This window comes from Pseudoxanthomonas sp. 68-E7 (genome assembly GCF_057773145.1).
The window spans coordinates 132,775-188,983 of the sequence record NZ_JBYMTI010000004.1; the positions used below are offsets into that span (position 1 = coordinate 132,775).

Consider the following 56,209-nt stretch of genomic DNA (forward strand, 5'->3'; position numbering starts at 1 on the left):
CGGGGGTACCCCCCTCACTCCCTTTCCCAACCCCCGCACGGTTTAAATTGGCCGGGTGGGGGGGGGCGGGGGGGGTGGCCCGTCCCGCTCATTCACGGCCCGGGCGCTCGGCGTAGGTCTTGAGGATGTGCAGGGTGCCGGCCCAGTAGAACGCGGTGTGATGGAAGATTGCGTCGGTCGCAAACCCGTGTGCGGTCAGCGCGAGCGTGGTGCCGCCGTCCTCTTCCGCCAGCTCGAAACGCAGGTGCGTGTGGTTGCCGGGTTCGTCGGCCAGCCGCGACAGCGAACTCAGATAGTGATAACCCAGCGTGTGCGGTGGCTCGAACACCAGCACCACGCCGCGATTCTCGAACGCTACGTGGTGGAACCCGCGGATCGCGATGGAACCGCCCACCTGCCAGTCGGTCTCCACGGTTACCCGCATTTCCGGCTCTCCCATCCACTGCGACATATGCGCCGGATCGGTGAGCGCGCGCCAGACCAGCTCGATCGGCGCGGCGATGTGGACGCGCTCGCTGAAAGCCTGCGAGGTCACGAGGCGAGCACCAGCGGCAGGATTCTCTCCAGGGCGCCGCGGATGGCCACCTCGGGATGGTCGGGTTCGCGGGCGGCACGGATGATCAGACCCTCGACCAGCAATTGCATCATCAGGGCACGCGCCTGGCGGTCTTCGGCGCTGCTGCGATGACCACGCGCGCGGTCGCGCTTTTCCAGCCAGGCGATGAACTCGTCGCGCGATGCCTTTTCCGATTTCCGCAGGATGGCGGCGGTGTCGGCGTCACGCGCGCTCTCGGCGGTGATTTCCGCGAACAGTACCGGGCTCCACGAGGTCAGGTCGCCATCGCCCCAGATGCGGAAGGCCTGGACCAGTTCGTCCACCAGCGTGCTGTCGATGGGCAGGTTGTCCAGGCCGAGCCGGCTCTCCACCAGGTGCTGCCGGATGATCGCCTGGATGATCTCGCGCTTGCTCTGGAAGTAGCGATAGATAAGGCCCGCGCTGATGCCGGCCTCGGCGGCGATGTCGCCCATGCTGGCGGCATGGAAACCGCGCTGGATGAAGTGGGTGCGGGAAGCATCCAGGATGCGCGCGCGCTGCGCTTCACCGCGTTCGCTGCGCGTGGCATCGGAAGAGTTCGGATTCGTGGGCATGGCAGGTGGGCGGACGTCGGTGGGCGGAGTCTAACGAAATGCACTTCGGAATGAACGTTCATTCACCTGTAACACAAGCTGCCTAGATTGCGCGCCGTTCCTCCCCCACGGACTTCCACCATGCTTCCCTCCACCGCACGCACCTCCCAGTGCGCCACGCGGCGCGGCCTTTCGCGCGCGCTGCTGGCCACGGCCGTCGGATCGGCCGTGTTTCCCCTCTGCGCGCAGGAAGCGCCCCCCGCTGCCACGGCCGTTCCCGCCGCGGCGCCCGATCCCGGCGCCGTCGCCGACGCGGTGCAACTGGACAACATCGTGGTCACCGCGCAGAAGCGCGCGCAGAAACTGAAGGACGTGCCGATCTCCATCGCGGCCTTCAGCGGCGAGACCATCGAACAGCAGAACTTCACCGACTTCGAACGCCTGTCCACCCGCACGCCGGGTTTCTTCGTGCAGCAGCAGACCGACAGCGCGGCGAGCTTCGTGATGCGTGGCATCGAGGCGGGCAACGCCGGCGCGGTCTCCGAGCCCAGCATTTCCTTCTTCCTCAACGACGTCGACACCAGCCGATCGCGCGGCATGCTGAAGGAACTGTTCGACATCGAACGCGTGGAAGTGGCGAAGGGCCCGCAGGGCACGCTGTACGGCCGCGGCGCGCAGATCGGCGCGGTGGCCGTCTACACTCGCAAGGCCGACCCGGCCGAACTGCAATGGTCGGCCGAGGGCATCCTGGGCAACTACAATCTGCGCAGCGCCACCGGCATGATCAACCTGCCCATCGTCAAGGACGAATTGGCCCTGCGTGTGGTGGCGCGCAAGCGCGATCGCGACGGCTATGCCCGCAACCTGGGCGGCGGCGGCAAGCTCAACGACGACGACATGCTGGCCGCGCGCGCGTCGCTGCGCTGGCAGCCGGCCGAGGATTTCTCGCTGGACCTGATCCTCGATCACCAGGCCGACAACGACACCGCGGCGATGACCAAGGCGATCAACATCGCCTCGCCGGGGGGCGACACCAGTCCGTTCTCCGATGCCGCCCAGAACCGCTACGACCCGCCGCAGCAGCGCGACCAGACCGGCGCGACCCTGCTGGCCGACTGGGCGTTCGCGCCGGGCTGGAGCCTGCGTTCGATCAGCGCCTGGCGCGAGGTCGGTTTCCAGGAATCGTGGGACGTGGACGGCACCACCTATCCGTTCCTGATCGGCCGCAACCTGGCCGACGACCAGCGGATCCTGAGCCAGGAATTCCGCCTGGCCTATGACGATGGCGGACGCTTCCGCAGCGCTTTCGGCGTGAGCTATTACAACGATCGCACGCACAACCTGTTCGAATACGTCATCAACGAGCAGTACCTGCTGGCCGGCTTCCCCCGCGGCACCACGCCGGTCACCGAATTCATGGGCCGCCCCGTGACCACCGGCGTCTCCACGCTCACCTCCACCCGCAACCAGCGTGACAGCTGGTCGGCCTACTTCAATGGTTCCTACGATCTGTCGGACCGCTTCACCGTCGATGCCGGCGTGCGTTTCACCCACGACCGCGACACCGTGCGCAACTGGGCGCGGGTGTCGACCGTGGACGGCATCGCCCCGATCGCGATGCCCAACGGCCTGGGCAACTCGCTGGGCCAGGCCTTCTCCAACCGCGCCGACTACGACCTGGTCCAGCCGCGCGTGGCGGTGACCTGGCGCGCCAGCGACCGCATCAACCTGTATGCGGGCGCATCGCGCGGCCTGCGCGCCGGCTATCCGCAGATTTCCTTCGCCGCGCCGGTCAACGGACAGGCGCAGCCGACCTACGGCGACCTGAAAACCGAGGAAATCCTCAACTACGAGATCGGCGCCAAGGGCACCGTGGGCGATCGCTTCTACTTCGAAGCCGCCGCCTTCACCTACGACTACACCGACTTCCAGACCCGTGCCACCGATCTGACCGTGGGCGTGGTCAACGCCGGACGCGCCTCGGCCTACGGCGCCGAACTGCTCGGCCGCTGGCGCGCCACCGACCGGCTCACCCTCTCGGCGGCCTACGCCTACCTGCACAGCCAGTACGACGAATTCCGCGAGGTGGTCAACGGGCAGATGGTGGACCGCTCGGGCAACGTGTTCCGGATGGCGCCGGAGCACACCGCGTCGCTGTCGGCGGAATGGCGCGCGCCGGCCTTCGGCAACTGGGATTTCTTCAGCAATGCCAACTATGCCTGGCGTTCGGAGTATTTCCTCAACAACGACAACCTCCGGAGCGAGATGCAGAAGGCATTCGGGCTGCTGGACCTGCGCGCCGGCTTCGAGCGCGCAGACGGCACCCTGCTGATCGAGGCCTACGCCGAGAACCTGCTCGACGAAGAATGGGTGCGCGATGTCGGCAACGGCGGCAAGTTCTTCGGCGTGCCGACCTCCATCCGCGCCAATCCGCGCATGTTCGGCATCCGCGTGCAAATCAAGGGCTGGGGAGACAGCTGATGAAAACGATCCTGATTCGCTCCATTGCAGCGCTGCTGCCCCTGCTCGGCCTGGATGCCGGTGCGGCCGAACCGCGCCTCAACCAGATCCAAGTGATCGGCACCCACAACAGCTACAGCCAGCCGGCCGATCCGCGCGTGTTCGAGGTGATGTCGCCGCGCCTGCAGCCGATGCTGGACGCGATGATGCAGCGCATGCCCGAAGACATGCGGAAGAAGATGGAGGACGAGCATCCCAATCCGCTCGCCGCCAATCTGGAGGGGGCGCTGGAGTATCGCTTCCCGTCGCTGGACACCCAGCTGCGAGCGGGGCTGCGCAGCCTGGAACTGGACCTCAACGTCGATCACGATGGCGGGCGCTTCCTGGATCCGCTGTCCTATCGCCTGCTGCGGGCGCAGGGTGCGAAGGACCTGGCGCCGTTGCATGCGGACGCGCTGCGCGAGCCGGGGCTGAAGGTGCTGCACATGGCGGACGTCGATTTCCGCAGCAGTTGTCCGACCTTCCGGACCTGCCTGCGCCAGCTGCGTGACTGGTCCGACGACAATCCCGGTCACACGCCGGTATTCATCCTGCTCGAGCCCAAGTTCTCCAACCTCGCCGCCGCGCTGCCGGACGCGACGCCGGTCGCGCCGTTCGATGCGCGCGCGTTCGACGAGATGGAAGCCAGCCTGGGCGAGATCATCGGCCGCGAAAAGCTGATCGTGCCCGACCAGGTGCGCGGCACCCACGCCACCCTGGAGGCCGGCGCACTGGCGGGCAACTGGCCGACCCTGTCGCAGGCGCGCGGCAGGTTCGTGTTCCTGATGATCGTGCCGGGCCTGAACATGGCGGCCTTCTCGCCCTATCTGGAAGGCCATCCGAACCTGGAAGGCCGGCTGGCCTTCGTGCAGGGCGAACCGGGCATGCCCCACGCCGCGTTCCTGATGATCGACAACGCCATCACCCAGACCGCGCGCATCCCGGACCTGGTGCGCAAGGGCTATCTGGTGCGCAGCCGCGCCGACATCGACACCGGCGAGGCCCGCAGGAACGATGTCAGCCGACGCGATGCGGCGCTGTCCAGCGGCGCGCAGATCATCTCCACCGACTATCCGTTCACCCCGAACATCTTTGGCAATGGCTATCAGGTGAAGCCGTTCGCCGAGGGCTGGCGCGTCAATCCGATCAACGGCCAATAGGTTCGCTCTCTTGGCGGCTTCCCATGCCCCGTCATTCCAGCGCAAGCATGGAATCCATGCTGGCGAGCCGCCCCACCCATTGCGGCGGCTCGTCCTCGCGCGGAAATGGATTCCGGCTTTCGCCGGAATGGCGACGCGAGGAGGCCGGGGGGCGCTTTTTTCCCGGAAGACGAGTTCAAACGGGTCGCATTGCCTGTGCTCGACCTGTCGTGACACAGGTTGTTGCGCGTACCGTCGAAGAAGAAGCCCAGGTATAGCGTCCGTTGGCAGGACATCGCATCGTCCGCCGACTCGGCGCAGGTGATGGTTTTGCGGTCGCTGACGGTGAGCTGCCAAGGGATGCTGTGTACGTTGTCGGGCAAACGGCTAATCGTCATGCGGGGTAGCCTCCTTGGCAGCTTGGCGCTTGGCCTGGTCCCGCTTCACCCAGCCGCTGTGCTCGCACCAGTCCGTGCCGGGGCGCTCTTTGCGGCATTGCGACTTGGGAGACAGCAAGCCATCGGGAAAGTCGGGATTGTCGGGGCCAACGAAGGTGGGATAGAGCTTGATTACGTCATCGGGGAAGAAGGCCACAAACAATGTGGCCATTCGCCCTTTTTCATCCTGCTGGTAGGGCTCGGTGGCGACCTCGCGCTTGAAAAGCGCTTTGCGGTCCTTCTCGTAAAGCGCTTCGTCACGCCATTGGATGGTCAACGTGTAGTTCGGGTCGCGCTTGCGCGGCACTTCGGCGGAGCCTGCGATGCCACCGCCACCACTGTGCGCCATGGCGTTGCTGGCCCAGGAGCCGTTCACATACACCACACCGATGTAGTGGTCGGTGTAGTTCAGGACAGTGACCCGCAACGGCACCATGTCGCTGTCGGCCTTCACGGCCGGTGGCGGGTCGGCGGGCTTGCAGCCGGTCAGGGCCATCGCCATCAAGGCCGACAGCAGGAGATGGCAGGCGGTCTTAAACATGGTCGTCTCTGGGGAGGGGAATGTAGGTCGTGCCCGGCCATTCGGGAATGCCGGAACCGTTGTTGCGCGTACCGTCGAAGAAGAAGCCCAGGTACAACGTGCGCCGACACGACATGGCATCGTCCGACGATTCGGCGCAGGTGAGGGTCTTGCGTTCGTTGACGGTGAGTTGCCAGGGGATGCTGTGTACGTTGTCGGGCAAACGGCTAATCGTCATGCGGGGTAGCCTCCTTGGCAGCTTGTCGTTTGGCCTGGTCCCACTTCACCCAGCCGCTGTGCTCGCACCAATCCGTATTGGGGTGTTCCTTTCGACGTCTGATTCCTGGTTTGGGCGGCATTTAGTGCGAAGATGCAGCCGATTTGATGATCAAATACCATCAGTCCTGCGGCGAAAGCACAGTTGCCTGCCGCATCAACGCCGTTGCCTCGTCCTGCAAATCGACGCCGCTTCGGGACAACAGTCTCTGAGCAGTCGCCAAATCTTCCTTGCATGAAGGCGAATCGCACGCGCCCTCACCCATCCAGCGCTCGTCCTGCGTAACCGAACCGAAGAACTTCTTTCCTCCCACCCACTTGGATTCCCAGCTTGTTGGCGGGTAGCCGGGGTGCCAGCCCCGATAGGACAACGAGCCGCCATAGCGAACCACCTTGCCCTCAAACAACATCCATGTTTCCTTTCTTTCCATCTCAGGACGACCGATTGCCTTGTCGGCTGGCTCACTCATGGAAATTGAAAGTTCCGTCAAGGGACCATTTTGTGAAAACCAGCCCCGGGTGCTTGCAGGCAAGTTGCGCCAGGGCGATAGCCGTTCGGAAACTTGTGGAATAACTCCCTGTCCGCTGATTTCGAACGGAGACAACCGAACAGGAGGTTGATGCTGCCTGAAGCTGGTGGGAACTTGCCCTCCCTGGATGTCTTCTGCGTGTTCCATGGCCCAACTTTTAACGCGGTCGTGGGGCGCGTGATCCCACTCAAGTGGAACAACTTGATTCGATTCCAGGATCACTCTGCCACGCACCATCGCAACCGATGCGCTGATGGATTCGGATGAAATCATGCCCGGAGTGGGCAGTTGAAGAGCAACCAAGTCATAACCGCTATTCGTACCCTGCACAACGCTGAAATCCAGCCTCTGCATGCACGTCTTCTGGCCTGCGTAAACTCGTCGACCCTTCTTTGTCAGTGATTTTTCCCATGCTACGAAAACAGGGGCCCGCCACAGGGCCGTCGTTGGGGCATCCAGCGAGATGCCAAGCAACTTGTAGGAAGAGCGCGGTGGGTTGGGTAATGCGATTCTCAGCTTCAAGGGCCATACGCCAGGCTCCGATACAACCTCCGGCCGCCCTTGAACGGCAACCGTTTTTACGATTTTCTCCTGCCTTTCCTCGATGTGAGGGCCTGGCAGGCAAGTGACACCCGGCATGCAGGTGAACAGTCGAAGCCGCTTTCGCGTACGATGCGTTGCCCCTGAAACGGGGCCGTAATGCGCGCTGAATCGAGCGTTGCTCCATACCTCGGTCCACAAGCCGCGAGTTTCCGGCGTGTCTTCCAGGTAGATGTAGGAGAAGTCGGAAAACTCCAGTTCGGCGATTAGATGCTCGGCGCTTGCCATGCTGGTCGGCAAGAGCAGCGTCAAGCACAACAAGCCACGCCGCCAGAGCGGTTTTTCCTTCGTCATTGCTTTTTCCTGATGTCGATAGTGGATGAAAAAGACTCTCCCGGCGGTGTTTTTCTTCATGCCATCCACCTCAGGGCGCGCCGGGCCCAGGTTTTCCAGTAAAGCGTCAGCCGCACGCCTTTCGGCCGATATCTCGATCTGACGGCAGCGGCGGCTGCGTAACCCGTGAAACGTCTGAGGGGCTGGGTTTGCACGTGCCAAAGCCGGACGGACCGCCGCCGCCGCTGCTGGGGTTGCCCATGCCCTGGTGCAGCCGGCGCACGTATTTGCCGTGCCTGGCCGCTTCGCGCGTCGGCGGTTTTTTACCGGGGACGTACTCGCGGCAACGATATTGTCGGCCTTCCCCATCGCGCCGCTCTTGCCCGAGCGGGTCATGCAGCCGGGCCACATTGCCGTGTGACTTGCTCGATTTATCGTAGTGCAGGTTATTGCGCGCGCCATCGAAGAAGGAACCCGGGTGCAACGTGCGCTGACACGGCGAGGCATCGTCCGGCGATTCGGCACAGGTGATGGTTTTGTCCTGATGACGGGCGCACAAAAGGTTTCACGGCGCCTTGCTCATCTGGATTCCCACCGGAAGAAGGGGCCGACGTGGAGCGCACGGGGCGCCCTGCAAGATCCCTGCACCGTTTCGTGGTCGCCCGTTTCGGCGAAGAAGAATGGGACTGCGTAGAGCGCGGCCGATGCCACCGCGCAGAACAGCAGGGCGCAGGACAGCACGCGCTTGCCCCATCCCGGAATGCCCCATCGTTCGACGGACCGGAAACCGACGTGAGCCACGATGGGGCTGATCAACCCGTAGACCAGCAGACTCAGCAGCATGCCGGGCCAGTACACCCAACGGCTCAGAGAGCCGACCCCGCTGGCATGCCAGGGAAGAGGAATGCCGTAGGCGCGGAATCCGTCTTCGCAAGTGCCGGTCACCGGATCAAGAAGTCCGGCCTGCCATTCCAGGGTGATGTTGGTGAACAGCAGGACCCATACCCCCACCACGACGAACTGTCTCGCCCGGCTACGCCCGGACGTCGATTCTTCAATCACGTTCGACCCTGCACGGCGTGAAGAGGGGCTCGCGCGCACCGGGCAGCGAAGCGCACGGGCGCGCGGGCTGCACCACGGCAGTTCCGCCACGCGGCGACGAAGGCGTCGGGCGCACGCGGATCGAATCGACAATGGCGTCCCACAGCTCCAATGCTTCTTTATCCGATTTGAAGGCAGGGGGCGGTGGTTTACCGTTTTCATTGCTGCGTTCCAGTACCGCCAGTCCCGCAGTAAGATGGGGCTCGGTTAGCGATTCCTCCTTGCCTTGAACCTCCCACATGAAGGTATAGCCGCGCTGCCCCTTATCGCTTCCCGCAACCAGATATTCCTCTCCAGGAAGGCTCCCGACAGGATGCTTTCCTTTTCTTAACCTTTCCATGCCTGCAAACGTGGAGAGCATGTTTTGCACGAAGCCGTCGACTCGCTCAAGAAGGCTGTTTAGCTCAGCTCCCGTGGAGGAGCGGAATTCAAAGCGCGCGCCGGGGTGGTCAGGGAAAGTGACGCCCACTCCAAACCTCTCTACTTGAAAAATATCTCCTGCAATATAAGCCTGGTCGATGCAAAAACCCGGCTCGCTGGGGATCTCATTAGGTCCACGGGAACGTATGTTCCTGGCTATCTCTGTAGATATTTCGACACCACGTTGTTCTCTGTCTGTCGATACGCCCCCTTTCCAGCGATAGGCTCGCCAGGTTGGACTTGATGTGAAGTAAGAATCCAACTCATACATTTCCAGGCTTGCATCTGAGTCCCAAGAAAGTAACCCCGTAGCTCCACTGCCAAAGTTAATCTGCCGAATGAACATTCCTTTGTCTATCTTCCTATGCTGATGACCTCGTAACTCCCTCTCCCGCTGGGATATCCTCGTTATAAGTTCATCAGGTGTATCATCCAATCGCTCGATAATGTCGCCCCACAGGTGGTACCCGGCATTTATTACCGCGTCAGGCGGCAGATCAATCAGAAAGCGACCAAAGCAATGAGTGGTCCATCCGGTCTTGTCCATGGAGGGGCTCCGAGAAGAAGAAAGCGAAGTGCAACTGGTCATGCTGGTCAAGACCACCAACCCAAGTACACCAAGCAAACGACGGGGACGCATCATGCCCCTCCTTTATCTTTTTTATCGTAGGGAAAGGGAAACCCGTAGGCGCGGAATCCGTCTTCGCAAGTGCCGGTCACCGGATCAAGAAGTCCGGCCTGCCATTCCAGGGTGATGTTGGTGAACAGCAGGACCCATATCCCCGCCACGACGAGCTGTCTCGCCCGCCTGCATCCGGACGTCGATTCTTCAATCACGTTCGACCCTGCACGGCGTGAAGAGGGGCTCGCGCGCGCCGGGCAGCGAGCCGCACGGGTCGGGTCCAGGTCCTCCGGAAAACCCGAGCGGCGCATTTCCTCACGCATGGCCGCCGGTACTCCGGTGCGGCTGTCCTGATGCGGGCCTCGCGTTCTTGCTGTCCTCGGGCGACGTAGTCGCGCGTCGTCACCCCGGCGAGACGGATCGCGCCCGGCGTGCCGGGGACAAAGACATGCCGGCGAACCGGCGGGGGCATGGATATCAAGCGGACGGGCTCGCTGGACAACGGTGGACTCCCCGGAAGCGGCATCGCAGCTTGGAGGAGACCGCGACCGCAAGCCATCGGAAAGTTCCTAGATCGGACTCAACGCTTGCGGGCGGATCTTCTTCTGCGATGCCGCTTGGGATTCGGCAGGTTTTTCCGGCGCAGGCGTTCATCCCGCTGAAAGGCCGCCCAGCGTGCGCGGTCCTCCTTCCACGCCTCCTGCCGCCTTCTTTCCTCCGGATGCCTGCGTCGTCGTCGGCGAAAGCGATGCAGGCAAATGGCAACGAGGACAAGCAGGGTCGAGACGAACGCGATGAGCGCGAACTCACCGGCGACATTGGCCCGTGGCCGGAGCAACTGGGCTGCGTTTATCTCCTCGGAAGCGATTGCATTCAGCTTCCAGCCCATCAAGAGGAGAAAAGCGGAGATCAGCAGGCGTTCGATTCGCCGGAAACGCGCCAGCGGTTTCATGGGGTAGTCGAATAACAGGCCGGCACACGCCAACAGGATGAAGATCCAGAACACACCGATGAAGACGGCGGTGATGAAGAAGAAAGTCATGACGGCGTGAGGAGCCGTCCAGCGTGGATCCACGCGTGAAGGCTCATGTTGCTCGCACTTGATTCGTGCAGGAACGATCGTTCGCGATCGCAGCCGTGTCGTGCACGGAGTGGGGCGGAAACGTGAATGAACCGGACGCCATCAACGATCGGACGCATCTTCCGCACGCGTGATCACGGTGGTACTGGCAACGACGTCGCCCAGCCTTTGGGTGGAATCCATCCATATCATCCAATCCAGCACCGCAACAAACGTGAGCAGGAAGTCGGCGAGGAAAAGATTGCGAACGAAAGACCGGCCCAGTCCGCAAGGCAGACCGTCGGATTTCCTCACCAAGCTGATTCGCATGACGATCTTGCCCGGACTCCGTCCTCCCGACAGCCCGTCCTTCAGCATCAGGAAGAGTGCGGGAGGGAGCAGCGTGTACCCCCAATAGGGGCCCGAAGTCTCGATGCCGATGGCGTGCGCGGCCAGCACGGCAAGCCAGCCCACGCAAAAGGCAACGGCCAGATCGATCGCGATGGCCGCCAGGCGTTGCGGAAAGCTGGCGAGGCGCGCGTGGAAGGGAGGGCATGGATAGCATGCGGGTACGTGCCGGGAACAGCGAGTATGGAGACCGGGCTGCGTCGTTCTCCATAGGAGGATTCCGAGCCGTCGCTTGCGGATGCGAAGGTGGCGTCGCTTTCCGCAAGGTGGTGGGATCAATTCCCCAGGCTGGGCGCAATCAACCCCGCCGATACCACCGCCAGCGCGATGCCCGGCCAGTCCTTCCGGCGCCCGCTAGTCGGAAGGAGTCGGCCGCTTGGCTTCCGGCTTCGGGTACATCCAGCGTTTCCACACCCAGACGATGGGGAGCAGCAGCGGCAGCGACAGCGCGTGCGCCAGGTGTTGCCATTGTCCCGGATGGCGGGCGATGTAGCCCGCGAATGCCTCGATGTTCCCGGAATCCCACAGCGACTGGATGAAAGGCGGCCAAACGAGGAAGTAAATGCACGCCCGCACGAACAAGAACAGGACGAATGCCATCGCGCCAAGCCAGAACAGTTTCCAGGGCCGGGTTTCCGGCACCGCGGCCTGGTGAGGCCAGCGAAAGCACAGGTAAACCGGAAGCGCGGTCCAGAGCAGCAAGGCGGGCAGCGCATACACGGTCCGGAACGGATCGTCTTCCGAATAGGGAACGAAATCGGTGGGCGTCCACTGCGAATCGGCGCTCTCCAGCAGGGCCGCCAGGATGAGCATCACGAAGGCCGCCATGATCGCGGCACGCCGCGCATGGTCCGGACGCGCCCGGGTCGGGACGGGGACGGCGGGAAAAAAAACATCAGGAGTTTCCAGCCGCCAACGACGTAGATCGATCCCAGCAGCAGCATCAGCGGCTGTGACAACCGGAGCGCCAACCGCCGGCGTTCCCATGCATCTTCCTGCGTATGGATGCGCAGGTTCAGGATGTGCTCGAACAGGCCGACCATTCCCCGCGTCAGCGTCCAGCCGCCGAACAGGCCGACCACCGCATAGGCGATGGCGAACCCGCCCAACAGGTTCCCCGCATTGCGATAGCCGGCGGGGCATGCCGCTCCAGATGCCGTTGCGCGACGAAAAAGGCCATGCCGCACAGAAACAGGACTTGTGTTCCCAGGTGCGTGATCCAGGCGACCAGCGTGGCGGCATCGCCTTCCTGGGACACGGCGACGCCATGTCTGATCGGAGGCGCCGCCGACGGGGTCAGCAGTATCAGGAGCGCGATGACGGGCAGGGCGACCAGCGCCGCGTTCCAGGGGAGGGCGGACGGCCTGCCGGCTTCCATGCCGGGCTGCGCATTCGCCGGTCCTTGCGCGGTTGTCTTCATGTGCGGGTGTCCAGACGCGCGGGGATTGCGTGCGGCGGAATCTAGACGTGGGCACCGCGTGGGGCCATCGGAGGACTCCGAATCACAGGTAAGCGCTGTGCCGTCCGGGAAGGAGCCCCCCGCATCGACGGCCCACGGGATGCGAACGGGTTCAGCGCCCCAGGCTGATCGCGATCAGCCCCACCGACACCACCGCCAGGGCGATGCCCAGCCAGTTGATCCGGCTGAGCTTCTCGCCGAAGGCGAAGGTGCCGACCAGCGTGCCCAGCACCACCACGCCCAGGTTCATGGTGGCGAATACCACCGCCGGGTTCGAGGGCAGCGCCTGGTGGGCCTTGATGTAGAACAGGATGTTGGCGAAGTTGCAGGCGCCGACCAGCCCTCCCGCGAGCAGCGCGGCGCCGTCGCGGCGGGGAATTCCCTTGACCAGCCTCCCGCCTTGCAGCGCCAGCATGCAGGTCAGCGCGCCGGCGAAGGCGATGGTCAGCGACGCCGCGAACGGAGTACCCGCCATCGCGACGCGCTTGAGCAGGATGTCGACCGCCGCGTAGCCCAGCAGCACGGTCAACGGCAGCAGCCAGCGCGCCCGCGAGGCGGCCGTCCCGCCCTCGTCGCCCGCACGCGGACGCGAGACGATGCCGGCGATGGCGATCAGGCCCAGCAGCAGTCCCGCCAGCTTGCCCGTGTCGGCGGTCTCGCCGAAGAACAGGAACGCCGCGCCCAGCGAGACCACCAACGACAGGCGCTGGGCCACGTCGGTGCGGGCGATGCCGGCGGCGCGCACCGAGGCCGCCATCGCCAGGAAGATGCCCGGCAGCAGGACCATCAGCAGTCCGAGCGCCAGCCACGGCGTGCCCGGCTCGCGCAGGCGGTCCAGAGGCGGGTCCAGGGTTGCGAAACAAAGCAGCAGGGCCGCCACGTAGTTGCCCAGGATCACCGGCACCATCCCCAGTCCACGCCGCTGCGCCAGCTTCAGCAGCACCCCGACCAGCACGCTGAACAGGACGCTGACAATCAAGAAAGGCATGGGCGGGCCGATAGGGATGGGTTGGCGATTATCGCCCGCTGGCCGGGAGTGCGCCGAATTCGCGTTCCAGGTCAATGATCCCGGTACTTACGGGGCATGGAAGATGGTGCACATTCGCTTATCATCGCGGCTTCCGCGGGCTGCCATTCGGATGGCTGCGGCGGAGCAGGGGAGGGGCCACAGGCCCCGCAAATGTTTCAACCAAACAGGGATTGATTTTTCATGTTGAAGATTTCTTTGAAGCAGGCCGCGCTGGCGGCCTCGATGCTGATGATCGCCGTGCCCGCCTTCGCCGCCAAGAGCGCCCAGGACACGCGCAAGGAAAAGGTCGCGCAGATTCCGACCTGCGCCAAGCCGCTGGGCACCATCTCGGTGATCGAGCCGGAAGACGTGGTGAACTGGTGGACCGGCCAGCAGCTGCCGGCGCCGTCGCGCCTGATCAAGGTATTCGTCAACAAGTCGCGCTGCTTCACCCTGGTGGACCGCGGCGCGGGCCTGAATGCCGCCATGGGCGAGCGCGCGCTGGCCGCCGACGGTGAGCTGCGCAACCGTTCCAACATCGGCAAGGGCCAGATCAAGGCGGCCGACTACGTGCTGGTCCCGGATCTGATCTCGCAGAACTCCAACGCCAGCGGCAACGCCATCACCGGCCTGCTGGGCGGCCTGATCGGCGGTACCGCCGGTGCCGTGGTAGGTGGCCTGAACTTCAAGAGCAAGACCGCCGACGTGGTCCTGACCCTGACCGACGTGCGCTCGTCCGAGCAGGTCGCGATGGCCGAAGGCAACGCCAAGAAGACCGACATGGGCTGGGGCGCGGGCGGCGGCCTGTTCGGCGGCAGCGGCGTCGGCGCGGCCGGCGTGGGCGGTTACGCCAACACCGAAATCGGCCAGGTCATCACCCTGGCCTACCTGCAGGCCTACACCGATCTGGTCACCCAGCTGGGTGGCGTTGCCGAGAACGCCTCGGCCGCCAGCGCGCAGCAGGCCGTGGAGATGACCAAGCCGGGTCGCCTGTTCGCCAACGCCAAGGGCACCGGCAAGGCCGTGCGTGATCTGGACGTGGGCATGATGCTGTACCCCACCGGCAACAAGGAAGGCGTGATGTGGGAAGTCGAGGACGAACTCGGCAACAAGGGCTGGGTCTCCTCCACCCTGACGCAGCTGGCCCGCTGAGGCCGCACCGCATCGCATGACCGGAAGGCCGCGGGAAACCGCGGCCTTCCGCGTTTCCGCGCCGGTCCCGCTGGCCGCGCGCTTGGTTTTCACCCGGCCCGGCCCAATAATCGGTGCCATGGAAATCAAGTCCGACAACCCTGAACACGGCTTCCAGTTCCCCGGCACCTTCGAGCTGAGCGCCATGGGCACCGCCAACGCGGGCCTGGAAACCGAACTCCCCAAGCTGCTGACCCAGGCCGGCGTGGAAGTGATCCACGAGGACATCACCTGGAAGCATTCGGCCAACGGCAAGTATGTGTCGGTGCGCATCGCCTTCCAGGCGGCCAGCCGCGAACAGTTCGACGCCGCGCACGAAGCGCTGCGTTCGCACCCTGAAGTGAAGTGGACGCTGTGAGCCGCCCCTGCGTGGTGCGCGAGCTGGGCCGCCAGCCCTACGAGCCGGTGTGGCGGGCCATGCAGCGCTTCACCGACGCGCGCGACGAACACACCCCCGACGAACTGTGGCTGGTCGAACACGATCCGGTGTTCACCCTCGGCCAGGCCGGCAAGCCCGAGCACGTGCTCGCACCCGGCGACATCCCGGTGGTGCAGGTGGATCGCGGCGGCCAGGTGACCTATCACGGTCCCGGCCAGATCGTGGCCTATCCGCTGTTCGACCTGCCGCGGATGAAGGTCGGCGTGCGCGAGTACGTCTGCAAAATCGAGCAGGCGATGATCGACACCGCCGGCGAATGGAACATCCACGCCGAGCGCAAGGCAGGCGCGCCCGGCGTGTACGTCGCCGGCGCCAAGATCGGCGCGCTCGGCATCCGCGTGCGCCATGGCCGCACCTTCCACGGCCTCGCCTTCAACATCGCCATGGATCTCTCGCCGTGGCATCGCATCAATCCCTGTGGCTACGAAGGCCTGCGGGTCGCCACGCTGGCCGATCTGGGCGGTCCGTCCGGGCTGGAACAGGTCAAGCCCGTCCTGCTGGAAAAAATGGCCGCGCAGTTCGGCCTGGACCTGCAACGCGAAACCACCTTGCCGGATCTCTCGCTGGCCGCCTGACGCGCGGCCTGGCCTCGTGTAGGCGCGACGTCGGTTGCGACCGTACGCCCGACGCATCCGATCGTTTCGGTGCGCAGACGAGGGACGGGCGATTGAAATCGGGCGTGCACGCCGCCTTTCCGGTCGCGACCGACGTCGCTCCTACAAACCCCCGGATGGCATGCCACAATCCGGCGGTATGGATGACAACGTTCCGGTTTCCGATACCGATCTCGATTCCCTGATCGAACGCGGCCTGGCCCGCCTGCGCGAGTCCTCGCCCGTTGCGGCGGAACTGCTGGCCGATCCTGCCCGTGCGGCGCGCGTGGGGCGGGTGATCCTCGCCAGCGACTTCGCCACCGAAACCCTGCGCCGCCAGCCGGAGCGACTGGAAGCCCTGCTGCACGACGATGGCGCCGCGCCGACACCCGCGCCGGTCCTGGCGGTGGATGAATCCGCGCGCTGGCAGGAGCAACTGCGTCGCTATCGCACCGCCGAATCCACCCGCCTGATCTGGCGCGACGTGCTGGGCCTGGACGATGTGGACGCCACCCTGGCCGGCAGCACCCGGCTGGCGGAAAACTGCCTGCGCATCGGCCTGGAAGCGCTGGAAGCCGAATTCGCCCAGCGTCACGGCGTGGTCCGTGCCGCCGACGGCAGCGTGCAACGGCTGGTGGTGTTCGGCCTGGGCAAGCTGGGCGGCGGCGAACTGAACTTCTCTTCCGACGTCGATCTGGTCTACGCCTTTCCGCACAACGGCGAATCCGATGGCGCGCGCGCATTGGCGGCGGAGGACTATTTTGCCCGGCTCGGCCAGCGCCTGGCCAAACTGCTGGACGAGCCGACGGTCGACGGTTTTTCCCACCGCGTAGACCTGCGCCTGCGTCCGTTCGGAAACGCCGGGCGGGTCGCGCTGTCGTTCGCCGGCATGGATCAGTATTTCCAGCGCGAAGGCCGCGACTGGGAGCGCTACGCCTGGTTGAAGGCGCGCACCGTGGCCGGCGACATCGAGGCGGGCGAGCGCTGGCTGGAAAGCCTGCGCCCCTTCGTCTACCGCCGCTACCTGGACTACACCGCGCTGGACGGCCTGCGCGAGATGAAGGCCGCGATCGCCGCGGAAGTGGCGCGGCGCGAACTCGCCGACGACATCAAGCGCGGCCCCGGCGGCATCCGCGAAATCGAATTCCTGGTGCAGGCGCTGCAGCTGATCCGCGGGGGACGCGAACCGTCGCTGCGCGAGCGCCGGCTGATGCCGGCCCTGCGCGCGCTGGTGGCCGCCCGCCAGGTCGTCGAAAGCGACGGCGCCGCGCTGGGCCAGGCCTACCGCTACCTGCGCCGGCTGGAAAACCGCCTGCAGATGCTGCGTGACGCGCAGACCCACGTGCTGCCGGACAATCCGCTGGATCGCGAACGCATCGCGCGCGGGCTCGACTATCCGGACTGGCCGGCCCTGCTGGTCGCCTTGCAGCGCCAGCGCGATCGGGTGGCGCAGGAGTTCGCCGAGCTGCTTGCGCCGCGCCGCGGGCAGGCCGCGCCGGGCGCGCTGGAACACTACTGGCGCGCCCTGCCGGAAGGTGGCGACGAGTCCACCCTGGCCGAAGCCGGTTTCGCCGATGCGGGCACCGCCGATGGCGCGCTGCGCGACTTCGCCCGCTTCTCCGGCGTGCGCGCCTTGTCCGACGCATCGCGCGCGCGCCTGGATCGGGTCGTGCCCGCGCTGCTGGGGGCGGCGGCGCGTTCGGCGCAACCGGATGCCGCGCTCAAGCGCGTGCTCGCGTTGCTGCAGGCGATCCTGCGCCGGGCCAGCTACCTGGCGCTGCTGGACGAGCAGCCCAGCGCGCTGGCGCGACTGGTCGACGTGCTGGCGCGCAGCGCACTGCTGGCCGAACGCTTGGCGCTGTATCCACTGCTGCTGGACGAGTTGCTCGACGCGCGCGTGTCCGGTCCGCTGCCGGATCGGCAGAGCCTGCATGCCGAGTGCAATCGCGCGCTGGACGGCGGTGATGCCGAATCCACCCTGCGCGAATTGAACGAGCGCCGGCTGGCGTTGAGTTTCCGCATCGCCATGGCGGCGCTGGACCACCGTGAGCCGGCACGCGAGAGCACCCGCCAGCTGGCGTGGCTGGCCGACGAGGTCGTGCGGGTGGTGCTGCGCACCGCCGAGGACGAAGTCGCCGCCGCGCACGGACGCGTGCCGGACGGTCGTTTCGCGGTGATCGGCTACGGCAGCCTGGGCGGTGAAGAGCTGGGCTTCGGTTCGGATCTGGATCTGGTGTTCCTCTACGACGCGCCCGCCGACGCCCAGTCCGACGGCGTGCGTCCGCTGGAGGCCGGGCGCTGGTACGCGCGGCTCGCGCAGAAGATCGTGGCCCTGCTGGGTGCGGAAACCGGCGCCGGCCGGCTCTATGACGTGGATGTGCGCCTGCGCCCGGACGGCGCCAAGGGCCTGCTGGTGTCGTCGTTGGCCAGCTATCGCGAATACCAGCGCGAGCGCGCCTGGACCTGGGAACACCAGGCATTGGTACGCGCACGCGGCGTCGCCGGCGATGACGGGTTGATGCAGGACTTCGAGGACATCCGCGACGCCACCCTGTCCCGCTCGCGCGATCCGGCGAAGCTGCGCGAGGACGTGGTCGGGATGCGCCAGCGCATGCGCGCGGAGCTGGATCGCAGCGATGCGGCGCGCTTCGATCTCAAGCAGGGCGAGGGCGGCCTGGTCGATCTGGAATTCCTGCTGCAGTACCGCGTGCTGCGCGAATCCGGTGCGGCGCCGGCGCTGCTGACGCCGCGCAACACCGCATCACTGATCGCCGCGCTGCTGGCGACCGGCCGTATCGACGAGCGGATTGCGCAGGCGCTCACCCAGGCCCATTCGGTGTTCCTCGCCGAAGGCCTGGCCTGCACCCTTGATCGACGCCCGCGGCTGGTACCCGAGAATGCGGCGATCGCCACCGCGCGCGCCGCCGTCCGCCACGTGCTCGCGGCACACGATCTGGATTTCGATACCCGCTCCCCGTAGGAGCGGCGCAAGTCGCGACCGGAAATTTGACGGTCACGGATCGCCCGCGGTCGCGACTCACGTCGCTCCTACAGGAGCGCGCGATCACTCCGCGGCATAGAACCCCGAGCGATCCAGGAACGCCTGCGCCGCAGTGGCATCCCGGTAGTCCAGCTCGATGATCTCGGCCAGCGCGCGTGTTTTGTCCGGCGCGCGCTGGTAATAGTCGCGCATGATGGCGTAGCCGATGTAATAGCCCAGATCGCCGACGCCGTGGGCGTTGCCGGGGCCGTTGTAGAGCCAGCCACTCCAGTCAGGATCATGCATCCGCGGCTGGAATTCGCGCTTGAGCGTGGCCTCGTTGCGCGGACCGTAGGTCATGTACGGCAGCGCGGGAACCTGCCCGGTGATCCGCTCGGCGACGAAATCCGCCGCGCCCTCGTACATCGCCTGGGCCAGAAGATGGGGACCGGGGCCCTGCTGCTGGGTGTGCACGTATTCATGCACGTTCAGCAGCACCAGTTGCTTGCCCGGTTCGCTGCGGAAATAGCTGTCCAGCGCCTTGGACATGCGTTCCGGCAATTCGGAAACATCGGTGCGTGCGTCGCCGCCCGCCAGTTCCGCGCCGATCAGCACCTTGTCGTCCCGCGTGGTGCCGCTGGAGCGCAGGCAGCCGATGGTGAAGTAGATCTCGGCCGGGCGCAGTGCCGGATACAGCGCGCGGAAGCGGGCGATTCCCGGCGCGAACTCGTCGCCGCGCTTTTTCAGCGCCAGCGTGCCGGCGCGGACCGAAGTCCAGAACTTCGGATAGCGCCTGATGGCGTCCAGATAGCAGGCGGCGTCGTAACCCTTGGCCTGCATGAAGGCTTTCAGGCCGGGCGTACCCGGTGCCAGGAAGTCCTGTTCGAGGATCCGCTGTCGTTCGGCCTCGTCCGGCGTGGCGATGATGCGATCGTAGGCGCGCCAGAAGCGGTCGATATCGGAGGATTCCACCGCCCGGACGTCGTCTCCACGGCTTAGTGCCGGAAGGGCCAGGATCATCAGGCCAAGCAGCAGGGCGGCCAGTCCGTGTACGTAGCGCATGCGGTCACCATCCGTGCCAGAGGCGGGAACCGGTTGGATGCGCGCAGTGGCGTACAGGTTTAAGGCGTGGATCGCCGCTGGCGCCGAATGTGAGATTCAAGCGTGATCGGCCAGATAGGCGATGCGATCGCCGACGAAACCGAATTCGGAACGGCCCTTCAATTCCAGCACGGTGCCGGCGACCGGGCCACCGGGAATGTCCCGGGCGAGCGTGCCCCGGTAATCGATGTCGACAGTGGTCCGATCCGGCCCGAAGTGCCAGCCGCTTGCCCGCTGCTCGCGCGCGCTGAACAGTCCGCTTGATTGTTCGGCCAACGCGCGGAACGCCTCGCGGCCATCGGTGGCGACCGTCAGTTCGCCGCCGGCATGGTTCTCGAATCGAACCTCGTCGTGCAGCAGCGCCACCATGCCGTCGATGTCGAAGGCGTTGTAGGCGGCGATGTAGCGTTCGATGAGGGCTTGTCGCGCGGCCTGATCCATGGGGTGTCCTTTGGGGCGTGATCTCGTGGGCGTGATTTCGCGAGCGGGACCCGTGGGCCTGTCCTTGCCAGCGAGTTGCACTCTAACTGTCCAGTCGTTCCCTCAACAACGTCGCCACCCGCGCGGTCTCCTGCAGGGGTTCGACGTCGAACGGCGCCAGCTTTCCATCCATCGCGCGGATCCGGCCGCGGGCGAGCAGGGCATCGATGAAACGGCGGGGACGCCCGCGCACCCGCGAAGGGTCGAACACGAACACCGGCGCGCGGGTGGCGCAGGCCTCGGAGATCATGTTGACCGAATCCGGCGAGCACACCAGCCGATCCGCCCAGGCCAGCAGGCCGGGATAGGGGTTGGGACCGTCGCGCCCGTCGAGCCAGGTCAGCCCCGGGGTTTCCACGAAGCGATGGCGCAGGGCGGCCCGGACCTGCGCATCGGTGCGGCGCGACGCGGTGATCAGCAGGCTACCGCCATCCCGCGCCAGCATCGCCTCCAGGCGTCCGGCCAGCACCTCGAAGGCATTGCGGTCGAAGCGGGCATGCGCGCTGCTGCCGCCGAGCAGCACTGCGGTGCGAGGTCCGGGCAGATCGGCGAACGCGGTGAAATCGGCGCGCGCTTGCGCCAGCCAGGCGTCGTCGATCGGATTCAGGCTGCCCTGCACCGTGAGCACGTTGGGCCCGGAAAGCCCGTCATGGGCTGGCGCGACCACCCAGTCCCACAGTGACGGATCCAGCCGTGGATCGAGAATCTGCACCGTCCGGGCGCCACGCTCGCGCAGCAACCGGGTCGCCAGCGCCGCCTGCCGCCCGCAGCCGATGGCCACGCGGGGGGGCGAGGCCAGCGCGGTCCGGAACGCCGCGCCGAAGGCCGAGGCGTCGCCCGGCAGGTGGCGCGGTGCCCACCAGCGCCAGGGCGCGCGCGGCCGCAGGACGTGGGACGCATGTGATCCGGGCGCCAGCGCATCGGCCAGCGCCTCGGCCTGGCGGACATTGCCGGCGTGGCCGTCGGTGAGCGTCCAGAAGGGTTCGGAAAGGGGGGCGGGGCGGTCCATCTGTTCCACCTGTCAAAACAATCCGTTCCGGAACACCCGGATGATCGCCAAAGTCGGGACACTCTACACTGGCTGGGTTGTGATTCGGCCGGCCGGGCGAATCCGATGCGCCCGATATCGCCTCTTTCGGACAGGCCCCTTCCGGGCTGCCGGCGGAGCGCCGGTCGCGCCGTCCGCGTCGACCCGGCCTTTACGAAGCCTGCCGTATTCGAATGACCACCACCCCCGGAGATTCCATCATGCGCAAGACCCTGTTGATTGCCGCCCTGTTCGCGTTGGCCGGTTCCGCGTTCGCCGCCCCGGTCACCTACAAGATCGATCCCAACCACACCGACGTGATCGCCCAGTGGAGCCACTTCGGCTTCTCCAATCCCAGTGCCCACTTCGGCAAGGCCGACGGCACCATCGTGTATGACGCCGACAACGTGTCCGCCTCCAAGGTCGAAGTGACCCTGCCGCTGTCCGGCCTGAACAGCTTCGTCGCCGATTTCGACGAGCACCTGCGCAGCGCCGATTTCTTCGATGCCGCCAAGTTCCCGGCCGCCACCTTCAAGAGCACCAAGGTCGAGGCCGCGGGCGAAGGCAAGCTGAAGGTCACCGGCAACCTGACCATCAAGGACATCACCAAGCCGGTCGTGCTGGACGTGACCCTGAACAAGGCCGGCGAGCACGCCATGGCCAAGCGCGCGGCGATCGGTTTCGACGCCACCGCGACCCTCAGCCGCACCGAATTCGGCGTGGGCAAGTTCGCGCCGGCGGTCAGCGACGAGGTCAAGCTGCGCATCACCACCGAAGCGATGGTGCCGAAGGAATAAGTCCCGCGGGGGCCGGTATCTCCCTCCCCCGACCGGTTCCCACCGCGCCGCCCGGCTCTCCCCGGGCGGCGTTCTTGTTTGCGGAACCTGGTTGCCGCCGGCGCCGATTGCCGCGTGCGGCGGTCCCGTCGCGGCGCCGGTGGTAAACTTCCCCCGGTTTCCCCGAATCGCCATCCTCGCCATGAGCCAGACCGCCACCGCGCCCGCCAACGCCGAGAAGCGCTACACCGTGCACCGCGCCGACCTGCCGTTGAGCTGTCCGCTGCCGTCGATGGCCCTGTGGAACTCGCATCCGCGCGTGTACCTGCCGATCGAGGATGCGCCCGGCGGCGAAGTCCAGTGCCCGTACTGCGGCTCGCATTTCGTCCTCGCCGATTGATCCCCGCCGGGCCCCGATGCCCCGCCTGACCGTGGTGCAACTGCTGCCGGCGCTGGAGTCCGGCGGCGTGGAGCGATCGACGCTGGAGATCGCCGAGGCACTGGTGCGGGCCGGACATCGCGCCATCGTCGTCTCCGCCGGTGGCCGCCTGGTGCCGCAACTGGAACAGGCCGGCGCCGAACACGTCACCCTGGATATCGGCCGCAAGTCGCTGCTGAGCCTGCGCCATGTGCGCACCCTGCGTGATCTATTCCTGCGCCTGCGTCCCGATCTGGTGCACGCGCGCTCGCGCCTGCCGGCCTGGCTGGGCTGGAAGGCGTTGGGCGCCATGCCCGCGGCGCAACGCCCGGGGTTCGTCACCACTGTGCATGGCCTCAATTCGCCGGGCTATTACAGCGCCATCATGACCCGCGGCGAGCGGGTGATCTGCGTCTCCGACACCGTGCGCAGGTACGTGCTGGAACACTACCCGCACACGGATCCCGGCAAGCTGCGGGTGATTCCGCGCGGCATCGATCCGACACGCTTCCCACGCCGGGCATGGCCTGATCGCGCCATGCGCGCGCAGTTCACCGACGAACACCCCGCGCTTGGCGGGAACGGCCCGTTGCTGTTGCTGCCCGGACGCGGAACCCGGTTGAAGGGCCACGGAGACGCCGTGGCACTGCTCGGCCGGCTACGCGCCGGAGGACTGGACGCGCGCCTGTGGATGCCGGGCGCGCGCGAGGCCGGACGCGAGCAGTACATCGGCGAACTGGAGCAGCAGGCCAGGCAGGGTGGTTTCGGCGACGCGCTGGTGATCACGCCACCGACCGCGCGCATTGCCGACGCCTATGCGGCGTCGGATCTCGTCCTGCAACTGTCGCGCAAACCCGAGGCATTCGGCCGCACCGTCATCGAGGCGCTGTCGGTGGGACGCCCGGTAGCGGGCTGGGCCCATGGCGGCGTCGGCGAATTGCTAGCCGAACTGCAGCCGCAAGGCGCGGTGCCGCCATTCGACGTGGACGCGCTGCTGCAGACGGCGCGATCCCTGCTGGCGTCGCATCCCGCGTCGTCAGCGGCTACGATGCCGGCCTACACCCTGCGCGCGATGCAGGACGCCACGCTCGCCACCTATCTTGAACTCGCCCATGACCGCCACCGGATCGCCGATCACTGAGAACGCGCAGCGGGCGCCGCACGGTTGGCGCTGGGCGCCGGCGTGGGTGCTGACCTTCGTCGCGCTGTGGCCGACGCCGGGATTCGCCGAGGGCGTGATGGTGCTCGGCGCGCTGGCGGCCATCATCCGCCTGCTGCTGGCGCGTTTCCGTGGCAGCACCCGCCTGCTCAGCAATCCCGCATGGGCGCTGACCAGCGTGATGTTCCTGGCCTATTGGCTGCCCGAATTGATCTCCGTGGTCGAGGCGGTCGATTCCGCGCGCGCGCTGCGCGAAGCGGTCGTGGATCTGCGCTACCTGCCGTTCCTGTGGCTGGTGGCGGCGGCGGTGGCGAACGAGCGCGGCCGGCGCACCACATTTGGCGGCCTGGCGATCATCGTCGCGGTATGGACGCTCGATGCGTTGCTGCAGGCCGCATTCGGGACCAGCCCGCTGTTCTGGGGCCTGGATCAGCTCAAGCAGCTGACCAGCGGGCATTCGATGTGCACGCCCGAGGACGTGGCGATGCTGGATCGCCTGAGTGGTTTCCTCGGGCCCTGCAATCTCAAGCTCGGCGTGGTGCTGGCGAGTCTTTCACCGTTCGCGTTGTTCGGCGCTGGCCGGAAGCTTGGCACCTTCGGCTGGATCCTGGCGGCGGCAGCGATCGGCGTGGTGATCATCCTCGCCGGCGCCCGCGCGGCATGGATCACCTACGCATTGGTCCTGATCTTCTCGGGCCTGCCGCTGCTGGGCTGGAAGCGCCTGCTGGCGGTGTTCGTCTTCGGCGCGCTGGCATTGGTCGCGCTGGGCGTGGCTTCGCCGCAGCTGCGCGAACGCCTGGACCGCACCAGCCAGGCACTGGCCGCCGATGAGGATGGCGTGGACATGGCGCTGTCCGGGCGCACCCAGATCTGGGGCGCGGCCTGGTGCATGGTCAAGGATCAACCCATCAACGGCGTCGGCGTGCGTGGTTTCCGCAAGGCATTCCCCGAGTGCGATCCGCTGCATGGCGGGCGTCCCGCGTGGGGCGAGGGTCCGGCGCTGCATGCGCACCAGCTCGTGCTGGAAGTGCTGAGCGAAACCGGCGTCATCGGCCTGCTGCTGTGGCTGGCGGGCGCCGCGCTGGCGTGGCGCGCCTGGCGTTACGCCACCCCGCAGGCCAAGGAACGCGCGCGTCCGGCCATGCTTGCGCTGGCGGTGACGGTGTTCCCGTTCAATACCCACCTGGCCTTCTATTCGACGTTCTGGGGCGGGCTCACCCTGTTGCTGGCGGCGCTGTACACCGGCAGCCTGCTGGCCCGCGAAGCCGAACCGGGCAACGACGGTTGACCTGACCGGTCAGTCGTACCACTTGCTGCGCCCTTCGGGCTGGCGCTTGAAGCGGCGATGGATCCACAGGTATTGGGCGGGCGCCTCGCGCACCATCGCCTCGATCCGGGCATTGACGCGGGTGCTGTCGGCCACCGCATCTTGGGTGGGGAAATCCTCGAGCGGCGGCGCCACCCGCAGGATGTAGCGTCCGCCTTCGCGGCGATGGAAGAACGGCACCACCGCGCAGCCGGTCAGGCGCGCGAGCTGGTGGGTGGCGGTGATGGTGGCCGCCGGCACGCCGAAGAACGGCGCGAACACCGTGTCCTTGCCGCGCATGTCCTGATCCGGCGCATACCAGAGAAAACCGCCCTGCTTGAGATGGCGCACCGCGCCGCGGATCTCGTCGTTGGTGAACATGTGGGTGGCGTAGCGCAGCCGGCCACGCTTGACCGCCCATTCGAACACCGGATTGCGGTGGCGCCGGTACATGCCGGCCAGTTCGATGTGATCGCAGATCAACCGGCCGCACATCTCAAGGGTCATGAAATGCCCGGACACCATCAATACGCCCCGGCCCTGCGCACGCAGTGCCTGCAGGTGTTCCAGCCCTTCGATGACCACATCGCGGCGCATCGGCGCGATCGAACCCCACCAGGCGCGCGCGAATTCGAACAGTCCCACCCCCAGGGCCAGGAAACTGTCCTTCAGCAGCGCCTCGCGCTCGGCTTCGCCCATCTGCGGGAAGCACAGCGCCAGGTTGACCTCGGCCGCGCGTCGCCGCGAAGGCGCCAGGTAGGGTGCCAGCCTGCCGATGCACGCGCCCAGTACGCGCTGCACCGGCCAGGGCAGCCACGCACCGGCCACCATGACGCCCAGGCCCAGCCATTTGAGCCATAGGCGCGGGGAGAACGGGGGACGGGTGGGCATCTGCGGGGCGGCCATGGCTTAATTCTAGCGTCTTACCTATCCTTTCCCGATGCGGAAGGACTTCACCGAGCGTTTGTTGCGTGGCCTGTACTCGGCCGCGCTGTACCTGTTGACGCCCGTCACCGTGTACCACCTCATCTGGCGCGGCTTCCGCTTCGCCGAGTACTTCCAGCGCTGGAACGAACGCTTCGGCAGCTACGAGCGCAGACCCGAGCCGGCCGACATCTGGCTGCACGCGGTGTCGGTGGGCGAAGTCAACGCCGCCGCGCCGGTGGTGGAAGCGCTGCGCCGCGCGCGGCCGGACCTGCGCTGGGTGGTGACCACCATCACCCCGACCGGTTCGGAGCGGGTCGCCGCGCTGTGGGGAGACAGCGTCGAGCACGTCTACGCGCCCTACGATCTGCCCGGCGCGGTCGGGCGTTTCCTCGATCACTACCGCCCCGCCATCGGCCTGGTGATGGAAACCGAACTCTGGCCCAACCTGCTGTTCGGCTGCCAGGATCGGCATATCCCGACCTACATCCTCAACGGCCGCCTGTCGGCGCGCTCGCTGCGCGGCTACAGCGTGCTGCGACCGCTGATCGCGCGCACCCTGGGCACCCTGCGCCGGATCGCCGCGCAGTCCGATGCCGATGCCCGCCGCTTCGTGGTACTGGGCGCCCGTCCGGAACAGGTGCGGGACATCGGCAACCTCAAGTTCGACGTGCGGATGCCGGAAGGACTGGATGCGTTCGCGGCGGGATTCCGCGCGAGCGTCGGCCAACGCCCGGTCTGGATCGCGGCGAGTACCCACGAGGACGAAGAGTCGGCGGTGCTGGCCATCCATCGGCATCTGCGCCAGCAATGGCCGGATCTGCTGCTGCTGTGGGCGCCGCGCCATCCGGAGCGGTTCGCGCGCGTGCAGGAGGCAGCCGAAGCGGCGCACCTGCGCACCGGCACCCGCCGCGGCCAGCGTTGGCCGGGCACCGACAGCGATGTCTTCGTCATCGACACCCTGGGTGAACTGGCCTCGTTCTATGCCTGCGCCGACGTCGCGTTCGTCGGCGGCAGCCTGCAGCCGATTGGTGGCCACAACCTGCTGGAACCGGCGGCGGTGGGAACCCCGGCGGTGACCGGGCCGCACCTGCACAACTTCGTCGAGATCACCAAGCTGCTCAAGGAAGCCGACGCCTTGATCGTCGGCCAGGACGCGCAGGCGGTGGCGGCGGCGGTGCAGCGGCTGCTGGCCGATCCGATCGAACGCCAGCGCATGGCCGACAACGGACGCGCGCTGGTGGAGCATGGTCGTGGCGCGCTCGCCCGCACACTGGCGATGATCGCGCCCGATCTGCCACCCGCGGTGGACTGACGCGTGGAGTTTGCCCCGTCGCCTCCGCAATCCCTGGCCGGCGTGCGCGTGCTGGATCTGTCGCGGGTGCTGGCCGGCCCCTGGTGCACCCAAACCCTTGCCGACCTGGGGGCCGAAGTGATCAAGATCGAGCGCCCCGGCAGCGGTGACGACACCCGTGGCTGGGGCCCGCCGTTCCTGCGTGATCGCGACGGTCACGAAACCGGCGAGTCCGCCTATTACCTGTGCGCCAACCGCAACAAACGTTCGCTCGCGATCGACATCGCCTCACCGGCGGGACAGGTCCTGATCCGCCGATTGGCGCGCGACTGCGACGTGGTGGTCGAGAACTTCAAGGTCGGCGACATGGCGCGCTACGGCCTGGATGCCGACAGCCTGCGCACCGCCGATCCGCGCCTGATTTATTGCTCGATCACCGGCTACGGTCAGACCGGCCCGTATGCGCACCGTCCCGGCTACGACTTCGCGGTGCAGGGAATGGGTGGATTGATGAGCGTGACCGGCGAGCGGGACGGGGTTCCCGGCGCGGGGCCGCAGAAGGTCGGCGTGGCGGTCGCGGACCTGTTCACCGGCATGTACGCCACCGTCGCCATCCTCGCCGCGTTGCGGCACCGTGATGCCACCGGTGAAGGACAGGTGATCGACATGGCCCTGCTCGATGCGCAGGTGGCGATGCTCGCGAACCTGGGCAGCCAGTACCTGGTGGGAGGACGCGTGCCGCACCGGATGGGCAATGGCCATCCGAGCATCGTGCCGTACCAGGCGTTCGAGGTCGCCGACGGCCACGTCATCCTCGCCATCGGCAATGACGCCCAGTTCGCCCGCTTCTGCGTCATCGCGGAACATCCGGAATGGGCTGGCGATCCACGCTTCGCGCGCAACGCCGACCGGGTACGGAACCGTGAACAGTTGGTGCCGCTGATCGCTGCCGTGATGCGAGGGCGCGATCGCGCCCAATGGCTGGAGGCGCTCGAGGCGGCCGGCATTCCCTGCAGCCCGGTCAACGCGATCGACGAAGTGTTCGCGGATCCGCAGGTACGCGCCCGCGGCCTGCGGCTGGCCATCGATCACCCGCAACAGGACGCATTGCCGATGGTGGCCAGTCCTCTGCGGCTCTCGGCGACGCCGGTGCAATACCGGCGTCCGCCTCCCATGCGGGGGCAGCACACCGACGAAGTCCTGCGGGAGTTCGGCTGGTCGGCGCAGGAAATCGATGATCTTCGCGCGCAGGACGCCATCGAATGACGAAAAAAAAAGCGGGCCGAGGCCCGCCTTTTCTCATCTGCGGATGAAAAACCGGTCAGTTCGTGGTGGCCGCCGGCGCCAGACGCGCCTCGGCATTGACCGTCAACAGCCGGTTCACGTCCTCCACGTCACCGCGCTCCAGCGTGCCGGCGGCCTGCTCCAGCAGTAGCCGGTTCTGCAGGTACTGGTACTTGGAGCGGGCGTACTCGACCTGGGCCTGGAACAGCGTGCGCTGGTTCTGCAACACGTCCAGCACGGTGCGGGTACCGACTTCCAGGCCGACCTCGGAGGCATCGTAGGCGCTCTGTGCCGACACCACCGCCAGGCGGCGGGCCTCGACTTCGCTCACGCCCGCGACCAGGGCTTGGTAGACGTTGCTGGTATTGCGGATGAGGGCGCGCTTGGTCTGCTCGACGGTATCGTCGGCGATGTCGCGCTGGGCCAGGGCCTGGCGCACGCGCGACTGGGTGGCGCCACCGGCGAACAGCGGCACGTTCAAGGAAATGCCCCACTTGTAGCCTTCATTGTCCTGCGAGATGCCCGGGCTGCCAGGACCATGCACGGAATCCCAGCTGGCGCCGTTGTTGTAGCTGCCCTGAAAGCTGAGCGTCGGATAGTGGCCCGCGCGCGCGCTGGACACGCCGAAGTCGGCCGCCTGCTTCTGGAACTCGACGGCCTTCAATGCGGGATTCTGTTCCACCGCGCGATCCACCCAGCCCTGTGCCGACTGCTCGGCCGGCAGTTCCGGACGGAAATCATCCGGCAGGCCTTGCAGGTTGCTCACTGGCTGGCCGGTCAGTTCGGTCAGGGCGCGGTAGGCGTCGTCCAGGGCATTGCGGCTCAGGATGGTGCTGGCGCGGGCGCTGTCGTACTGGGCGCGGGCTTCATGCACGTCGGTGATCGGTGCCAGGCCGACTTCCAGGCGCTTCTGGGTGTAGTCGAACTGCTTCTTGGCGGCGGCCTCGTTGGTCTGGGCCGCGGCCAGCGACTCGATCGCGATCAGCACATCGAAGTAGGCCGCCGAGGTGCGGGTGATCAGTTCCTGGTTCGACGAGTTGAGGTTGTAGTCGGCCGCCGTGCTGTTGGCCCGCTCTGCACGCAGATTGGAAATCCGGCTCCAGTCGAAGATGGACTGGCTCAGCGTTGCGCCATACGAACGGCCCTTGGTATCGCCGACGGAGACGACGTTGCCGAACTGATCCTGCTGGAAACTGCCCGGACGGCTGCTATGGGTACGGTCGTAACCGACCGAACCGTCGAGCTGCGGCAGCAGCGCGGCACGTGCCTGCACCTTGCCTTCCTTGGTGTTCAGCGTGTTGGATTCTGCGATCGACAGCTGGGTATCGCCGGTCCGCGCCAGATCGAAGGTCTGGAGCAGGTCGGTGGCGCTGGCGCTGAAGGGCAGGGCAAGGGCGAGCGCGAGTACGAGGGGGCGACGGCTCATGCGGGTTCCTTATTTATCCTTAGAAGACGAACTTCGGCGCCGGGGCGGCACCGACGAGGTAGGCGAGATCGGTCTCGAACAACGATTCGACGCGCGCGCCGTTGACATCGGCGTGGTGCAGCACCGCTTCCATCACCGGCGATTGGCCACGGACCACGAACAGGCGGCCGCCGGGACGCAGCCATTCCAGGAAGCGCGCCGGGATGCTGTCGACCGCACCGGTCACGCAGATCGCGTCGAAACGGCGATCGGTGGTGTAGTGCAGCGCATCCGCCGTCTCGATGCGGACGTTGTTGCCCAGGCCGGTGCGCTCCAGGCGCTCGCGCGCCGCGGAGGCGAGTTCGGGCTGGATTTCCAGACTGACCACGTCGCGCGCGAGCGCGCCGAGGCAGGCGGCCAGGTAGCCGCTGCCGGTGCCGATTTCCAGCACTTCCTCATCGGACTGGATGTTCAGCGCCTGCAGGGCGCGACCCTCGAGCACCGGCTTCATCATCTTCTGGCCGTGGCCCAGCGGGATTTCCAGATCCGCATACGCCAGCGCGCGGTGAATCTCCGGCACGAAGGCCTCGCGCGGCAGCGTGGCCAGCACGTCCAGCACGCGAACTTCCAGCACGTCCCAGGGGCGTACCTGCTGTTCGACCATGTTTTCGCGGGCGAGGGAATAATCGATCGTCATGGGGGAAGTCATCCGGCGCGTGGGACTGGGCCGAACATTTTACCGGGACGGCTCCGGTCGCGCTCGGGAAGGATCGCGGCTGGCCCCCCCATGGCGCAGTGCCGGAAGTCATCGCGACCTCCGTCGGTAATCCGCGGTTGCACGGGCCTAGCGCTTGCCATACGCCCGCAGGAACAGGTCCACGCAGGCGTCCAGATGGCTGGCCACGTCGCCCCGGCCCGGCCGCTCGCCGAACCCACACATCATGCGCCCGTGGAGATCGCCCTTGATCAGGGTGAAGAACTGCTCGGCGGCACGCGGAACCTCCGGAATATCCAGTTCCCCGGCGTCCACCCGCGCCTGCAGCAGGGCGGCGAAGGCATCGTGGGTCCGCTGGGGACCGGCCTGCCAGAACACCTGCTTCAGGTTGTCGTCGATATTGCCCGGGACCATCATCATCCGTTGGGTGCTGATGGCCTCGTCGCTGCTGATCAGGGCAAAAAAGGCCTGGGCGATGACCCGCAACTGGTCGCGCAGCGGCCCCTCCAGTTCGATCTGGAACAGGTCGTCGGGCAGCATTTCCTCGCACTTGGCCCGCACCGCCTCGGTGAACAAGGCCTCCTTGTCACCGAAATGGCTGTATACGGTGAGCTTGGAGACGCCGGCTTCGGCGGCGATCTGGTCCATGGACGTGCCGCCGAAACCCTCGCGGGCGAACAGCCGCTTGGCGGCATCCAGGATGGCGGCGCGCTTGCCGAGATCCTTGGGACGCCCCGGCCCGGGAGCGGGCTTGGCGGCTGGACGGCGGCTGGCGGGAGGAACGGGGCTGGCCATTCGGCAATACTAGACTACTCGGTTCGATATTTATACTATACCGGCAAGTCCATTAATTACTGAATGACAACGGAGTCGCCATGCACGGGCACGGCTTGCGCGGGATCGGAATGGGTCTGTTCCTCGGATTGGCGCTGTCGGCCTGCGGGGATAGCGGGGAAACCGCGGAAATCCCGCGCCCGGCCATGGTGGTACACCCCTCGGGCGGTGTCGACGCCGCGCTGACGGCGTACGCCGGCGAAGTGCGGGCCCGCGAGGAAAGCCCGCTGTCGTTCCGGGTCGGCGGGAACCTGATCCGGCGCAACGTGGACGCCGGCGCCCGGGTCCACCGAGGCGAAGTGCTGGCGGTGCTGGATGCGGGCGATTTCGGCCTGCAGGAACAGGCCGCGCGCGCCGAACTGGCGGCGGCCGAAGCCGAACTGGCCCGCACCCGCGGCGATCGCGATCGCTACGCGAAGCTGGTGGAGCAGGCGGTGGTCAGTCGCTCCGCTTACGACGCCCAGGTCGCGGCCTACAAGGCGGCCGAGGGTCGCGCCCGCGCGGCTCGCGCGCAGATGGAAGTGATGCGCAACCAGGCCGGCTATTCGCAACTGCGCGCGCCGCGTGACGGCGTGATCGCCAGCCGCCAGGCCGAGGCCGGCCAGGTGGTCGCCGCCGGCCAGACCATCTATACGCTGGCCGCCGATGGCGGGCGCGAGGTGGCGATCGGCCTGCCCGAGAACCGCATCCGCGAGTTCAATGTCGACCAGCCGGTGCTGGTGGAATTGTGGAACGCGCCCGGCGAACGCCTGCCGGGCACGATCCGTGAAATCGCCCCGGCGGCGGATCCGCAGACCCGTACCTACGCGGCGCGGGTCAGCCTGGTCGGCGAGGCGGTCAACGCGGTCGAACTCGGCCAGAGCGCGCGCGTCTACGTGCAGGAACATGGCGCCAAGGCGGCGCTGAAGCTGCCGCTGTCGGCGGTGCAGCGCGGCGCCCAGGGCGGCACCGCCGTGTGGGTGGTGGATCCGAAGACCGGCAAGGTCGGCCTGCGCCCGGTTCGACTGGGTGCCTACGGCGATACCGAGGTGCCGGTGCTGTCGGGTGTCGCCGCAACCGATTGGGTGGTCGCAGGAGGCGGGCACCTGTTGCGCGAGGGCGTGACGGTAACCCCGGTGGACCGCGACAACCGCCCCGTGCTGGCGACGCCGGCCAAGGGTGCGCCGTGATGAAGGCGCCGACAGGGAAGGCGCGCGCGCCCGGGCGGGTTCCGGGCGCCCCGCACGCTGAAGGGAGCCGCTGATCATGCGCCGCTTCAATGTCTCCGAGTGGGCGCTGACCAACCGCTCGCTGGTGCTGTTCGCGATGATCGTGCTGGCGCTGATCGGTGGCTGGTCGTACCGGCACCTCGGCCAGTCAGAGGATCCGCCGTTCACCTTCAAGGCAATGGTGGTGCGCACGGTGTGGCCGGGCGCGACCGCGGATGAAGTGTCCAAGCAGGTCACCGAGCGCATCGAGAAGGCGCTGATGACCACGGGCAAGTACGAGTTCATCCGTTCGTACTCGCGTGCGGGGGAATCGCAGGTCATCTTCATGGCCCGCGACTCGCTCAAGTCCAGGGACATTCCCGAACTCTGGTACCAGATCCGCAAGAAGGTCGGCGACGTACGCTACACCTTGCCGGAAGGCACGGTCGGACCGTTCTTCAACGACGAGTTCGGCGATACGTTCGGCAACATCTACGCCCTGACCGGTCCCGGCTTCGACTATGCGGTGATGAAGGACTACGCGGATCGCATCCAACTGGAACTGCAGCGCGTGTCCGATGTCGGCAAGGTGGAACTGGTCGGCCTGCAGGACGAGAAGATCTGGATCGAGCTGTCCAACACCAAGCTGGCCACGCTGGGCATCCCGCTGGCCGCGGTGCAACAGGCGGTGGATGAACAGAACGCGATGACTTCCGCCGGCTTCTTCGAGACGCCGAGCGATCGCGTGCAATTGCGGGTCAGCGGCGAGTTCAGCACGGTCGAGGAAATCCGCGAATTCCCGATCCATGCCGGCGGCCGCACCGTCCGGCTGGGCGACATCGCGGAGGTGCGGCGCGGCTTCGCGGATCCGTCCGCGCCGAAGATGCGCTTCATGGGCGAGGACGCCATCGGCATCGCGGTGGCGATGAAGGACGGTGGCGACATCCTCAAGCTTGGCGATACCCTCGAACACGAGTTCCAGCGCCTGCAGAAGACCCTGCCGGTTGGCATGCAGCTGCGCAAGGTGTCCGACCAGCCGCATGCGGTGGAGGAATCGGTCGGCGAATTCGTGCGGGTGCTGACCGAAGCGGTCGTCATCGTCCTGGTGGTCAGCTTCTTCTCGCTGGGCCTGCGCACCGGCCTCGTGGTCGCGGTCTCGATTCCGCTGGTGCTGGCGATGACCTTCGCGGTGATGCATTACTTTGGCATCGGCCTGCACAAGATCTCGCTGGGCGCGCTGGTGCTGGCGCTGGGCCTGCTGGTGGACGACGCCATCATCGCGGTGGAGATGATGGCCATCAAGATGGAGCAAGGCTACGACCGGCTGAAGGCCGCCAGCTTCGCCTACGAGTCGACCGCTTTCCCGATGCTGACCGGCACCCTGGTCACCGCGGCCGGCTTCCTGCCGATCGCCACGGCGGCCTCCAGCACCGGCGAGTACACCCGTTCGCTGTTCCAGGTGGTGACCATCGCGCTGGTGGTGTCCTGGATCGCCGCGGTGCTGTTCATCCCGTACCTGGGCGACAAGATGCTGCCGGACCTGGACCAGCCGCGTGCGCCGAAGCCGGGCTCGCTGGCCGCGCGCTGGCATGGACTGCGTGCGCGCCTGGCCGATCGCCATCCCGCCCTGGCCGGCTGGCTGGAGCCGGCGCCGCACGACGCGCACGAGCATGATCCCTACCAGCGGCCGTTCTACCAGAAGTTCCGCAAGCTGCTGGACGCCTGCCTGCGCCATCGCTGGCTGGTGATCGGGGTGACCGCGCTGGCGTTCGTGCTGTCGATCGTGATGTTCCGGTTCATCCCGCAGCAGTTCTTCCCCGATTCGGTGCGTCCGGAATTGATGGTGGATCTGGAACTGGCCGAGGGCAGCTCGCTCAAGTCCACCGACGCGCAGGCGCGCCAACTGGAGAAGTTGCTGGCCAGGCGCGAAGGCATCCAGAACTACGTGGCCTACATCGGCACCGGTTCGCCGCGCTTCTACCTGCCGCTGGATCAGCAATTGCCGCAGGCCAATTTCTCCCAGTTCGTGGTGCTGGCCGATGACATCGAGTCGCGCGAGGCGACCCGCAAGTGGCTGATCGAGGAGGTGGCGCGGCAGTTCCCGCAGCTGCAGTTCCGGGTCACCCGCCTGGAGAACGGCCCGCCGGTGGGCTATCCGGTCCAGTTCCGCGTCTCCGGCGAACATATCGAGCGCGTGCAGGCGCTGGCGCGCCAGGTGGCCGAGAAGGTGCGGGCGAATCCGCATGTCGCCAACGTCAACCTGGACTGGGACGAGCCCAGCAAGATCGTGCGCCTGGTGATCGATCAGGATCGCGCGCGCGCGCTGGGCGTCAGTACCGCGCAGGTGTCCCACTTCCTGACCAGTTCGCTGTCCGGGCTGCATGTCAGCACTTACCGGGAAGGCAACGAACTGATCGAGATCCTGTTGCGTGGCCCGGAACGCGAGCGCGCGCGCATGGATCTGGTGGGCAGCCTGGCGGTGCCGACCAGCAACGGCGGCAGCGTGCCGCTGTCGCAGATCGCCAACCTCGAGTACGCCTTCGAGGATGGCATCATCTGGCACCGCAATCGCCTGCCGACGGTGACGGTGCGCGCGGACCTCAATACCGATTCACTGACGCCGCCGACCGTGGTGGGCCAGATCCAGCCGACCCTGGAAGACATCCGCAAGGCATTGCCGGAGGGCTACCTGCTGGAGACCGGCGGCACCGTCGAGGATTCGGCACGCGGCCAGAATTCGATCAACGCCGGCATGCCGCTGTTCCTGCTGGTGGTGGCGACCCTGCTGATGCTGCAGTTGCGCAGCTTCCCGCGGATGGCGCTGGTGGCGCTGACCGCGCCGCTGGGCCTGATCGGCGTGACCCTGGCGCTGTTGATCTTCCGGGTGCCGTTCGGTTTCGTCGCCATGCTCGGTACCATCGCGCTGGCCGGCATGATCATGCGCAACTCGGTGATCCTGGTCGACCAGATCCAGCAGGACATCGATGCCGGCCACGACCGCTGGCACGCGATCATCGACGCCACGGTGCGCCGGTTCCGTCCGATCGTGCTGACCGCGCTGGCGGCGGTGCTGGCGATGATCCCGCTCTCGCGCAGCGCGTTCTTCGGGCCGATGGCGGTGGCGATCATGGGCGGGCTGACCGTGGCGACCCTGCTGACCCTGCTGTTCCTGCCGGCGCTGTACGCGGCCTGGTTCAAGGTCAAGCCCGAGGAAGGCGACACGGCCTGATTACCCGGACGTTGCAATGACTGGCGGTGGACTTCGGTCCACCGCCATGCGCATCCGGTCGGCGTTGGACCGGAACGGACCCGCGGCGGCGCAGGCCGTTACCCGAGATGTCGCGGGACCCTGGCGCGCAGCAGCGCGACGAGGGCCGGATCCATGTAGTCGTAGTCGTCCGGGATGTCGAGGCAGATGATGCGCTGGCGTCCCAGGTGGCGACGGAATCGAGACGACAGCTTGTTGCGGTGCGCGCGCTCCATGACGAACACCACGTCCGCCCAGGCCAGCAGCTCAGGCGTGAGCGGATTTTCCGCATCGTTGTTCAGGCCGGCCGAGGCGGTTTCCACCCCCGGCCAATCCGCGAACACCTGTTCCGCGGTCGGACTGCGCAACCGGTTCTGGCTGCAGATGAAAAGCACCTTGCGCATGCGTGTTGGCTTCAACCGTCGAGCGCGTGGTCGGCCGCGGCACGGGCATGCAGCGAGGTCGTGTCGAACAGCGGGACGCGTGAATCCGCCGACCCGACCAGCAGCGAGATTTCCGTGCAGCCCAGGATGATCGCCTCCGCGCCGCGCGCGACCAGGCGTTCGATGACACCGCGATAGCGGGCGCGCGATGCGTCATCGATGAGGCCCTGGCAGAGTTCGTCATAGATGACGCGGTGGACTTCGAGGCGGTCCCCCGCCTCGGGAACGAGCACCTCCAGGCCGTGTTCGCGTTGCAGACGGGCACGATAGAAATCTTCCTCCATCGTGAAACGCGTGCCGAGCAGCCCGACGCGGCGGAAGCCTTTCGAGGCGATCGCGAGGGCGGTGGGATCGGCGATATGCAGCAGCGGCAGCGCCGTCGCGGCTTCCACCGTCGGCGCGACCTTGTGCATGGTGTTGGTGCAGATCACCAGGAAATCCGCGCCCGCGCCCTGCAGGCGCCTGGCGGCATCCGCCAGCAATGCGCCCGCGCGGTCCCAATCTCCGGCGTGCTGGAGTTGTTCAACTTCATGGAAATCCACGCTGTAGAGCAGAATCCTGGCCGAGTGCAGTCCACCGATCCGTTCCTGCACCCGCTGGTTGATGAGGCGGTAGTAGGGCACGGTGGATTCCCAGCTCATGCCGCCGAGCATTCCAATGGTTTTCATGTCGGCATTGTAGTGGCGAAGGAAACCCGCGCGCACGCAGGGGGCGGCAGCATTACTCGACTCGCATCAGTAGACGCGTTCCGGGGCTTGCCGGGTTTCCCCCGCCGGCGCCGGGTCGGACGGGAAGATGAGCTGCGCGAGCAGCAGGATCCACGTGGGAATCACGAGCCATCCACGCCAGACATGCGCAAGTCCGAGGTCCGGAAACCCGTGGTTTGCCAGCAGATGGAACGCGCCGAAGAACAGCAGCGCGAAAAGGGGAATCAGCCGCGGTTGCATCCAGTCCAGGGCACTGGATGCGGCGCGGTCGCGCGGATCCGTCCCTGCGTCGAGCAGGAAGACCAGGGCAAGCGGAAGCATGCCGCCCAGGACGGGCCATTCCGCGAGCGCGCCGATGCCCCACAGGGTGACCAGCGTGGTGGAAACCACGAGTTTCAGGCGCTGCTTCCTGTCTGGTGCCATGTCCGCGTTCCTCCCGAAGGCGAGGCGACTATGTCCGTCCCCGGCGACGGCTGCAAGCGAAGGGACGGACGCGCGGCCAAAAAAAAGGCGGGCCGAAGCCCGCCCACCAGAGAGAGCAGACTCAGTCCCTGAGTTCGGCCACGTAGCAATGCTCGTTCAACTGTTCGATCACCGCCTGCGCGGCGACCTGGGTCGAGACACCGCGGCCGCCGGCGGCCAGATCGTTGGTGAATACCTGGGCGTTGAGCGCACCGTCGACGGCGCGTTCGATGCAGTCGGCATCCTCGTGCAGGCCCAGGGAATGGCGCAGCAGCATCGCGCAACTCAGGATGGTGGCGTAGGGATTGGCGATGCCCTTGCCGGCGATGTCGGGCGCGGAACCGTGGATCGGCTCGTACAGGCCGACCTTGCCGTCGCCCAGCGATGCGGAGGGCAGCAGGCCCAGCGAACCGGCCAGCATCGAGGCCTCGTCGGTCAGGATGTCGCCGAACATGTTTTCGGTGACGATCACGTCGTACTCGCGCGGGCGGGACAGCAGATGCATGGCCATCGCGTCGACCAGCACGTGCTCCAGTTTGACGTCGGCGAATTCCTCGCGGCCGATGCGGGCGGTGACATCGCGCCACAGGCGCGAGGTTTCCAGCACGTTGGCCTTGTCCACCGACACCAGGTAGCCGCGGCGCTGGCGGGCCAGGCGGAAGGCGCTGCGCACCACCCGCTCGATCTCGGTGACGCTGTAGCTGCACAGATCGCTGGCGCCGCGCTCATCGCGGGTCTTGTCGCCGAAGTAGATGCCTCCGGTCAGTTCGCGCACGACCATGATGTCCACGCCGGTCAGCAGGTGAGGCTTGATCGGCGAGGCGTTGAGCGCGGCCGGATGCGGCCGGACCGGCCGCAGGTTGGCGAACAGCCCCAGGCCGCGGCGCAGCGCCAGCAGGCCTTGTTCGGGGCGGATTTTCGCGTTGGGGTCGGACCATTTCGGCCCACCCACCGCACCCAGCAGCACCGCGTCGGCCTGTTGGCAGGCGCGCAGGGTGGCGGCCGGCAGCGGATCGTCGTGGCGATCGATGGCGATGCCGCCGATGTCGTGTTCGGCGAAGGAGAAGTCGTGGCCGTGGCGGCGCGCCACGGTACGCAGGACGGAGACGGCGGCGGCGGTGACTTCCGGGCCGATGCCGTCGCCGGGCAGGATGGCGATTTCAGCGCGCATGGCGGGTTTCCTCGTAGTGTTCGATATCGGCCTGGCGGGCCAGCAGGTAGCCCATTTCATCGACGCCTTCCAGCAGGCAGGTCTGGGCGAAGGCATCCAGCGGGAAGGAGAAGACGCGGCCATCGGGCGTGCGCAGCTCGCGCGCAGCGATGTCGATGGCCAGTTCATCGTCAGGGCGCTCCATCAGCACCTGCACGTCATCCTCGGCCAGCACCACCGGCAGCAAGCCGTTCTTCAGACTGTTGTTGCGGAAGATGTCGGCGATCTCGCTGCTGACGATGGCGCGCAGGCCCAGATCGATGAGCGCCCACGGTGCATGTTCGCGCGACGAGCCGCAGCCGAAGTTGCGACCGGCCAGCAGGATGCTCCGCCCGGCGTTTTCCGGCTGGTTGAACGGAAACGCGGGATTGGGCGAGCCGTCGGCCTGCCAGCGCCAGTCGTTGAACGCGTTGCGGCCCAGGCCGGCGCGCTCGGTGGTCGACAGGAACCGGGCCGGGATGATCTGGTCGGTGTCGATGTTGGTCTGGCGCAGCACGACGCTCTGCGACCGCAGTTCACGGAAACCGCTCATCAGGCCACCTCCTTGCGTACGCCGAACAGTTCGCGTGGATCGCTGACCCGTCCGTTCACCGCCGCCCAGGCCGCGCTTAGCGGCGAGGCCAGCAGGGTGCGCGAGCCGGGCCCCTGGCGGCCCTCGAAATTGCGGTTGCTGGTGCTGACCGCCAACTGGCCCGGCGCGACCAGGTCACCGTTCATGGCGATGCACATCGAACAGCCGGGTTCACGCCATTCCGCGCCGGCGGCGCGCACGACGGCGTCGATGCCTTCAGCCTCTGCCTGGCGCTTGACCTGTTCCGAGCCCGGCACGACCAGCATGCGCACGCGCGGATCGATGCTGCGGCCGCGCAGCACCGAGGCGACCTCGCGCATGTCGCTCAGGCGGCCGTTGGTGCAGGACCCGACGAACACCACGTCCACCGGCGTGCCGGCCAGGGCGTGCCCGGCCTCCAGCGCCATGTAGTCCAGCGCCTTGCGCGCGGCGGCATCGTTGGCGGCGGGAATCGGGGCGTCGATCGCGATCGCGGTGCCCGGATGGGTACCCCAGGTCAGGGTCGGGCGGATGTCGGCGGCGTCGATGCGCACCTCCACGTCGTAGCCGGCGCCGTCGTCGCTGCGCAGTGATGACCATTCACGCTTTGCCTGCTCGAAATCGGCACCCTTGGGCGCGCGCGGCGCCCGTGCCAGCCAGGCGAAGGTGGTGTTGTCCGGCGCGACCATGCCGGCGCGCGCGCCGGCCTCGATCGACATGTTGCACAGGGTCATGCGCTGCTCCATGTCCATCGCGCGGATGGTCGAGCCGCGATACTCGATCACGTGGCCGGTACCGCCGTTGACGCCGATCACGCCGATGATGTGCAGGATGACGTCCTTGGCGCCGACACCGGGCGCCAGTTCGCCATCCACGGTGATCGCCATGGATTTCGGCTTGCGCTGCAGCAGGCACTGGGTGGCCAGCACGTGGCCGACCTCGCTGGTGCCGATGCCGAACGCCAGCGCGCCGAACGCGCCGTGGGTGGAGGTATGGCTGTCGCCGCAGACGATGGTCATGCCCGGCTGGGTGAAGCCCAGCTCCGGCGCGATGACATGGACGATGCCGCGCTGGTCCGAACCCATGTCGAACAGTTCGATGCTGTGCTCGGCGCAGTTGCGCGCCAGCGTCTCGACCTGGGTTTCGGCGGCGGCCGTGTAGTAGGGCAGCTTGCCGTCGGCGCCAGCGGGCAGGGTGGGGGTGGAGTGATCCATGGTCGCCTTGGTGCGATCCGGGCGGCGCGGCTTCAGGCCGCGTGACTTCAGCTCGGTGAAGGCCTGCGGTGAGGTGACCTCGTGGATCAGGTGCAGATCGATGTACAGCACCGCGGGCGCGGCGTCGCTCTCGGGACTGACGACGTGTGCGTCCCACAGCTTGTCGAACAGGGTACGGGGAGGTTGGGTGGTCATGGTCGATGGGTCGATGGGATTCATGTCGCGGATTAGGCGGCCGCCATTTCCTGGCTGGTCACGCGGCGACGGCGCAGCAGCCGGTTGGCGACGTCCAGCCAGGCCAGCGCCGAGGCCTCGATGATGTCTTTGCTGGTGCCGGTGCCCTCGTATTCCTCGCCTTCGCAGCGCACCGACAGGCTGGCCTCGCCACGCGCGTCGGCGCCGATGCCGACGCTGTGCACCTGGTAGCTTTCCAGCTGCAGCTGCACGCCGGTGGCGGCGGACAACGCACCGAACAGCGCATCGACCGGGCCATTGCCCTGGGCGGTCTCGGCGACGCGGTTGCCGTCCGGATCCGACAGCTCGACCAGCGCGTTGGCGCGGCTGCCGACGTCGCTGATGGTCATCGAGGCCAGGCGGTAGCCGTCGCTGACGGACGCGTCCTGCATCAACGTCTGCAGATCGGCGTCGCCGACCACGCGCTGCTTCTCGCACAGCGCCTTGAACTGCTCGAACACCAGCTTCAGTTCTTCCTCGTCCAGCCAGTAGCCCAGCGCGCGCAGGCGCTGCTCGACCGCGGCGCGGCCGCTGTGCCGACCCAGCACCATCTGCGAGGACGGCCAGCCGACATCCTGCGGCTGCATGATCTCGTAGGTACCGCGATGGCGCAGCATGCCGTGCTGGTGGATGCCCGACTCGTGGGCGAAGGCGTTGGCGCCGACGATCGCCTTGTTGCGCTGGACCGGCATGCCGACCAGCCGCGACAGCAGTTGCGAGGTTGGCACGATGCGGCGGGTGTCCGCCCGCGTATCCAGGTTGTAGAACGCGTTGCGTACCTTCAGCGCCATCACGATTTCCTCGATGGCGCAGTTGCCGGCGCGTTCGCCGATGCCGTTGATGGAGCCCTCGACCTGGCGTGCGCCGCCTTCGATGGCCGCCAGCGAGTTGGCCACGGCCAGGCCAAGATCGTTGTGGCAGTGGGTGCTGAACACCACCTTGTCCGCGCCGGGCACCTGCGCGATCACGCGCTGGAACATGCCGCGGATTTCCTCCGGGGTGGTGAAGCCGACCGTGTCGGGCAGGTTGATGGTGCGGGCGCCGGCGGCGATCGCGACGGCGACCACTTCGTGCAGGAAATCCTCCTCGGTGCGGGTCGCATCCTCGGCGGAGAACTCGACGTCGTCGATGTGCGCGCGCGCCAGGGTCACATGCCTGTGCACCGATTCCAGCACCTGTTCGCGGCTCATGCGCAGCTTGTGCTCGCGGTGCAGCGGACTGGTCGACAGGAACAGATGCAGGCGCGGACGGGCGGCGGCCTGCACGGTGCGCAGCGAGGTTTCGATGTCGGCGGCCAGGCAGCGCGACAGCACCGCCAGGGTGGGCTCGCGCAGCTCGCGGGCGATCAGCGCGTGCGCCTCGCGGTCCGATTGCGAACTGGCCGGGAAGCCGGTCTCGATGATGTCCACGCCCAGATCGGCCAGGCCACGCGCCATCACCAGCTTCTGTTGCGGGGTCATGCTGCAGCCGGGCGACTGCTCGCCATCGCGCAGGGTGGTGTCGAAGATGCGGACGTGATCGGATGGGGGGGATTGGGGAATGTTCGTATTCACCAGCTGGATTCCTCTGCGACGGCGGCGGCGCGGCGTTGGCGGGGCACGGGCGGCGCTGCGATGGATGGGGTGGAAGCGGGACTGCGCGGTGGCGTCCCGGTAAGCGAAGGCTCGCCTTCGCGATTGCGGCGGCGCGGCTTGCGCGGCGCACGCGGGCGGACTTCGGACAGCAGGCGCGCCAGCACGGTCGCGTCGATGTTGCCGCCGGACACCACCGCGCATTTGCGCTTGCCGGCCACGCGCCGGCCGGCGGCCAGCGCCAGCGCGCCGGCGCCCTCGGCGATGACGTGTTCCTCCAGCGCCAGCCGCACCAGGGTTTCGCGCAGTTCGGCTTCGCGCACGATCACCACGTCGTCCAGCAGGTGCGCGCACAGCCGGCGGGTGATGAAGCCGGGGATCTTGACCCGCACGCCATCGGCCAGCGAGGCGGCGGGATCGCGCGCGATGGTGTCGCCGCGGATGGCACGCGCCATCGAATCCACGCCTTCCACCTGCGCGCCGATCACCCGCACGCCCTGCGACTTCAACGCCAGGGCGACGCCCGAGGCCAGGCCGCCGCCGCCGATCGGCACGATGACGACGTCCGGCGCGTGTGGCGCGATTTCGATCCCGACCGTGCCCTGTCCGGCGATCACATCCGGATCGTCGAAGGCGGACAGGAAGCGGTAGCCGTTCTGTTCGGCCAGGTCGCGGGCGAACGCGAACGCCTCGTCGTAGCTGGCGCCGTGCTGGCGCACGGTCGCGCCCCAATGGGCAACGCCGGCAATCTTGGTTTCCGGTGCGCCGTGCGGCATCACCGTGATGGCCTGCACGCCCAACCGGTAGGCGGCCCAGGCCACGCCCTGCGCGTGGTTGCCGGCGGAGGCGCAGATGACGGGGCGGCTGTCGCCGCGTTCACGCGCGGCGAGCAAGGCATTCAGCGCGCCGCGCACCTTGTACGAGCCGGTGCGCTGCAGGTTCTCCAGCTTCAGCATCACGCCGAAGCGTTCGGCATGGTGCAGGGGCGTCGGCGGCAGGTAGCGGCGCAGGCGCGCCTGCGCGGCCAGCACGTCGGCCACGCTGACCCGGACGTCACCGACGTCCGGGTCTTCGCTGCTGGCGGCGCGTCCGGCATCAGGCATCGCGGCACGCGAACGGCTGATGTTGAAGAAGACGCCTCCGGACGTGGGTGTCGACGGCGTGGGCGGACAACGTGTTCATCACGCGGCCTCCCCGGAGTCGACGGCGGTGATCTCGACCGATTCGCAGTCGTAGATCTTCTGCATCTGCAGGCGCAGGGTTTCGGGCGGGCGCTGGCCATCGACCACCAGCTGCACGCGCCAGCGCCCGTCCGAGGGCGCGGGCTCGCCGCTGATGGCGCGCGGCGCGAAGCCACGCCGTTCGGCCATGCCGATCACGCGCGTCAGCGCGCCCTCGGCCGGTTTCAGCACCAGGTCAAGCCGGTATCGCATGGGAGGAGGGCTCCGGGCTCTGCTTGGCGGGATTGGCGTCCAGCATCGAGCTGTTGGCATGGTTGGGCGGCACCAGCGGCCACACATTGGCCTTGATGTCGATGGCGACGTGCAGCAGCGCCGGACCGGGCTGGGCCAGCAGTTCGGCCAGCGCCTCGTCGACCTGGTTGCGCAGTTCGATGCGGCGGGCGGGAATCCCGAACACCTGCGCCAGCGCGGTGAAGTCGGGGTTGTCGGACAGATCGATTTCGCTGTAGCGCTCGGCGAAGAACAGTTCCTGCCACTGCCGGACCATGCCCAGCGCGCTGTTGTCCAGCAGCACGATCTTCACCGGCAGTTTGCAGCGGGCGATGGTCGCCAGTTCCTGCACGTTCATCATGAAGCTGCCGTCGCCGCTGACCAGCACCACGGCGCGATCCGGGCAGGCGAACTGCGCGCCCATCGCCGCCGGCAGGCCGAAGCCCATGGTGCCCAACGCGCCGCTGGTCAGGTGGTTGCGCGGGTGGCCGAACTTGCAGTGCTGGGCGACCCACATCTGGTGCTGGCCGACGTCGCAGGCGACGATGGTGTCGGCGGGCGCCACTTCGGTCAGCCGCTTCAGCAGGGCGGGCGCATAGATGTCGCTGCCCGGTGCGTCATAGCGGAAGCCATGCCGCTCGCGGTTGCCGGCGCAGCGCTTGCGCCACTCCTCGCAGGTGCTGCGGGCCGCGCTCAGGGTCCGCAGACCGGCGGCGACGTCGCCGGGGATGGCGATGTCGGCGCCGCGCAGCTTGGAGATTTCGTAGGCGTCGGCGTCCAGGTGCACGACCCGCGCGAACGGCGCGAATTCGGCCAGCTTGCCGGTGGCGCGGTCATCGAAACGGGCGCCGACCACCACCAGCAGATCCGCTTCCTGCACCGCCATGTTGGCGGCGCGGGTGCCATGCATGCCCAGCATGCCCAGGAACTGCGGATGGTTGCCCGGCAGCGCGCCCAGCGCGCGCAGGGTCAGCACGGTGGGGATGCGGGTGGCCTCGACGAACTGGCGAAACGCGTCCACCGCGTCGGCCAGGGCGATGCCGCCGCCGCCGTAGATCACCGGCTTTTCCGCGCCGGCGATCGCCGCCATCGCCTCGGCCAGCCGCGCGTCCGCGGGAGCCGGCACCGGGTCGACCGTGGCCGGGACGTGATCGGGCAGATGCGAGGCATCGGCCATCTGCACGTCCTTGGGCAGATCGATCAGCACCGGCCCGGGCCGGCCTTCGCGCGCGATGCGGAAGGCTTCGCGGACCATCTCCGGCAGGTCTTCCACCCGCCGTGCCAGGAAGCTGTGCTTGACGATCGGCATGGTCAGGCCGAATACGTCCAGTTCCTGGAACGCGTCCGTGCCCATCAACGGCGTGGCGACCTGCCCGGTCAGGCAGACCATCGGCACCGAGTCCAGCATCGCGTCGGCGATGCCGGTGACCAGGTTGGAGGCGCCGGGGCCGGAGGTGGCCACGCATACGCCGACCTTGCCGCTGGCGCGGGCGTAGCCGTTGGCGGCCAGTGCCGCGCCCTGCTCATGGCGGACCAGGATGTGCTTGAGCGGGGAGTCCACCAGCGCGTCGTAGAACGGCATGATGGTGCCGCCCGGATAGCCGAACAGCGTGTCCACGCCTTCGGTTTCCAGGGCCTGGGTCAACCAGCGGGCGCCATTGCGTGGGGCAGTGGCAGCGTCGGCGTTCATGCGGCGGCGGCCTGTTCTGTATCGGGTTGGGAGGCGTTGGCCTGCAGCCACACCATCTTGGCGCGCAGCTGCTTGCCGACCACTTCGATCGGGTGCTCCAGGTCGGCCTGCTTGTACTTCTTGTAGTTCGGCAGGCCGGCTTCGTATTCGGCGATCCAGTTCTTGGTGAAGGTGCCGTCCTGGATGTCCTTCAGCACGTCCTTCATGCGCGCCTTGGTGCCGGCGTCGATCACGCGCGGGCCGCTGACGTAGTCGCCGTATTGGGCGGTCTCGGACACGAATTCCAGCATCCGGGTGATGCCGCCTTCGTAGAACAGGTCGACGATCAGCTTCAGTTCGTGCAGCACTTCGTAGTAGGCGATTTCCGGCTGGTAGCCGGCCTCCACCAGGGTCTCGAAGCCGGCCTGGACCAGCGAGGACGCGCCGCCGCACAGCACCGCCTGCTCGCCGAACAGATCGGTCTCGGTTTCTTCCTTGAAGCTGGTCTTGATGATGTTGGCGCGGGCGCCGCCCAGGCCGGCGGCGTAAGCCAGCGCCAGCGCCTCGGCCTGGCCGCTCTTGTCCTGGTAGACGGCGTAGATGCACGGCACGCCGCGGCCGATTTCGTATTCACGGCGAACCAGCGCGCCCGGGCCCTTCGGCGCGACCAGCACCACGTCCAGGTCCTCGCGCGGGGCGATCAGGCCGTAATGGACGTTCAGGCCATGGGCGAACAGCAGGCAGGCGCCGGCCTTCATGTTCGGCGCCAGCACCTCGTTGTAGAGCTGTTTCTGCACCATGTCGGGCGTCAGCACGGCGACCAGGTCGGCGTCCTTCACCGCCTCGGCCGGTGATTTGACCAGGAAGCCATCGGCCTGGGCCTTGGCCTCGGTGGGACCGCCGGGGCGCAGCCCGACGGTGACGTCGAAACCGGACTCGCGCAGGTTCAGCGCGTGCGCGCGGCCCTGGCTGCCGTAGCCGACGACGGCGATCTTGGGTTGCGGGGCGGAGGAGGCGGCGGTGGTCATTTGCGGAGTTCCTGAGTTGGGAAGGGCAGGGTGGGTTGGAAACTGCGGCAACAAAAAACCCCGCACTTCTCAGTGCGGGGTTTTTGCGAATCTGGCGTTGTTTTCTGCTTACACGCCGGTTCGTCCCGCACCTGTTGGCGAGGTAATAAGGACGACGACGAGAATGGAGGCCGCGCTGGGCGCGGTCCGCAGGTCGTGGGTCAGGGGCGTGTGGCGATGCAACATGCGGCAAGAGAAACATGCCCGTTCGCGGCTTGTCAAGCACGTCGGGAAAATTTTCGGTAATGTCCCGATGAGAGGCCGGTTTGCGTGGCGATGGTTGCAACTGCAACCATGAAAAGCCCGCAGAATCGCCGCCTTCCGCGCAACACGACTCCCCCGCAGACCATGCCTGAATACCGATCCAAGACCTCTACCCATGGGCGCAACATGGCCGGCGCCCGTGCGCTCTGGCGCGCCACCGGCATGCAGGACGGCGACTTCCAGAAGCCGATCATCGCCATCGCCAATTCGTTCACCCAGTTCGTCCCGGGCCATGTGCACCTGAAGGATCTCGGCCAACTGGTCGCGCGCGAGATCGAGCGCGTCGGCGGCGTGGCCAAGGAGTTCGACACCATCGCGGTCGACGACGGCATCGCGATGGGCCATGACGGCATGCTCTATTCGCTGCCCAGCCGCGAGGTCATCGCCGACTCGGTGGAGTACATGGTCAACGCGCACTGCGCCGACGCGCTGGTGTGCATTTCCAACTGCGACAAGATCACCCCGGGCATGCTGATGGCCGCGCTGCGGCTGAACATCCCCACCGTGTTCGTGTCGGGCGGACCGATGGAAGCCGGCAAGACCCGTCTGGCCGATCACAAGCTGGACCTGATCGACGCGATGGTGATGGCGGCCGACCCGAACGCCAGCGACGAGGCGGTGGCGGCGGTGGAACGCAGCGCCTGCCCGACCTGCGGCTCCTGCTCGGGCATGTTCACCGCCAATTCGATGAACTGCCTGACCGAGGCGCTGGGCCTGTCGCTCCCCGGCAACGGCACGGTGGTGGCGACCCACGCCGATCGCGAGCAGCTGTTCCTGCGTGCGGGCCGGCTGGCGGTCGAGTTGTGCCACCGCTGGTACGGCGGCGAGGACCCGGCCGCGCTGCCGCGCGGCATCGCGACGTTCGAGGCCTTCGAGAACGCGATGACCCTGGACATCGCGATGGGCGGTTCCACCAACACCATCCTGCATCTACTCGCCGCCGCGCAGGAAGGCGAGGTGCCGTTCGACATGCGCGACATCGATCGCCTGTCGCGGCGGGTACCCCAGCTGTGCAAGGTCGCACCAAACACCCAGAAATACCACATCGAGGACGTGCATCGCGCCGGCGGCATCATGGCGATCCTGGGCGAGCTGGCGCGCGGCGGCCTGCTGCACACGCAGGTGCCTACCGTGCACGCGAAGACCCTGGGCGACGCGATCGCGCGATGGGATGTGGGCGTGGTGGAGGACGAGCAGGTCCACACCTTCTACAAGGCCGGGCCGGCGGGCATCCCGACCCAGGTCGCTTTCAGCCAGGACACCCGCTGGCCGTCGCTGGATACCGATCGCGCCGAGGGCTGCATCCGCGATGTCGAACATGCATTCTCGAAGGAGGGCGGCCTGGCGGTGCTGTACGGCAACATCGCCCGCGACGGCTGCGTGGTGAAGACCGCCGGCGTCGATGAATCCATCCATGTGTTCGAGGGCAATGCGCGCGTCTACGAGAGCCAGGACGCCGCGGTGAAGGGCATCCTCGGCGACGAGGTGAAGGCCGGCGACGTGGTGGTGATCCGCTACGAAGGGCCGAAGGGCGGGCCGGGCATGCAGGAAATGCTGTATCCGACCAGCTATCTGAAATCCAAGGGCCTGGGCAAGCAGTGCGCGCTGCTGACCGACGGGCGCTTCTCGGGCGGCACCTCCGGGTTGTCGATTGGCCATGCGTCGCCGGAAGCGGCGGCGGGGGGGGCGATCGGCCTGGTGCGCGACGGCGACCGCATCCGCATCGACATTCCGGCGCGCGCGATCAACCTGCTGGTGGACGAGGCGGAACTGGAGGCGCGCCGCGCCGCGCAGGATGCCGCTGGCTGGAAGCCCGCGCAGCCGCGCGCGCGCCGGGTGACCACCGCGCTCAAGGCCTACGCGTTGCTCGCCACCAGCGCCGACAAGGGCGCGGTGCGCGACAAGGCGCTGCTGGATCGCATATGAGCTTGCTTGTCATGCGCGCATGCGCACGCCTGGTCACCGGCAAGCTTCCCGGTTTGACGGCACTGGCCTGGATGGCACTCGCCGTTCCGGCGCACGCTGCGGATCCCGAGCCCTTGGTGGTGGCGACCTACGCCTATCCGCAACGCGACCGCGCGGCGGCGATTCGGCCACTGGCCGACTACCTGGGCGGGCAGCTCAAACGCCCTGTCGAGGTGCGCGTGCTGGCCTCACCCACCGCATTGATCGCGGGCATGGCGGCGGGCGAGGTCGACGTCGCGGTGCCCAACCTGCACGGTTACCTGCAGGCGCTCAAACTCCCGGCGGGCAGTGTCGCCACGCTGCCGGTGCCCGCGGTTCCGCCCGCGCAGGCGGAACGCTATCGTGCGGTCATCGTCGCGCGCCTTCCGCTGACCGGCCAGACGCTTGCCGCCGAGGCGGCCAGGCTGCGATTGGTGCTGGTCGGACCGGACTCGGCTTCCGGCGGATTCGTGCCGCGCGGTCATCTGGGTGATCTCGGCATCGCCCGCCCCGAGGCCGCGTTCGCGTCGGTGGATCATGCGGGCTCGCATGCCGCATCGCTGGCCTGGCTGCGTGAAGGCCGGGCCGATGTCGCCGCCCTGGCGGCCGATGTCTACGACGCGGAACCGCATGCGGGCCTGCACGAGATCTGGCGCTCGCCGGTCATTCCGCCCGGACCGCTGCTGTGCCGTCCGGCGGCGGACGTGGACTGCGCGGCGATCCGCGACGAACTGCTCGCGGTCGAACCACGCGATCCGGCGGTGATGGCCGGACTGCGCATGGGCTGGCCGGAGTTCGGCGACGCCACCGGACTGACACGCGCCGACGAAGCGGCGCTGGCGAAACTCGCCGAGCGGATCGACTGACGACGGGCGTCAGTCGCCTCCGTTCTGGTTGGCGTCCTCACGCGCGATCCAGTCCATGATCAGTCGGCGTGCGCGCTGCTCGCGCCGGCGTCCCAGCAGGTATTCCTGGTTCAGTGCCCGGTACAGGCCGAGCATCACCAGCAACAGGAGCAGGGCGAAGGGCAGGGCGGTGATGGTGATGACCCCCTGCAGCGCATCGAGCCCACCGGCGAGCAGCAACGTGCCCGCGACCAGGGCCACGCCCACGCCCCAGACCAGGCGGCGGCGCAGCGGCGGGTCGCCGGGCGCGTCGGTGGACATGCTGGCCAGCACCAGCACCGCGGAGTCGGCCGAGGTGACGAAGAAAATCATCAGCAGCACCACCGCGATGCCGGCCAGCAAGGTGGACAGCGGCAGGTGATCGAACAGGGTGAACAGCACCGTTTCGTAGCCGCGCGCGAGTGAATCGCCCATGTCGACGCCCCCGAGGATCTGCATCCACAGCGCGGTGCCGCCGAACACCGAGAACCAGACGAAGCCCAGCAGGCTGGGCATGACCACCACGCCGAACACGAATTCGCGGAGGGTGCGGCCACGCGAGATGCGTGCGATGAAGGAACCCACGAACGGTGCCCAGGCGATCCACCAGGCCCAGTAGAAGATGGTCCAGTCGGCCACCCAGGTGCTGCCGGAGAACGGCGACATCCGCAGGCTCATGTTGACCAGCTGGTTGAGGTAGGTGCCCAGGCTGGTGGTGAAGGTGTCGAAGATGAAACCGGTTGGTCCCAGCACCAGCACCATCGCCAGCAGCAGCGTGGCCAGGCCGAGATTGAAGTTCGACAGCCATTTGATGCCGCGATCCACGCCGCTGATCGTCGATGCCATGTACAGCAGGAACGCGATGCCGATGATCGCCAGTTCGGTGCCGATGGAGTCGGGAATGCCGGTGACGCGCGCCACGCCGGCGGCGATCTGGATGGTGCCGAATCCCAGCGTGGTGGCCACGCCGACCGCCGTGGCCACCACCGCGGCGATGTTCACCGCATGGCCGATCCAGCCGCGATGATGGCGGCCGATGACCGGTTGCAGCAGGTCGCTGATCAACCCACGGCCGCCGCGATTGAACTGGAACCAGGCCATCGCCAGTCCGATCAGCGCGTAGATCGCCCAGGGATGCAGGCCCCAATGGAAGAACACGTAGCGCATCGAGGCGCGCGCGGCGTCGAGGCTACCCGGCACCAGGCCTTCAGGTGGCTTGAAATAGTGCGAGACCGGTTCGGCCGCGCCCCAGAACACCAGGCCGATGCCCATGCCGGTGGCGAACAGCATCGCCAGCCAACTGGCGTTGGAGAACTCGGGTTCGGCATCTTCGCCGCCGATGCGCAGGTTGGCAAAACGCCCCACCGCCAGGTACAGCAGGAATACCAGCGTGGCGAACACGATCAGCAGGTACAGCCAGCCGGCACTGGAAATGATCCCGGCCAGCTGCTGCTGGATCCAGGTGTTGAACGGGCCGGGCGCAAGACCGGCGACGGCGACCAGGATGGCCACCAGCAGGATGGAGATACGGAAAACCACGCAGGCCTCCTTGTCTGGAACGGAGTCGCTCGCCGGTGGAAGAAGAGGCCCGCGCAGGGGGCATGGCGTCATCGGCGAGCGCGCATGATAGCAATCCGTTTGTTTACGGCGCCTTGCTCGGCTCCCGCGTGGTGAGAACGCGGGTTACAGGCGCACGCGTGCCGCCCGCCTGCCGGTGATTGCCGACGCAGCGGCGCCCGACCGCGTCCGCCGACGCGGCCGGGCGTTGGTGTCATTGCTTCCCCGGGCCGATGTGCCGCGCCAGGAAAGCTTCCAGCCGGCGATAGAACGCCACGTTGTTTTCTTCCTTGTAGAAGCCGTGTCCTTCCTTGGGCACCGCCATCCACTCGGGGGTGTTTCCCGCGCGCTCCAACGCCTCCTTCATCGCGCGCGCCTGCGCGAAGGGCGTGCGCTCATCCGCCTCGCCATGCACCAGCAGAACGGGCTGCCTGATGCGTGAAGCCTGCATCGCGGGCGAATTGGCCTCCAGGTCCGCTTCGTCGCGCCCGACCACGCGCTCCAGATAGTTGCGTCCATACCGGGTCGATTTGATGTCGCCCTTGCTGTACATCATCTTGAGGTCGTACAGACCGGAAACACCCGCCGCGCATTTGATGAGATCAGGCGCCTTCGCGGCGGTCATCATCGCGGAGTAGGCGCCGAAGCTGGCGCCATAGGAACAGATGCGCGCCGGATCCGCATAGCCCTGTCCAATCGCCCAGCGCACGCCTTCCAGCAGATCGTCCTGGATCCGGGTACCCCACTTCAGATAGCCCGCCTGCTCGAAGCGATAACCGCGTCCCTTGGACCCGCGGAAATTGACCTGCAGGACAAGATAGCCACGGCTGGCCAGGAACTGCGCGTCGGTATCGAAGGCCCAGTCATCCCCGACCGCGTGCGGGCCGCCGTGGGGCAGCAGGATCATCGGCAGCCGGGAAGGCTGCTGGACACCCGCCGGGATCGTCAGGAATCCGTCCAGCTCCACGCCATCGCTGGCCTTGAAACGGAATGGCCGGCGCTCGCCCATCGCCGCGGGATCCAGGCCTTCCCGTCCGGCCAGCAGTTTGGTCACCTTCATCTGCTTGCGATCGAACAGATACCAGGCACCGGGATTCCTGTCGCTGTAGGCGAACAGCAGGGAGACCGCCCCGTCGTCGCTGTGGTTGACGTAGGTGACGTACTGGCCGGGGAAACTCTGGTTGAGTTTCTGGTGCAGCAGGGCTTCGCCGGAGGCGGCGTCGAAGTACACCATCCGCGGCTTGCCTTCGCCCAGCGTGGCGGCGAACGGCTCCATCGGCGTGGCGGTCCATTCCAGATCGCCGACGCTGCCGAAATCGTCCTTGGCCAGCACGCTGCGATTCTGGCCCCGCAGGTCCGACTTGACCAGCATCGACGGGCCTCCGTCTTCGCTGAAGAAGGCGTAGAGATTCTTCCCGTCTGCGGAGAACGTGTACGGCACGAACTTTCCGCCCAGTTCCTTGGCGGAAACCGGCGCCCAGTTATTGCCCTCTGCGTCAGCCGCGTAGAGCAGGTAGTTGTTGTTGTCGTCGGTGCCGGAGGCGAAGCGCGGAATCCCGTTGCGGTCCAGCGTGAACGAAAGGTCCTTGACCGGAATGTCGGCGACCAGGCGGGCGGACGTGCGCTCGGCATCCACGTCGTACAACTGGGAGCGGCTGGCGTTCATCGACAGCCGACGCATGTAGAAATGTCCGTTCGGCACCTCGGGAACACCCTCGATGTAGCCGAAACCCGCGTCGATGCCGGCCGTGCGCGTGCTCTGCTGGTAGCCGAACACGTACTTCTGGTTCTTGCCGTCGAAATCGGTGGCGATGATCTCGCCCATGGGCGAGGGCTCCTCGCGTGAGCCGGGCTTGCGGCCCTTGGCGATCACCAGCCGCTTGGGGCTGACCCAATAGATCTGTGCCGGCAGTTCGTAGCGCGGCAGCCGCAGCAGCGCGGTCTGCTGCATGTCCTGCAGGCGGTAAATCAGCAGGGCGTGGTTGCCGTCGCCGAAGTCGGCGGCGATGGAGAGGTGCTGTCCGTCGGGCGACAGGCGCGGCGAATGCAACTGGTTGGATTTCGCGAAGGCTTCGACCGGAACCGGCTCGGCGGCGGTGGCGTGCGACGACAGCATGCAACATGCTGCGAATGCAGCAATCTTCCCTGTGTTCATGTTTCCCCTGCGGGTCTGGTGGTATCCCCGGCGCGAGGGTAACCCGGAGCCTCGCCCGGCGTCATCGGGCGCCAATGGCGTTTCCTCCGGTTTGGTTGTCTAATAGCGCCCGAAGCGGGGGTATCGCCGGCCTGTCGGGCGGCGGTTGAGACAGACCCTTCGAACCTGATCCGGTTAAGACCGGCGTAGGGAAGCTTCGCAGGACGCGACCGATCCCAGCGATCCGCCCGCGTTCCATGCGCCGCCGCTTCGTCCCGCTTTCCTACCAGGACGATGCCGATGAATGCCGTGCCCTCCCGCCTGCTGCAGGACACCCAGCAGCTTTCCGAATCCGTCACCCGCCCGATTCCCGGTTCGCGCAAGATTTTCGTGACCGGTTCGCGTCCGGATCTGCGCGTGCCGATGCGCGAAATCGCGCTGACCCGCACGCCGACCCTGTTCGGCGGCGAGGAGAACGCGCCGGTGACCGTCTACGACACCTCCGGTCCGTACACCAATCCGGAGGCGCGCATCGACCTGGCCGCCGGCCTGCAGGCGCTGCGCGCGCGCTGGATCGAAGAGCGCGGGGATACCGAGGAACTGTCCGCGCTGAGTTCGGAGTTCGGCCGCTCGCGCGAGACCAACCCGAAGCTGGACGCGGTCCGCTTTCCCGGCCGGGTGCTGCCGCGCCGGGCCAAGGCCGGCGCCAACGTCAGCCAGATGCACTACGCGCGCAAGGGCATCGTCACGCCGGAGATGGAGTACGTCGCCATCCGCGAGAACCAGCGCCTGGAAGCGGTGCGCGAGGCGCTGCTGCTGGCGCAGCACCCGGGCGAGAGCTTCGGCGCCAGCATCCAGAAGATCATCACCCCGGAATTCGTCCGCGACGAAATCGCCCGCGGGCGCGCGATCCTGCCGAACAACATCAACCATCCGGAAAGCGAACCGATGATCATCGGTCGCAACTTCCTGACCAAGATCAACGCCAACATCGGCAACAGCGCGGTCTCCTCCGGCATCGCCGAGGAAGTGGAGAAGCTGGTATGGGCGATCCGCTGGGGCGGCGACACGGTGATGGACCTGTCCACCGGCAAGCACATCCACGAGACCCGCGAGTGGATCATCCGCAACTCGCCGGTGCCGATCGGCACCGTGCCGATCTACCAGGCGCTGGAGAAGGTCGACGGCCGCGCCGAGGAACTGACTTGGGAGATCTTCCGCGACACCCTGGTCGAACAGGCCGAGCAGGGCGTGGACTACTTCACCATCCACGCCGGCGTGCTGCTGCGCTACGTGCCGCTGACCGCCAAACGCGTCACCGGCATCGTCTCGCGCGGTGGTTCGATCCTGGCCAAGTGGTGCCTGGCGCACCACAAGGAGAACTTCCTCTACACCCACTTCGAGGAAATCTGCGACATCATGAAGGCCTACGACGTGGCCTTCAGCCTCGGCGACGGCCTGCGTCCGGGCTGCATCGCCGACGCCAATGACGCCGCCCAGTTCGGCGAGCTGGAGACGCTGGGCGAGTTGACCAAGATCGCCTGGAAGCACGATGTCCAGACCATGATCGAAGGCCCGGGCCACGTGCCGATGCAGCTGATCAAGGAGAACATGGACAAGCAGCTGCGCGAGTGCGGCGAGGCGCCGTTCTACACGCTCGGACCGCTGACCACCGACATCGCGCCGGGCTACGACCACATCACCAGCGCGATCGGCGCGGCGATGATCGGTTGGTACGGCACGGCGATGCTCTGCTACGTGACCCCGAAGGAACACCTGGGCCTGCCCAACCGCCAGGACGTGCGCGACGGCATCATGGCGTACAAGATTGCCGCGCACGCCGCGGATCTGGCCAAGGGCCATCCGGGCGCGCAGCTGCGCGACAACGCACTGAGCAAGGCCCGCTTCGAGTTCCGCTGGGAGGACCAGTTCCACCTCGGCCTGGATCCGGAGAAGGCCAAGGAATTCCACGACGAGACCCTGCCCAAGGACGCGCACAAGCTGGCCCACTTCTGCTCGATGTGCGGCCCGCACTTCTGCTCGATGAAGATCACCCAGGACGTGCGCGACTACGCGGCCGAGCACGGCGTGGATGAACAGCAGGCCATCGAGGCCGGGATGGCCGAGAAGTCGGCCGAATTCCTGGCCCAGGGCGCGAAGGTCTATCACCAGGGCTGAACCACGCGGCGGGCGGATGCGTCCGTTCGCCGCTTTTCCGGGCCGGCGGGGCTTGTGCCGCCGCCGCGCCCGCGCGACGCTTGGCGTCCCGGACAGGAGAATGCCGAACATGCGCCAAGCCACCTCGTTCCTCACTCGCGCCCTGTTGCTGGCGTGGGTCCTGCTGCTGGCGGCCTGCGCCACCGGCCCGCGCATCAGCAGCGAAGCCGACCCCTCCGCGGATTTCGCGGGATATCGCAGCTTCGCGTTCTATTCGCCGCTGGCGGTGGAAAGCGAGGGCTATGCCACCATCACCAGCGCCCGGCTCAAGGCCGCGGCCCGCGCGCAGATGGAGTCGCGCGGCTACGTCTACGACGAGAAGTCGCCGGACCTGTGGCTGAACATCAACGCCTACATGCAGGAAAAGACCGACGTGGTCAGCATGCCGGACGTGGATTACAACTATTACTACAGCTACCGCGCCCGCCGCTATGTCGCGGTTCCGTACTGGTATGACCGCACCAACGTCTACCAGTACACCGAGGGCACGCTGAACTTCGATCTGGTCGACGCCAAGCGCAACCAACTGGTCTGGGAAGGCATCGCCGTCGGCCGGGTCGCCAACGCCAAGCCGGCCGAACGCGCCGCGCGGCTGGACCAGGCGGTCGCCGACATCTTCGCGCGCTATCCCTACCGCGCCGGCAGCGGTACGCCGGTCGTTCCCGCGGCGCCGCGCAAATGAGCGGCGCGGCGAGTGCGGCCAGGGCGGGCATCGGTTTCGGCACCGCGCTGGCGATCACCATTTCCTGGAGCGCCAACAAGTCGCTGCTGTGGGCGGTGATCCATGGCC

General features: G+C 67.1%; 53 protein-coding genes and 1 riboswitch (1 of these 54 cut by a window edge). Of the genes, 19 read left to right on the plus strand and 34 right to left on the minus strand.

Annotation, left to right across the window (positions count from 1 at the left end; translation table 11 throughout):
* Window positions 1-88 precede the first annotated feature (88 nt).
* Together AC3DE2_RS11420 and AC3DE2_RS11425 are read right to left on the minus strand one after the other, a co-directional pair.
* Window positions 89-535: an SRPBCC family protein gene (locus AC3DE2_RS11420; RefSeq protein WP_488426272.1), complete on the minus strand. Its 447-nt coding sequence runs from the start codon at window positions 533-535 to the stop codon at window positions 89-91.
* A complete protein-coding gene (locus AC3DE2_RS11425; RefSeq protein WP_488426273.1) occupies window positions 532-1,149 on the minus strand; it encodes a TetR/AcrR family transcriptional regulator in 618 nt (205 codons plus the stop codon). Before AC3DE2_RS11425 ends, AC3DE2_RS11420 begins: the two co-directional genes overlap by 4 nt.
* A gap of 120 nt (window positions 1,150-1,269) precedes the next feature.
* On the opposite strand from AC3DE2_RS11425, the gene AC3DE2_RS11430 reads away from it, so the two are divergent.
* Together AC3DE2_RS11430 and AC3DE2_RS11435 are read left to right on the plus strand one after the other, a co-directional pair.
* Window positions 1,270-3,609: a TonB-dependent receptor gene (locus AC3DE2_RS11430; RefSeq protein ID WP_488426275.1), complete on the plus strand. Its 2,340-nt coding sequence runs from the start codon at window positions 1,270-1,272 to the stop codon at window positions 3,607-3,609.
* Complete coding sequence (locus AC3DE2_RS11435; RefSeq protein ID WP_488426276.1) at window positions 3,609-4,787, plus strand: Ca2+-dependent phosphoinositide-specific phospholipase C; 1,179 nt, start codon at window positions 3,609-3,611, stop codon at window positions 4,785-4,787. The genes AC3DE2_RS11430 and AC3DE2_RS11435 overlap by 1 nt, the downstream gene beginning before the upstream one ends.
* Before the next feature lie 366 nt (window positions 4,788-5,153).
* On the opposite strand, the gene AC3DE2_RS11440 is transcribed toward AC3DE2_RS11435, so the two are convergent.
* The 12 genes from AC3DE2_RS11440 to AC3DE2_RS11495 form a co-directional block, all read right to left on the minus strand.
* Window positions 5,154-5,744, minus strand: coding sequence for a DUF3304 domain-containing protein (locus tag AC3DE2_RS11440; RefSeq protein WP_488426277.1), 591 nt, complete (start codon window positions 5,742-5,744; stop codon window positions 5,154-5,156).
* Window positions 5,737-5,961 carry a hypothetical protein gene (locus AC3DE2_RS11445; RefSeq protein ID WP_488426278.1) on the minus strand — a complete coding sequence of 75 codons (225 nt, stop codon included), beginning with the start codon at window positions 5,959-5,961 and terminating at the stop codon, window positions 5,737-5,739. The genes AC3DE2_RS11440 and AC3DE2_RS11445 overlap by 8 nt, the downstream gene beginning before the upstream one ends.
* 160 nt (window positions 5,962-6,121) lie before the next feature.
* The gene (locus AC3DE2_RS11450; protein WP_488426279.1) at window positions 6,122-7,483 is read right to left on the minus strand and encodes a hypothetical protein; all 1,362 of its coding nucleotides are present in this window, start codon (window positions 7,481-7,483) and stop codon (window positions 6,122-6,124) included.
* A gap of 46 nt (window positions 7,484-7,529) precedes the next feature.
* Window positions 7,530-7,961 carry a hypothetical protein gene (locus AC3DE2_RS11455; protein ID WP_488426281.1) on the minus strand — a complete coding sequence of 144 codons (432 nt, stop codon included), beginning with the start codon at window positions 7,959-7,961 and terminating at the stop codon, window positions 7,530-7,532.
* Between the two features lie 20 nt (window positions 7,962-7,981).
* Window positions 7,982-8,464, minus strand: a complete 483-nt coding sequence (locus AC3DE2_RS11460; protein WP_488426282.1) for a hypothetical protein — start codon at window positions 8,462-8,464, stop codon at window positions 7,982-7,984.
* The gene (locus AC3DE2_RS11465; RefSeq protein WP_488426283.1) at window positions 8,457-9,470 is read right to left on the minus strand and encodes a T6SS immunity protein Tli4 family protein; all 1,014 of its coding nucleotides are present in this window, start codon (window positions 9,468-9,470) and stop codon (window positions 8,457-8,459) included. The genes AC3DE2_RS11460 and AC3DE2_RS11465 overlap by 8 nt, the downstream gene beginning before the upstream one ends.
* 92 nt (window positions 9,471-9,562) lie before the next feature.
* On the minus strand, window positions 9,563-9,868 hold the full coding sequence (locus AC3DE2_RS11470; RefSeq protein ID WP_488426285.1) for a hypothetical protein: 306 nt from the start codon (window positions 9,866-9,868) through the stop codon (window positions 9,563-9,565).
* A gap of 257 nt (window positions 9,869-10,125) precedes the next feature.
* Window positions 10,126-10,620 (minus strand): hypothetical protein, encoded by a 495-nt coding sequence (locus AC3DE2_RS11475; RefSeq protein ID WP_488426286.1) that lies wholly within the window; start codon window positions 10,618-10,620, stop codon window positions 10,126-10,128.
* Between the two features lie 108 nt (window positions 10,621-10,728).
* Window positions 10,729-11,292, minus strand: a complete 564-nt coding sequence (locus AC3DE2_RS11480; protein WP_488426287.1) for an RDD family protein — start codon at window positions 11,290-11,292, stop codon at window positions 10,729-10,731.
* Window positions 11,293-11,367: 75 nt separating this feature from the next.
* Window positions 11,368-12,000, minus strand: coding sequence for a hypothetical protein (locus AC3DE2_RS11485; RefSeq protein WP_488426288.1), 633 nt, complete (start codon window positions 11,998-12,000; stop codon window positions 11,368-11,370).
* A gap of 64 nt (window positions 12,001-12,064) precedes the next feature.
* Window positions 12,065-12,433 (minus strand): hypothetical protein, encoded by a 369-nt coding sequence (locus tag AC3DE2_RS11490; RefSeq protein WP_488426290.1) that lies wholly within the window; start codon window positions 12,431-12,433, stop codon window positions 12,065-12,067.
* A 151-nt stretch (window positions 12,434-12,584) separates the two neighbouring features.
* Window positions 12,585-13,460 carry an EamA family transporter gene (locus AC3DE2_RS11495; RefSeq protein ID WP_488426291.1) on the minus strand — a complete coding sequence of 292 codons (876 nt, stop codon included), beginning with the start codon at window positions 13,458-13,460 and terminating at the stop codon, window positions 12,585-12,587.
* A 222-nt stretch (window positions 13,461-13,682) separates the two neighbouring features.
* On the opposite strand from AC3DE2_RS11495, the gene AC3DE2_RS11500 reads away from it, so the two are divergent.
* The 4 genes from AC3DE2_RS11500 (at window position 13,683) to glnE (ending at window position 18,684) form a co-directional block, all read left to right on the plus strand.
* Entirely contained in the window at window positions 13,683-14,633 is a 951-nt protein-coding gene (locus AC3DE2_RS11500) for a CsgG/HfaB family protein (RefSeq protein ID WP_488426292.1), read from the plus strand.
* Window positions 14,634-14,751: 118 nt separating this feature from the next.
* Window positions 14,752-15,030 (plus strand): DUF493 family protein, encoded by a 279-nt coding sequence (locus AC3DE2_RS11505; RefSeq protein WP_183639346.1) that lies wholly within the window; start codon window positions 14,752-14,754, stop codon window positions 15,028-15,030.
* Window positions 15,027-15,686, plus strand: coding sequence for a lipoyl(octanoyl) transferase LipB (gene lipB, locus AC3DE2_RS11510; protein WP_488426293.1), 660 nt, complete (start codon window positions 15,027-15,029; stop codon window positions 15,684-15,686). Before AC3DE2_RS11505 ends, lipB begins: the two co-directional genes overlap by 4 nt.
* Window positions 15,687-15,864: 178 nt before the next feature.
* Complete coding sequence (gene glnE / locus AC3DE2_RS11515; protein ID WP_295380765.1) at window positions 15,865-18,684, plus strand: bifunctional [glutamate--ammonia ligase]-adenylyl-L-tyrosine phosphorylase/[glutamate--ammonia-ligase] adenylyltransferase; 2,820 nt, start codon at window positions 15,865-15,867, stop codon at window positions 18,682-18,684.
* 84 nt (window positions 18,685-18,768) lie between these two features.
* Here the strand turns inward: glnE and AC3DE2_RS11520 are convergent, their stop codons facing one another.
* From AC3DE2_RS11520 to AC3DE2_RS11530, 3 genes are all read right to left on the minus strand, one after another.
* Complete coding sequence (locus tag AC3DE2_RS11520) at window positions 18,769-19,746, minus strand: DUF2268 domain-containing putative Zn-dependent protease (protein ID WP_488426294.1); 978 nt, start codon at window positions 19,744-19,746, stop codon at window positions 18,769-18,771.
* A 96-nt stretch (window positions 19,747-19,842) separates the two neighbouring features.
* Window positions 19,843-20,226 (minus strand): nuclear transport factor 2 family protein, encoded by a 384-nt coding sequence (locus AC3DE2_RS11525; protein ID WP_295380781.1) that lies wholly within the window; start codon window positions 20,224-20,226, stop codon window positions 19,843-19,845.
* A gap of 82 nt (window positions 20,227-20,308) precedes the next feature.
* A complete protein-coding gene (locus AC3DE2_RS11530; protein ID WP_488426295.1) occupies window positions 20,309-21,274 on the minus strand; it encodes a mitochondrial fission ELM1 family protein in 966 nt (321 codons plus the stop codon).
* Between the two features lie 239 nt (window positions 21,275-21,513).
* On the opposite strand from AC3DE2_RS11530, the gene AC3DE2_RS11535 reads away from it, so the two are divergent.
* The 4 genes from AC3DE2_RS11535 (at window position 21,514) to AC3DE2_RS11550 (ending at window position 24,933) form a co-directional block, all read left to right on the plus strand.
* A complete protein-coding gene (locus AC3DE2_RS11535) occupies window positions 21,514-22,089 on the plus strand; it encodes a YceI family protein (protein WP_295380818.1) in 576 nt (191 codons plus the stop codon).
* 181 nt (window positions 22,090-22,270) lie between these two features.
* Window positions 22,271-22,468 (plus strand): zinc-finger domain-containing protein, encoded by a 198-nt coding sequence (locus AC3DE2_RS11540; RefSeq protein ID WP_141455457.1) that lies wholly within the window; start codon window positions 22,271-22,273, stop codon window positions 22,466-22,468.
* Window positions 22,469-22,484: 16 nt separating this feature from the next.
* Window positions 22,485-23,627: a glycosyltransferase gene (locus AC3DE2_RS11545; protein ID WP_488426296.1), complete on the plus strand. Its 1,143-nt coding sequence runs from the start codon at window positions 22,485-22,487 to the stop codon at window positions 23,625-23,627.
* Window positions 23,599-24,933 carry an O-antigen ligase family protein gene (locus AC3DE2_RS11550; protein ID WP_295380831.1) on the plus strand — a complete coding sequence of 445 codons (1,335 nt, stop codon included), beginning with the start codon at window positions 23,599-23,601 and terminating at the stop codon, window positions 24,931-24,933. Before AC3DE2_RS11545 ends, AC3DE2_RS11550 begins: the two co-directional genes overlap by 29 nt.
* A 9-nt stretch (window positions 24,934-24,942) precedes the next feature.
* Here the strand turns inward: AC3DE2_RS11550 and AC3DE2_RS11555 are convergent, their stop codons facing one another.
* Window positions 24,943-25,857 (minus strand): LpxL/LpxP family Kdo(2)-lipid IV(A) lauroyl/palmitoleoyl acyltransferase, encoded by a 915-nt coding sequence (locus AC3DE2_RS11555; RefSeq protein WP_488426297.1) that lies wholly within the window; start codon window positions 25,855-25,857, stop codon window positions 24,943-24,945.
* Between the two features lie 34 nt (window positions 25,858-25,891).
* Here AC3DE2_RS11555 and waaA point away from each other — a divergent pair, with 34 nt between their 5' ends.
* Both waaA and AC3DE2_RS11565 read left to right on the plus strand, forming a co-directional pair.
* Window positions 25,892-27,190 (plus strand): lipid IV(A) 3-deoxy-D-manno-octulosonic acid transferase, encoded by a 1,299-nt coding sequence (gene waaA / locus AC3DE2_RS11560; RefSeq protein ID WP_295380837.1) that lies wholly within the window; start codon window positions 25,892-25,894, stop codon window positions 27,188-27,190.
* Between the two features lie 3 nt (window positions 27,191-27,193).
* A complete protein-coding gene (locus tag AC3DE2_RS11565) occupies window positions 27,194-28,435 on the plus strand; it encodes a CaiB/BaiF CoA transferase family protein (RefSeq protein WP_488426298.1) in 1,242 nt (413 codons plus the stop codon).
* A 55-nt stretch (window positions 28,436-28,490) separates the two neighbouring features.
* On the opposite strand, the gene AC3DE2_RS11570 is transcribed toward AC3DE2_RS11565, so the two are convergent.
* The 3 genes from AC3DE2_RS11570 to AC3DE2_RS11580 all read right to left on the minus strand — a co-directional run bounded on the left by AC3DE2_RS11570 (window position 28,491) and on the right by AC3DE2_RS11580 (window position 31,368).
* The gene (locus tag AC3DE2_RS11570) at window positions 28,491-29,879 is read right to left on the minus strand and encodes a TolC family outer membrane protein (protein ID WP_295380846.1); all 1,389 of its coding nucleotides are present in this window, start codon (window positions 29,877-29,879) and stop codon (window positions 28,491-28,493) included.
* A 19-nt stretch (window positions 29,880-29,898) separates the two neighbouring features.
* The gene (locus AC3DE2_RS11575) at window positions 29,899-30,555 is read right to left on the minus strand and encodes a protein-L-isoaspartate O-methyltransferase family protein (protein WP_295380853.1); all 657 of its coding nucleotides are present in this window, start codon (window positions 30,553-30,555) and stop codon (window positions 29,899-29,901) included.
* A 147-nt stretch (window positions 30,556-30,702) separates the two neighbouring features.
* Complete coding sequence (locus tag AC3DE2_RS11580; protein WP_295380859.1) at window positions 30,703-31,368, minus strand: TetR/AcrR family transcriptional regulator; 666 nt, start codon at window positions 31,366-31,368, stop codon at window positions 30,703-30,705.
* Between the two features lie 80 nt (window positions 31,369-31,448).
* On the opposite strand from AC3DE2_RS11580, the gene AC3DE2_RS11585 reads away from it, so the two are divergent.
* A complete protein-coding gene (locus tag AC3DE2_RS11585) occupies window positions 31,449-32,576 on the plus strand; it encodes an efflux RND transporter periplasmic adaptor subunit (RefSeq protein WP_488426299.1) in 1,128 nt (375 codons plus the stop codon).
* 76 nt (window positions 32,577-32,652) lie between these two features.
* Complete coding sequence (locus AC3DE2_RS11590) at window positions 32,653-35,823, plus strand: efflux RND transporter permease subunit (RefSeq protein WP_488426300.1); 3,171 nt, start codon at window positions 32,653-32,655, stop codon at window positions 35,821-35,823.
* 98 nt (window positions 35,824-35,921) lie between these two features.
* Here AC3DE2_RS11590 and AC3DE2_RS11595 read toward each other — a convergent pair whose 3' ends face one another.
* From AC3DE2_RS11595 to ilvC, 11 genes are all read right to left on the minus strand, one after another.
* Window positions 35,922-36,245: a low molecular weight protein tyrosine phosphatase family protein gene (locus AC3DE2_RS11595; protein ID WP_488426301.1), complete on the minus strand. Its 324-nt coding sequence runs from the start codon at window positions 36,243-36,245 to the stop codon at window positions 35,922-35,924.
* Window positions 36,246-36,256: 11 nt separating this feature from the next.
* Window positions 36,257-36,952 (minus strand): aspartate/glutamate racemase family protein, encoded by a 696-nt coding sequence (locus tag AC3DE2_RS11600; protein ID WP_488426302.1) that lies wholly within the window; start codon window positions 36,950-36,952, stop codon window positions 36,257-36,259.
* 66 nt (window positions 36,953-37,018) lie between these two features.
* Window positions 37,019-37,381, minus strand: a complete 363-nt coding sequence (locus tag AC3DE2_RS11605; RefSeq protein WP_488426304.1) for a hypothetical protein — start codon at window positions 37,379-37,381, stop codon at window positions 37,019-37,021.
* 154 nt (window positions 37,382-37,535) lie between these two features.
* Window positions 37,536-38,624, minus strand: coding sequence for a 3-isopropylmalate dehydrogenase (gene leuB, locus AC3DE2_RS11610; protein ID WP_488426305.1), 1,089 nt, complete (start codon window positions 38,622-38,624; stop codon window positions 37,536-37,538).
* Complete coding sequence (gene leuD / locus AC3DE2_RS11615; RefSeq protein WP_488426307.1) at window positions 38,614-39,195, minus strand: 3-isopropylmalate dehydratase small subunit; 582 nt, start codon at window positions 39,193-39,195, stop codon at window positions 38,614-38,616. The genes leuB and leuD overlap by 11 nt, the downstream gene beginning before the upstream one ends.
* Window positions 39,195-40,646, minus strand: a complete 1,452-nt coding sequence (gene leuC, locus AC3DE2_RS11620) for a 3-isopropylmalate dehydratase large subunit (RefSeq protein ID WP_488426308.1) — start codon at window positions 40,644-40,646, stop codon at window positions 39,195-39,197. The genes leuD and leuC overlap by 1 nt, the downstream gene beginning before the upstream one ends.
* Window positions 40,647-40,654: 8 nt before the next feature.
* Window positions 40,655-42,214, minus strand: coding sequence for a 2-isopropylmalate synthase (locus tag AC3DE2_RS11625; protein WP_488426310.1), 1,560 nt, complete (start codon window positions 42,212-42,214; stop codon window positions 40,655-40,657).
* Window positions 42,211-43,335 (minus strand): threonine dehydratase, encoded by a 1,125-nt coding sequence (locus AC3DE2_RS11630; protein ID WP_295377650.1) that lies wholly within the window; start codon window positions 43,333-43,335, stop codon window positions 42,211-42,213. Before AC3DE2_RS11630 ends, AC3DE2_RS11625 begins: the two co-directional genes overlap by 4 nt.
* 78 nt (window positions 43,336-43,413) lie before the next feature.
* Window positions 43,414-43,665 (minus strand): ACT domain-containing protein, encoded by a 252-nt coding sequence (locus tag AC3DE2_RS11635; protein WP_141455474.1) that lies wholly within the window; start codon window positions 43,663-43,665, stop codon window positions 43,414-43,416.
* Window positions 43,649-45,373 carry an acetolactate synthase 2 catalytic subunit gene (gene ilvG / locus AC3DE2_RS11640; RefSeq protein WP_488426311.1) on the minus strand — a complete coding sequence of 575 codons (1,725 nt, stop codon included), beginning with the start codon at window positions 45,371-45,373 and terminating at the stop codon, window positions 43,649-43,651. The genes AC3DE2_RS11635 and ilvG overlap by 17 nt, the downstream gene beginning before the upstream one ends.
* Window positions 45,370-46,380: a ketol-acid reductoisomerase gene (ilvC, locus tag AC3DE2_RS11645; RefSeq protein ID WP_295377655.1), complete on the minus strand. Its 1,011-nt coding sequence runs from the start codon at window positions 46,378-46,380 to the stop codon at window positions 45,370-45,372. Before ilvC ends, ilvG begins: the two co-directional genes overlap by 4 nt.
* 387 nt (window positions 46,381-46,767) lie before the next feature.
* On the opposite strand from ilvC, the gene ilvD reads away from it, so the two are divergent.
* Together ilvD and AC3DE2_RS11655 are read left to right on the plus strand one after the other, a co-directional pair.
* Window positions 46,768-48,609, plus strand: a complete 1,842-nt coding sequence (ilvD, locus tag AC3DE2_RS11650; RefSeq protein ID WP_488426312.1) for a dihydroxy-acid dehydratase — start codon at window positions 46,768-46,770, stop codon at window positions 48,607-48,609.
* Window positions 48,606-49,493 (plus strand): phosphate/phosphite/phosphonate ABC transporter substrate-binding protein, encoded by an 888-nt coding sequence (locus AC3DE2_RS11655; RefSeq protein WP_488426313.1) that lies wholly within the window; start codon window positions 48,606-48,608, stop codon window positions 49,491-49,493. The genes ilvD and AC3DE2_RS11655 overlap by 4 nt, the downstream gene beginning before the upstream one ends.
* A gap of 9 nt (window positions 49,494-49,502) precedes the next feature.
* Here AC3DE2_RS11655 and AC3DE2_RS11660 read toward each other — a convergent pair whose 3' ends face one another.
* Complete coding sequence (locus AC3DE2_RS11660) at window positions 49,503-51,050, minus strand: BCCT family transporter (protein WP_295377661.1); 1,548 nt, start codon at window positions 51,048-51,050, stop codon at window positions 49,503-49,505.
* Window positions 51,051-51,282: 232 nt separating this feature from the next.
* Window positions 51,283-53,184: an alpha/beta hydrolase family protein gene (locus AC3DE2_RS11665; protein WP_488426314.1), complete on the minus strand. Its 1,902-nt coding sequence runs from the start codon at window positions 53,182-53,184 to the stop codon at window positions 51,283-51,285.
* A 145-nt stretch (window positions 53,185-53,329) separates the two neighbouring features.
* A riboswitch (TPP riboswitch) is annotated at window positions 53,330-53,433 on the plus strand.
* Between the two features lie 69 nt (window positions 53,434-53,502).
* Between AC3DE2_RS11665 and thiC the strand changes: the two genes are divergently transcribed.
* From thiC to AC3DE2_RS11680, 3 genes are all read left to right on the plus strand, one after another.
* Entirely contained in the window at window positions 53,503-55,380 is a 1,878-nt protein-coding gene (gene thiC, locus AC3DE2_RS11670; protein WP_488426315.1) for a phosphomethylpyrimidine synthase ThiC, read from the plus strand.
* Between the two features lie 109 nt (window positions 55,381-55,489).
* Window positions 55,490-56,101: a DUF4136 domain-containing protein gene (locus tag AC3DE2_RS11675; RefSeq protein WP_295377667.1), complete on the plus strand. Its 612-nt coding sequence runs from the start codon at window positions 55,490-55,492 to the stop codon at window positions 56,099-56,101.
* On the plus strand, window positions 56,098-56,209 hold the 5' portion of the coding sequence (locus AC3DE2_RS11680) for a hypothetical protein (protein ID WP_295377669.1). 56 nt of this gene lie beyond the right edge of the window; 112 of the gene's 168 nt are visible here — the first part of the coding sequence; the start codon lies at window positions 56,098-56,100; its stop codon lies beyond the right edge, outside the window. The genes AC3DE2_RS11675 and AC3DE2_RS11680 overlap by 4 nt, the downstream gene beginning before the upstream one ends.

Coding starts and splice junctions, on each gene's coding strand:
- AC3DE2_RS11570 (WP_295380846.1), bottom strand. CDS start 29,879: ATGAGCCGTCGCCCCCTCGTACTCGCGCTCGCCCTTGCCCTGCCCTTC.
- AC3DE2_RS11595 (WP_488426301.1), bottom strand. CDS start 36,245: ATGCGCAAGGTGCTTTTCATCTGCAGCCAGAACCGGTTGCGCAGTCCG.
- glnE (WP_295380765.1), top strand. CDS start 15,865: ATGGATGACAACGTTCCGGTTTCCGATACCGATCTCGATTCCCTGATC.
- AC3DE2_RS11495 (WP_488426291.1), bottom strand. CDS start 13,460: ATGCCTTTCTTGATTGTCAGCGTCCTGTTCAGCGTGCTGGTCGGGGTG.
- AC3DE2_RS11435 (WP_488426276.1), top strand. CDS start 3,609: ATGAAAACGATCCTGATTCGCTCCATTGCAGCGCTGCTGCCCCTGCTC.
- AC3DE2_RS11635 (WP_141455474.1), bottom strand. CDS start 43,665: ATGCGATACCGGCTTGACCTGGTGCTGAAACCGGCCGAGGGCGCGCTG.
- AC3DE2_RS11555 (WP_488426297.1), bottom strand. CDS start 25,857: ATGGCCGCCCCGCAGATGCCCACCCGTCCCCCGTTCTCCCCGCGCCTA.
- AC3DE2_RS11550 (WP_295380831.1), top strand. CDS start 23,599: ATGACCGCCACCGGATCGCCGATCACTGAGAACGCGCAGCGGGCGCCG.
- waaA (WP_295380837.1), top strand. CDS start 25,892: ATGCGGAAGGACTTCACCGAGCGTTTGTTGCGTGGCCTGTACTCGGCC.
- ilvG (WP_488426311.1), bottom strand. CDS start 45,373: ATGAACGCCGACGCTGCCACTGCCCCACGCAATGGCGCCCGCTGGTTG.
- AC3DE2_RS11585 (WP_488426299.1), top strand. CDS start 31,449: ATGCACGGGCACGGCTTGCGCGGGATCGGAATGGGTCTGTTCCTCGGA.
- AC3DE2_RS11525 (WP_295380781.1), bottom strand. CDS start 20,226: ATGGATCAGGCCGCGCGACAAGCCCTCATCGAACGCTACATCGCCGCC.
- AC3DE2_RS11535 (WP_295380818.1), top strand. CDS start 21,514: ATGCGCAAGACCCTGTTGATTGCCGCCCTGTTCGCGTTGGCCGGTTCC.
- AC3DE2_RS11655 (WP_488426313.1), top strand. CDS start 48,606: ATGAGCTTGCTTGTCATGCGCGCATGCGCACGCCTGGTCACCGGCAAG.
- AC3DE2_RS11490 (WP_488426290.1), bottom strand. CDS start 12,433: ATGAAGACAACCGCGCAAGGACCGGCGAATGCGCAGCCCGGCATGGAA.
- AC3DE2_RS11665 (WP_488426314.1), bottom strand. CDS start 53,184: ATGCTGTCGTCGCACGCCACCGCCGCCGAGCCGGTTCCGGTCGAAGCC.
- AC3DE2_RS11505 (WP_183639346.1), top strand. CDS start 14,752: ATGGAAATCAAGTCCGACAACCCTGAACACGGCTTCCAGTTCCCCGGC.
- leuD (WP_488426307.1), bottom strand. CDS start 39,195: ATGAGCGGTTTCCGTGAACTGCGGTCGCAGAGCGTCGTGCTGCGCCAG.
- AC3DE2_RS11425 (WP_488426273.1), bottom strand. CDS start 1,149: ATGCCCACGAATCCGAACTCTTCCGATGCCACGCGCAGCGAACGCGGT.
- AC3DE2_RS11520 (WP_488426294.1), bottom strand. CDS start 19,746: ATGCGCTACGTACACGGACTGGCCGCCCTGCTGCTTGGCCTGATGATC.
- AC3DE2_RS11530 (WP_488426295.1), bottom strand. CDS start 21,274: ATGGACCGCCCCGCCCCCCTTTCCGAACCCTTCTGGACGCTCACCGAC.
- AC3DE2_RS11590 (WP_488426300.1), top strand. CDS start 32,653: ATGCGCCGCTTCAATGTCTCCGAGTGGGCGCTGACCAACCGCTCGCTG.
- leuB (WP_488426305.1), bottom strand. CDS start 38,624: ATGCGCGCTGAAATCGCCATCCTGCCCGGCGACGGCATCGGCCCGGAA.
- thiC (WP_488426315.1), top strand. CDS start 53,503: ATGAATGCCGTGCCCTCCCGCCTGCTGCAGGACACCCAGCAGCTTTCC.
- ilvC (WP_295377655.1), bottom strand. CDS start 46,380: ATGACCACCGCCGCCTCCTCCGCCCCGCAACCCAAGATCGCCGTCGTC.
- AC3DE2_RS11600 (WP_488426302.1), bottom strand. CDS start 36,952: ATGAAAACCATTGGAATGCTCGGCGGCATGAGCTGGGAATCCACCGTG.
- AC3DE2_RS11540 (WP_141455457.1), top strand. CDS start 22,271: ATGAGCCAGACCGCCACCGCGCCCGCCAACGCCGAGAAGCGCTACACC.
- AC3DE2_RS11545 (WP_488426296.1), top strand. CDS start 22,485: ATGCCCCGCCTGACCGTGGTGCAACTGCTGCCGGCGCTGGAGTCCGGC.
- AC3DE2_RS11630 (WP_295377650.1), bottom strand. CDS start 43,335: ATGCCTGATGCCGGACGCGCCGCCAGCAGCGAAGACCCGGACGTCGGT.
- AC3DE2_RS11470 (WP_488426285.1), bottom strand. CDS start 9,868: ATGCGTGAGGAAATGCGCCGCTCGGGTTTTCCGGAGGACCTGGACCCG.
- AC3DE2_RS11465 (WP_488426283.1), bottom strand. CDS start 9,470: ATGGACAAGACCGGATGGACCACTCATTGCTTTGGTCGCTTTCTGATT.
- AC3DE2_RS11450 (WP_488426279.1), bottom strand. CDS start 7,483: ATGAAGAAAAACACCGCCGGGAGAGTCTTTTTCATCCACTATCGACAT.
- AC3DE2_RS11500 (WP_488426292.1), top strand. CDS start 13,683: ATGTTGAAGATTTCTTTGAAGCAGGCCGCGCTGGCGGCCTCGATGCTG.
- AC3DE2_RS11485 (WP_488426288.1), bottom strand. CDS start 12,000: ATGGGAACGCCGGCGGTTGGCGCTCCGGTTGTCACAGCCGCTGATGCT.
- leuC (WP_488426308.1), bottom strand. CDS start 40,646: ATGAATCCCATCGACCCATCGACCATGACCACCCAACCTCCCCGTACC.
- AC3DE2_RS11580 (WP_295380859.1), bottom strand. CDS start 31,368: ATGGCCAGCCCCGTTCCTCCCGCCAGCCGCCGTCCAGCCGCCAAGCCC.
- ilvD (WP_488426312.1), top strand. CDS start 46,768: ATGCCTGAATACCGATCCAAGACCTCTACCCATGGGCGCAACATGGCC.
- AC3DE2_RS11575 (WP_295380853.1), bottom strand. CDS start 30,555: ATGACGATCGATTATTCCCTCGCCCGCGAAAACATGGTCGAACAGCAG.
- AC3DE2_RS11445 (WP_488426278.1), bottom strand. CDS start 5,961: ATGACGATTAGCCGTTTGCCCGACAACGTACACAGCATCCCCTGGCAA.
- AC3DE2_RS11675 (WP_295377667.1), top strand. CDS start 55,490: ATGCGCCAAGCCACCTCGTTCCTCACTCGCGCCCTGTTGCTGGCGTGG.
- AC3DE2_RS11430 (WP_488426275.1), top strand. CDS start 1,270: ATGCTTCCCTCCACCGCACGCACCTCCCAGTGCGCCACGCGGCGCGGC.
- AC3DE2_RS11440 (WP_488426277.1), bottom strand. CDS start 5,744: ATGTTTAAGACCGCCTGCCATCTCCTGCTGTCGGCCTTGATGGCGATG.